This window comes from Vibrio sp. 10N.261.51.C6 (assembly GCF_041471785.1).
Classification (GTDB): Bacteria; Pseudomonadota; Gammaproteobacteria; order Enterobacterales; family Vibrionaceae; genus Vibrio; species Vibrio crassostreae_C.
In genome coordinates, this window is the sequence record NZ_JBFRPB010000004.1 from 1 (window position 1) to 40,377 (window position 40,377).

The 40,377-nt window shown below is 44.5% G+C and carries 36 protein-coding genes, 1 tRNA gene and 1 pseudogene; 17 read left to right on the forward strand and 21 right to left on the reverse strand.

The window, feature by feature from the left end; genetic code table 11:
• Window positions 1–126 precede the first annotated feature (126 nt).
• Window positions 127–1,002, reverse strand: coding sequence for a LysR family transcriptional regulator (locus AB4375_RS00025; RefSeq protein ID WP_017062344.1), 876 nt, complete (start codon window positions 1,000–1,002; stop codon window positions 127–129).
• Between the two features lie 228 nt (window positions 1,003–1,230).
• On the opposite strand from AB4375_RS00025, the gene AB4375_RS00030 reads away from it, so the two are divergent.
• The 7 genes from AB4375_RS00030 (at window position 1,231) to recR (ending at window position 7,168) form a co-directional block, all read left to right on the forward strand.
• Window positions 1,231–2,334 (forward strand): response regulator, encoded by a 1,104-nt coding sequence (locus AB4375_RS00030; RefSeq protein WP_372050825.1) that lies wholly within the window; start codon window positions 1,231–1,233, stop codon window positions 2,332–2,334.
• A gap of 148 nt (window positions 2,335–2,482) precedes the next feature.
• Window positions 2,483–2,620: a hypothetical protein gene (locus tag AB4375_RS00035; protein ID WP_017067606.1), complete on the forward strand. Its 138-nt coding sequence runs from the start codon at window positions 2,483–2,485 to the stop codon at window positions 2,618–2,620.
• A gap of 74 nt (window positions 2,621–2,694) precedes the next feature.
• Window positions 2,695–3,066, forward strand: a complete 372-nt coding sequence (locus AB4375_RS00040) for a YbaN family protein (protein ID WP_029225617.1) — start codon at window positions 2,695–2,697, stop codon at window positions 3,064–3,066.
• Window positions 3,067–3,227: 161 nt separating this feature from the next.
• The gene (gene apt / locus AB4375_RS00045; protein ID WP_017070315.1) at window positions 3,228–3,773 is read left to right on the forward strand and encodes an adenine phosphoribosyltransferase; all 546 of its coding nucleotides are present in this window, start codon (window positions 3,228–3,230) and stop codon (window positions 3,771–3,773) included.
• Between the two features lie 18 nt (window positions 3,774–3,791).
• Window positions 3,792–6,008 carry a DNA polymerase III subunit gamma/tau gene (gene dnaX / locus AB4375_RS00050; RefSeq protein ID WP_372050826.1) on the forward strand — a complete coding sequence of 739 codons (2,217 nt, stop codon included), beginning with the start codon at window positions 3,792–3,794 and terminating at the stop codon, window positions 6,006–6,008.
• 152 nt (window positions 6,009–6,160) lie between these two features.
• Window positions 6,161–6,490 (forward strand): YbaB/EbfC family nucleoid-associated protein, encoded by a 330-nt coding sequence (locus AB4375_RS00055; RefSeq protein WP_017062338.1) that lies wholly within the window; start codon window positions 6,161–6,163, stop codon window positions 6,488–6,490.
• A gap of 78 nt (window positions 6,491–6,568) precedes the next feature.
• Complete coding sequence (gene recR / locus AB4375_RS00060) at window positions 6,569–7,168, forward strand: recombination mediator RecR (RefSeq protein WP_019823189.1); 600 nt, start codon at window positions 6,569–6,571, stop codon at window positions 7,166–7,168.
• 66 nt (window positions 7,169–7,234) lie between these two features.
• Here recR and aqpZ read toward each other — a convergent pair whose 3' ends face one another.
• The 5 genes from aqpZ to AB4375_RS00085 all read right to left on the reverse strand — a co-directional run bounded on the left by aqpZ (window position 7,235) and on the right by AB4375_RS00085 (window position 13,508).
• The gene (gene aqpZ, locus AB4375_RS00065) at window positions 7,235–7,924 is read right to left on the reverse strand and encodes an aquaporin Z (RefSeq protein WP_017059390.1); all 690 of its coding nucleotides are present in this window, start codon (window positions 7,922–7,924) and stop codon (window positions 7,235–7,237) included.
• 242 nt (window positions 7,925–8,166) lie between these two features.
• A complete protein-coding gene (locus AB4375_RS00070; RefSeq protein WP_372050827.1) occupies window positions 8,167–8,973 on the reverse strand; it encodes an endonuclease/exonuclease/phosphatase family protein in 807 nt (268 codons plus the stop codon).
• A 79-nt stretch (window positions 8,974–9,052) separates the two neighbouring features.
• A complete protein-coding gene (locus AB4375_RS00075) occupies window positions 9,053–10,681 on the reverse strand; it encodes a PTS transporter subunit IIBC (protein WP_372050828.1) in 1,629 nt (542 codons plus the stop codon).
• A gap of 59 nt (window positions 10,682–10,740) precedes the next feature.
• Entirely contained in the window at window positions 10,741–12,474 is a 1,734-nt protein-coding gene (locus AB4375_RS00080) for an alpha-glucosidase (protein ID WP_102320046.1), read from the reverse strand.
• Between the two features lie 68 nt (window positions 12,475–12,542).
• Complete coding sequence (locus AB4375_RS00085) at window positions 12,543–13,508, reverse strand: LacI family DNA-binding transcriptional regulator (protein WP_017070321.1); 966 nt, start codon at window positions 13,506–13,508, stop codon at window positions 12,543–12,545.
• Window positions 13,509–13,648: 140 nt separating this feature from the next.
• On the opposite strand from AB4375_RS00085, the pseudogene AB4375_RS00090 reads away from it, so the two are divergent.
• Window positions 13,649–13,990 (forward strand): annotated as a pseudogene (locus tag AB4375_RS00090) (DDE-type integrase/transposase/recombinase); the annotation flags it as partial.
• A gap of 20 nt (window positions 13,991–14,010) precedes the next feature.
• Here the strand turns inward: AB4375_RS00090 and AB4375_RS00095 are convergent.
• A complete protein-coding gene (locus tag AB4375_RS00095; RefSeq protein ID WP_248389634.1) occupies window positions 14,011–14,259 on the reverse strand; it encodes a YkgJ family cysteine cluster protein in 249 nt (82 codons plus the stop codon).
• Between the two features lie 159 nt (window positions 14,260–14,418).
• Here AB4375_RS00095 and AB4375_RS00100 point away from each other — a divergent pair, with 159 nt between their 5' ends.
• Entirely contained in the window at window positions 14,419–14,856 is a 438-nt protein-coding gene (locus tag AB4375_RS00100; protein ID WP_372050830.1) for a YcgN family cysteine cluster protein, read from the forward strand.
• A 106-nt stretch (window positions 14,857–14,962) separates the two neighbouring features.
• Here AB4375_RS00100 and AB4375_RS00105 read toward each other — a convergent pair whose 3' ends face one another.
• The 6 genes from AB4375_RS00105 to gap all read right to left on the reverse strand — a co-directional run bounded on the left by AB4375_RS00105 (window position 14,963) and on the right by gap (window position 21,679).
• Window positions 14,963–16,849 carry a BCCT family transporter gene (locus tag AB4375_RS00105; RefSeq protein ID WP_017063436.1) on the reverse strand — a complete coding sequence of 629 codons (1,887 nt, stop codon included), beginning with the start codon at window positions 16,847–16,849 and terminating at the stop codon, window positions 14,963–14,965.
• A gap of 122 nt (window positions 16,850–16,971) precedes the next feature.
• Window positions 16,972–17,325 carry a hypothetical protein gene (locus AB4375_RS00110; protein WP_017070323.1) on the reverse strand — a complete coding sequence of 118 codons (354 nt, stop codon included), beginning with the start codon at window positions 17,323–17,325 and terminating at the stop codon, window positions 16,972–16,974.
• Window positions 17,326–17,601: 276 nt separating this feature from the next.
• Entirely contained in the window at window positions 17,602–18,555 is a 954-nt protein-coding gene (locus AB4375_RS00115) for a ChaN family lipoprotein (protein ID WP_372050832.1), read from the reverse strand.
• A gap of 75 nt (window positions 18,556–18,630) precedes the next feature.
• A complete protein-coding gene (gene rlmA, locus AB4375_RS00120) occupies window positions 18,631–19,446 on the reverse strand; it encodes a 23S rRNA (guanine(745)-N(1))-methyltransferase (protein ID WP_017059384.1) in 816 nt (271 codons plus the stop codon).
• Between the two features lie 110 nt (window positions 19,447–19,556).
• On the reverse strand, window positions 19,557–20,441 hold the full coding sequence (locus AB4375_RS00125; RefSeq protein ID WP_372050834.1) for a D-hexose-6-phosphate mutarotase: 885 nt from the start codon (window positions 20,439–20,441) through the stop codon (window positions 19,557–19,559).
• 242 nt (window positions 20,442–20,683) lie between these two features.
• A complete protein-coding gene (gap, locus tag AB4375_RS00130) occupies window positions 20,684–21,679 on the reverse strand; it encodes a type I glyceraldehyde-3-phosphate dehydrogenase (RefSeq protein WP_017059382.1) in 996 nt (331 codons plus the stop codon).
• A 319-nt stretch (window positions 21,680–21,998) separates the two neighbouring features.
• Between gap and msrB the strand changes: the two genes are divergently transcribed.
• Window positions 21,999–22,436 (forward strand): peptide-methionine (R)-S-oxide reductase MsrB, encoded by a 438-nt coding sequence (gene msrB, locus AB4375_RS00135; protein ID WP_080582205.1) that lies wholly within the window; start codon window positions 21,999–22,001, stop codon window positions 22,434–22,436.
• 175 nt (window positions 22,437–22,611) lie between these two features.
• Here the strand turns inward: msrB and AB4375_RS00140 are convergent, their stop codons facing one another.
• Window positions 22,612–23,418 carry a DUF2989 domain-containing protein gene (locus tag AB4375_RS00140; RefSeq protein WP_372050842.1) on the reverse strand — a complete coding sequence of 269 codons (807 nt, stop codon included), beginning with the start codon at window positions 23,416–23,418 and terminating at the stop codon, window positions 22,612–22,614.
• A 113-nt stretch (window positions 23,419–23,531) separates the two neighbouring features.
• Between AB4375_RS00140 and AB4375_RS00145 the strand changes: the two genes are divergently transcribed.
• Window positions 23,532–23,813, forward strand: coding sequence for a YeaC family protein (locus tag AB4375_RS00145; RefSeq protein WP_010437067.1), 282 nt, complete (start codon window positions 23,532–23,534; stop codon window positions 23,811–23,813).
• Between the two features lie 143 nt (window positions 23,814–23,956).
• Here AB4375_RS00145 and ansA read toward each other — a convergent pair whose 3' ends face one another.
• Window positions 23,957–24,973, reverse strand: coding sequence for an asparaginase (gene ansA / locus AB4375_RS00150; RefSeq protein ID WP_017063439.1), 1,017 nt, complete (start codon window positions 24,971–24,973; stop codon window positions 23,957–23,959).
• A 118-nt stretch (window positions 24,974–25,091) separates the two neighbouring features.
• Window positions 25,092–26,942, reverse strand: coding sequence for a signal peptide peptidase SppA (sppA, locus tag AB4375_RS00155; protein ID WP_029235699.1), 1,851 nt, complete (start codon window positions 26,940–26,942; stop codon window positions 25,092–25,094).
• Window positions 26,943–27,221: 279 nt separating this feature from the next.
• On the opposite strand from sppA, the gene AB4375_RS00160 reads away from it, so the two are divergent.
• The 3 genes from AB4375_RS00160 (at window position 27,222) to AB4375_RS00170 (ending at window position 32,097) form a co-directional block, all read left to right on the forward strand.
• Window positions 27,222–29,231, forward strand: a complete 2,010-nt coding sequence (locus AB4375_RS00160) for an FAD-dependent oxidoreductase (RefSeq protein ID WP_372050835.1) — start codon at window positions 27,222–27,224, stop codon at window positions 29,229–29,231.
• A 207-nt stretch (window positions 29,232–29,438) separates the two neighbouring features.
• The gene (locus AB4375_RS00165; RefSeq protein WP_017059376.1) at window positions 29,439–29,987 is read left to right on the forward strand and encodes an NAD(P)H nitroreductase; all 549 of its coding nucleotides are present in this window, start codon (window positions 29,439–29,441) and stop codon (window positions 29,985–29,987) included.
• A 115-nt stretch (window positions 29,988–30,102) separates the two neighbouring features.
• Entirely contained in the window at window positions 30,103–32,097 is a 1,995-nt protein-coding gene (locus tag AB4375_RS00170; protein ID WP_372050836.1) for a DNA topoisomerase III, read from the forward strand.
• An 18-nt stretch (window positions 32,098–32,115) separates the two neighbouring features.
• On the opposite strand, the gene AB4375_RS00175 is transcribed toward AB4375_RS00170, so the two are convergent.
• Together AB4375_RS00175 and AB4375_RS00180 are read right to left on the reverse strand one after the other, a co-directional pair.
• Window positions 32,116–33,147 carry a DUF3080 domain-containing protein gene (locus AB4375_RS00175; RefSeq protein ID WP_372050837.1) on the reverse strand — a complete coding sequence of 344 codons (1,032 nt, stop codon included), beginning with the start codon at window positions 33,145–33,147 and terminating at the stop codon, window positions 32,116–32,118.
• Window positions 33,125–33,811 (reverse strand): SDR family oxidoreductase, encoded by a 687-nt coding sequence (locus AB4375_RS00180; protein WP_017059372.1) that lies wholly within the window; start codon window positions 33,809–33,811, stop codon window positions 33,125–33,127. Before AB4375_RS00180 ends, AB4375_RS00175 begins: the two co-directional genes overlap by 23 nt.
• A 262-nt stretch (window positions 33,812–34,073) precedes the next feature.
• On the opposite strand from AB4375_RS00180, the gene AB4375_RS00185 reads away from it, so the two are divergent.
• Window positions 34,074–34,994 carry a histone deacetylase gene (locus AB4375_RS00185; protein WP_372050838.1) on the forward strand — a complete coding sequence of 307 codons (921 nt, stop codon included), beginning with the start codon at window positions 34,074–34,076 and terminating at the stop codon, window positions 34,992–34,994.
• Between the two features lie 193 nt (window positions 34,995–35,187).
• The gene (locus AB4375_RS00190; protein WP_372050839.1) at window positions 35,188–37,314 is read left to right on the forward strand and encodes a methyl-accepting chemotaxis protein; all 2,127 of its coding nucleotides are present in this window, start codon (window positions 35,188–35,190) and stop codon (window positions 37,312–37,314) included.
• A 75-nt stretch (window positions 37,315–37,389) separates the two neighbouring features.
• Here AB4375_RS00190 and AB4375_RS00195 read toward each other — a convergent pair.
• Window positions 37,390–37,480, reverse strand: a tRNA-Ser gene (locus AB4375_RS00195).
• 813 nt (window positions 37,481–38,293) lie between these two features.
• The gene (locus AB4375_RS00200; protein WP_081325182.1) at window positions 38,294–38,434 is read right to left on the reverse strand and encodes an MbcA/ParS/Xre antitoxin family protein; all 141 of its coding nucleotides are present in this window, start codon (window positions 38,432–38,434) and stop codon (window positions 38,294–38,296) included.
• Between the two features lie 326 nt (window positions 38,435–38,760).
• Here AB4375_RS00200 and AB4375_RS00205 point away from each other — a divergent pair, with 326 nt between their 5' ends.
• Entirely contained in the window at window positions 38,761–39,612 is an 852-nt protein-coding gene (locus tag AB4375_RS00205) for an SDR family oxidoreductase (protein WP_017068687.1), read from the forward strand.
• A gap of 100 nt (window positions 39,613–39,712) precedes the next feature.
• On the opposite strand, the gene AB4375_RS00210 is transcribed toward AB4375_RS00205, so the two are convergent.
• The coding region (locus tag AB4375_RS00210; protein ID WP_372050840.1) for a glycine betaine ABC transporter substrate-binding protein at window positions 39,713–40,377 on the reverse strand (665 nt) is incomplete at its 5' end.

A 40,377-nucleotide genomic window follows, 5' to 3' on the forward strand; every position in this document is an offset into this window, starting at 1 on the left:
TGGGTTCATGGGGCGGATACGCTTAACTAGCGTTTCGTTAGTCATACAGAGTTTCGCTAGCGATACAGAAAATAAAAAACCAGAGCATCGGCTCTGGTTTTTTGTTTATAGAGAAGGGGATTGACCTTAATGAATGTGGTATGCGATCACAAAATCAATAAACAATCTCACTTTCTCTGGTAGATGGTCTTTGTGGTTATAAAGCATGTAAATATCACGAGGGTTAGCGCTCCAGTCTTCTAAAACTTGCACTAAGCTGCCATCTTCAATGTATTCACGAATCATCACGTCAGGCATCAGGGTGATACCTAGGCCTTCTGAGCACGCTTGTCTTACGACATTAAGCGCATTGGCGTTGAAACGGCCTTTCTCGCTATTCACCACCGTCTCTTCATTCGAATTACTCAGCTGCCACTTAATTAGCGGGTAGCCTTTGAGTAGCGAATGGTTCGCTAGCTCTTCAGCATGGCTTGGAGCTGGGTTCTTCGCTAAGTACTCAGGGCTCGCGATAAGAATATCTTTGACTTCACTGATTTTTCGAGCGATTAGGCTTGAATCACGCTGAGGGCCGACTCGGAAAATTACGTCCCACTCCGTTGGATCCAGCTGATCCGCTTGGTTGTTCATCATCAGCTCAATATTGATATCAGGGTATTGAATCATGAATTCACTGAACATTGGCATCATCATGCGCTTGGTCAGGTTTGAGGGTGCCGTAATACGAATCTTACCGGAAGCGCCTTTGCACACGTCAGTTAACTCTTCTGCAGTAGAAGAGAGACGTTGCAACAGCGGAGAGCATTCATTGAAGAAACGTTCGCCTGCCTCTGTTAAAGAAAGTTTACGCGCGTGTCTATTGAGAAGCCTAAGGTTCAAAGAATCTTCTAAGGCTTGGATGCGTCGTGTGATGGTCGCAACCGGAATCATAGTCTTGCGCGATGTTGCGGTGTAGCTCCCATTTTCAACGACGAGTCGAAAGAGGTTTAAATCATCTAATTTCATAAATCCAGACACATTTGTTTACAATCTCATCTAATTTATACGTAACAGTGAGATCAATGTTTGCGTTACGTCAACTCGTTGCACTATTTACAAGTATTCCAACCCTCGTCACGAATTACCAGTAAAGAGTGCAAATTTGTGTATTTAGCATTTTATTACTAAGTTTTATATTAGTTCTTAGAACAGATAACAATAATAATTCGACTTAGTTTTGTGAGGTTATAGATTATGTACAAAACTCACAGTCAGCCAGTAATGACCTCGGCTCAGGAAGTAATTAACCAAAAATGCGTGATGTTGGTTGATGATGATCCTATTTTTCGCCGTATAACCAGCGCGTACCTAGACAAGGTAGGTTATAAAGTGGTTGAGGCTGAAAATGGACTGGACGCTTTGCAGAAACTTAGAGACTCAGCGCCAGATTTAATTGTGTGTGACTTATCAATGCCAATACTTGATGGCATAGAGCTTGTGGAAGAGCTCAGTTTAGAGTACCCGTCACTGCCTATGATCGTTGTGTCTGGCACTGATGATATGTCTGACGTGGCGAAAGCCTTGCGATTTGGTATTAAAGACTTCTTGGCGAAGCCGTTAGAGGATCACCGTCACCTAGGAAGTGCGATTGCGAATACATTGACAGATTCGTTCGATAACATTTCAGACCAACGAGATTTTTCGAGCCAATGGTTCTGTGTGGATGATGGGGGAGAGATCCCTGAAGACCAAGAACTGCATTGGCACCTGAATTACCTTCAAGATAACCCAAGCGCAGCAAAAGACTTACTGCATGCGCTGCTTCCAGAGAAAGATACGCGACAAGGCTCATGGCGTTGCAGTTACCGGTTACTGCAATCAACAGAGATGATGCCACTTGTGTTTGACTATGCGTGGATGATGAACGGGCAGTTTGCTTTTTACCTCGTCGATTCATCGTCGTCTGATAATGGCGGCTCCGCGACAACATTGTTAGTGAGAGCGCTGTTCCACGATTTCATAAGAAACAGAAAAGATTTTAATGTTGATCTCAAAGATATTGCTGAAATCTTAGAGAAGGGGATTCGTTGCTCTAAATGCTCCACCCCAGTGAATGCCTTGTTTGGTGTTGCTGACCTTGCCGAGGGAACCATCTCCATTTTGCCTGCGGGTCTAGACGGGCAATGGTCGAATGGTGAATTGAATCAATATATTGCAGCAGGTGAGCGCTTGGGTGAGAACTGCAAGAAGAACTTTATTACGCGGGACCTTCCGATCGAACAGGGCTGCCAACTGTCGTTGAGCCTACTTGGAGCGGCAAGTTTTAGTTTAGACATACACCAAGGGTCTACTGATTAACCCTATATTTCCTCGGTTTTTGTGAATAATTGATTAAGGTATAGTTGCGCAAATGGTGTGGCTATGCCTTTTTTGTTAAATGTCGATTTAGCAAAGCGGGTTTGGTTCGCCGGATACTTACCTTCACTAACAAAAACAAGAAGCAATCATGGCAGATAACAAAGACTTTCAAGACCCGTTTAATGTATTCTACTTTTTAGGATTTTTAGCCGCATTTTTAATGATTCCATTGCTACCAGCAACACTTACGTTGATCCGTGTATTCAATGGTTACGCAACATTCTAGTTAAGCTGTCGTCGCCGATTGGTGATAGCTAACTCAAGGAGGCCACAATTAGCGTTCGAGTTTTAAGCCTCAATATTGCTGGTGGCCTTTGTATATTTCTCGCAGTTCTAGGGATAGTTTTGCCCGTTCTGCCAACCACTCCTTTTCTCCTTCTTGCCAGCGCATGCTTCATGCGAAGCAATCCGAAAGTTCATAAATGGATGCATGAGCACAAAACGCTGGGTCCTTTGCTGAACAATTGGTATCAACACGGTGCCGTCACCAAACAAGTTAAAACGCGTGGCGTATTCTTTATCTTGTTGAGTTTTGCGTTATCCATCTACTTTGCCCCTATCATTTGGGTCAAGGCTTTCCTAATTTGTGTACTTGTTATTCTTCTCACATGGTTTATGCGACTTCCAACCCATGAGTTGGTTGCTGACAGCAAAGAAAATCACTACCATTAAGCCAGTGTGCCTGCTTGTATAGCGGGCGTTTATTATTTCAGCAATCAGAGTTATGACTCTCGTTGCAATGAATACCAATCGTACCTTTCCTTAATTCCGAGCGTTGATGTTTGATTCGTTAACGAGAGTTTGGAAAGCGGCCTAATGAAGTGCATAAGATTATGAACACAGAAAAAATCTCTCTGATCAAAGCAAGCATCAAAAGCATTCCTGATTACCCTAAAGCGGGTATTTTGTTCCGTGACGTAACAAGCTTGATGGAAGATCCAGTAGCTTACAAAGCGACTATCGACCTGCTAGCGGAAACATACAAGGACATGGGCTTTACTAAGATCGTTGGTACTGAAGCTCGTGGTTTCCTATTTGGTGCGCCTTTGGCACTTGAGCTAGGTGTTGGCTTCATTCCTGTTCGTAAGCCGGGCAAGCTGCCTCGTCAAACTGTGGCACAATCTTATGAGCTTGAGTACGGCACCGACACTCTAGAAATCCATACTGATGCTATCGTTGAAGGCGATAAAGTGTTGATGGTTGATGATTTGCTAGCAACGGGCGGTACGATTGAAGCAACAACAAAGTTGATTCGTCAGCTTGGTGGTATGGTAGAACACGCTGCATTTGTTATTAACCTTCCAGAAATCGGTGGTGACAAGCGCTTACAAGGCTTAGGTCTAGAAGTGTTTAGCATCTGCGAATTCGACGGTCATTAATCCTTTTCGGAATTATTCATGAGCTATCTTGCGTTAGCGCGAAAATGGCGACCAACCAAATTCAAAGAAGTGGTTGGTCAAGCCCATGTTTTAACAGCATTAGAGAATGCCCTTAGCCAGAATAGGTTGCACCACGCATACCTGTTCAGCGGTACACGAGGTGTTGGTAAAACAACCATCGGTCGTTTGTTTGCTAAGGGACTCAACTGTGAAACAGGCATTACCTCAACACCTTGTGGTGAATGTGCAACCTGTAAAGAAATCGATGAAGGTCGCTTTGTTGACCTGCTCGAGATCGATGCGGCATCACGAACTAAGGTAGAAGATACCCGCGAGCTTCTGGACAATGTTCAGTACAAGCCTGCACGTGGTCGCTTCAAGGTTTACCTAATCGATGAAGTCCACATGCTTTCCAGGCACAGCTTTAACGCGCTTCTAAAGACCTTAGAAGAGCCGCCTGAGTATGTGAAATTCTTGCTCGCAACAACGGATCCACAGAAGCTTCCAGTAACGATCTTGTCGCGTTGTTTGCAGTTCCATCTTAAGCCGATCAGCGTTGATAATATTCACGAGCAGCTCGATCATATTCTTGAACAAGAAGATGTGACGTCTGAATCTCGTGCGCTTGGAATGATTGCTCATGCTGCTGATGGCAGTATGCGTGATGCGCTAAGCCTTACAGACCAAGCTATCGCATTGGGTAATGGCAATGTCGTAACAGATACTGTTGCTCACATGCTCGGAACACTGGATACCGACCAAGCTATCCACTTGCTTGAAGCGATTAGCAGTAAGCAGCCACAGCAAGCGATGGCGTGTATCCAAAGCCTTGCTGAGAACGGTGTTGAGTGGGATGGTTTGCTGAATCAGCTTGCGGCCCAACTGCATCGTCTTGCGATGTTCCAAGCTTTGCCATCTACATTAGATAAGGCACAGCCTGACGCTGAGAAGCTTGAACTACTGAGCAAAGCGCTTAGCCCACAAGACATTCAACTCTACTACCAGATCGTATTGAAAGGTCGTGAAGACTTACCATTGTCGCCAACCGCTCGCGTTGGTATTGAGATGGTGGTTTTACGCATGTTGGCATTTAGACCAGCTGAACAAGCGGTTGCTAAGGCAATCTCGACTCAGTCGGCAAGCCCAGCGCCAGTTCCAGCAGCTCAAGCTCAGAACGTTGCTCAGTCAGTGAGTCAACCTGCGCCAATGGCAGCTCCGAGACAGCCTCAGATGCAACAACAGGCGCCTCAACAGCAAGCTATGCAGCAGCCACCCGTGCAACAGACTCCAGCACAGTATTCAGATTCGCAAGGTTACGCTGAACATTCAGGCAACCAAGGTTATCCTGAGCAGGATTACCCGCATAGCCAGTATGACGCGCCTCCTGCTTATGATGAGCGTCCAAGCTACGGTGCAGAGCAGCCTCAGCAGCAACAAACGAATTATCAAAACCAGAGTCCGGTTCAACAGCCAAGCGCTGCACCTTCTGCTCCGCAAGAGCAGCCAGCGCGTGCAACTTCGCCTGTGAGTGGTTTACGCCACCAATTACGTTCTCAACGTAGAGGCAGTTCGGCAACAGAAAACAAAGGCTCGGCGCCAAAAAAGGCTAAAGCGACACCAGCTAAAACTTCAGTTCTTGATCGAGTTGCTCAGCAACACGGTGGTTCTGAGCGGGTGTCGCCAGCTTCTTTATCATCCTCTTCGACAGAAAATGTGACCAACGATAATGAACCTTATCGCTGGAAACCGTCTAAACCTGTAGTGAAAGAGGTGAGCAAAGAGCTTACACCTACTCAGATCAAGCGTGCGTTGGAGCATATTAAGACACCAGAAATGGTCGATAAATTGCTTCAAGAGTCGATTGCTCAAGATGAATGGTCAGCCACGATTCAAAAGCTAGAGACAGCCAAGCTTGTTGAACAGTTAGCATTGAACTCAGTGTTTGCTAAAAACGACACATCAATCACTTTAACGTTAAGAGCGAGCCAAGCTCATTTGAATACCGACCGTGCGCAGAGTGAGCTATTGCAGTCTCTCAATACTGTGCTTGGAGAAGAGTGTCATTTGAGTGTTGAAATCGGTGATGGTGGAGAAACGCCGCTAGAATTACGAGAACGACTGTATCAAGGTAAGTTGAAAGACGCGTTTACCGCTTTAGAAAACGATGCCAACGTACAGTTCATTGAAAGACGTTTTGCCGCTGAACTCGACAGAGACAGCGTTCGTCCTATCTAGAACGTTTTCTTGTTTAGTGACCGGCATATCATCCCAGATAAGCAAATCTGAGAACTGAACATCGAGGGGTTGAATCACACTGTTTTAACCCCCATTTAAGCTCGTATAGCTTAATTAATTTTAATAAACCAATTAGACCAGAGAGTATTAACATGTTTGGTAAAGGCGGTATGGGCAACATGATGAAGCAAGCCCAGCAAATGCAAGAGCGCATGCAAAAGCTTCAAGAAGAAATCGCAAATATGGAAGTTACAGGTGAGTCAGGTGCTGGCCTTGTAAAAGTAACGATCACTGGTAGCCACAGCGTTCGCCGTGTTGATATCGATGAAAGCCTAATGGAAGACGATAAAGAGATGCTTGAAGATCTTATCGCTGCTGCTTTCAACGATGCGGCTCGTCGCGTTGAAGAAACTCAAAAAGAGAAAATGGCTAGCGTAACTGGCGGAATGCAACTTCCACCAGGTATGAAGATGCCTTTCTAAGTAACTTATTCTTAAAGGTTAATTCAGGTGGTGGTTTGTGTTGAACAGGCTATTACTTGAACATTAGAACGGTTAAATATGCGTACCAGTCATATGCTGGAGCATTTGATGGAGGCCTTACGTTGTCTACCTGGGGTTGGCCCCAAGTCGGCGCAGCGTATGGCCTTTCATTTGTTACAGCGCGATAGAAAAGGCGGCCTACAGTTGGCTGAAGCTCTTAGCCAAGCAATGACCGAAATTGGTCACTGTAATGAGTGCCGTACTTTTACTGAAGAAGATACTTGCCACATTTGTACCAATCCTAAACGTCAGGAAAATGGTCAAATCTGTGTAGTAGAGAGCCCTGCAGACATTGCAGCTATCGAAGCAACTGGCCAATATTCAGGCCGTTACTTTGTATTGATGGGTCACCTTTCACCACTTGATGGTATTGGTCCAAGTGACATCGGTCTCGATGTTTTGGACTACCGCCTGCGTCGTGGTGATATCTCGGAAGTAATCCTAGCGACTAACCCAACAGTTGAAGGGGAAGCGACAGCGCATTACATTGCTGAGCTATGTAATGCCCATGAAGTGAACGCAAGCCGTATCGCTCATGGTGTTCCCGTTGGTGGTGAGCTAGAGCTGGTGGATGGCACCACGCTTTCGCACTCCTTACTCGGTCGTCATAAGATCTAAAAAAGCCGCTTGGTGAAGCATCACTAAGCGGCTTTTTCTTTTATTGCTTTAGACGTTTTTCAGCGCTTAATCTGAACCTCTTACCGCTTTGTATATCATCGCGCCAATCACGGCACCAATAATCGGTGCAATCCAGAATAGCCACAATTGCGAAACGGCCCAATCACCGACAAATACAGCCACGCCGGTACTTCGAGCAGGGTTCACAGAGGTGTTGGTTACAGGAATACTGATAAGGTGAATCAAGGTCAAACAGAGACCAATCGCGATAGGTGCAAATCCAGCCGGTGCTTTCGAATCAGTCGCGCCCATAATCACGAATAGGAAAACCATGGTCATGACTACTTCACAAACGAGAGCCGCAGTGAGCGAGTAACCGCCCGGTGAGTGTTCACCATAACCATTGGAAGCAAAGCCAGAGGCAGCTGCATCAAAGCCAGCTTGGCCTGAAGCAATCACAAATAGCACGCCGCCCGCGATAATACCGCCAATCACTTGGGCAATAATATAAGGCGCAACATCCTTGCCATCAAAGCGACCACCACTCCATAGACCGATGGTGACAGCAGGGTTGAGGTGGCAACCGGATATATGACCAATAGCGAAAGCCATAGTGAGTACGGTTAAACCAAAGGCAAGGGAAACTCCGAGTAGACCAATTCCCACATCAGGGAAAGCCGCGGCTAAGACGGCACTACCACAACCGCCTAACACCAACCAAAACGTACCGAACATTTCTGCGATATACTTATTCATAACTATCCTTATTAATCTTTACCAGTATCAATAAGATAGTTTAGATTTCGCAGAAGTGTGAAATCTTGTGTATATAGTTGAAAGAAAGAACAGAGAATCTTATGTAATCACTTCGAACTCGCACTAAAGATCGTTAAGGTCAATCGTATTCTATCGCTATTTTAGCAAGTAAGAGTGACCTGATAATTAGCCGTATTTGTGTCAGTATTCTTTTTATTTAAACTACGATGAGTTGATAAAAATTAAGTAAGTTCTACTTCTACCAACACCCCAAAGTGATCTGATACAACCGGATAAAAATCGTGATTAAAAATTACCTTATGCTGCTTTACCACTACAGGTTGATTACTAAGTACTAAATCAATGCGTAGCGCTTGGCTATTTTGCTCCCAACCATCAATGTTTTTAATGACAGTGGTTCCATCATCTTTGATTTCTGCTCTTTCATAACAATCCATCAAACCGCGTTGTAATACGTAATCATAGCCTTCATTACGTATATGAGCTGGGTTGTTGAAATCGCCTAATAGAAAGCTCAACTCTGTTGGTAAAGTTGCCTTGATTCGGTCGAACTGATCCTCAAATGAGTTCTCTGAGTCATTCCACCAGCCACAATGACAATTATAAAGATTAAAATCACCCTGTTGAGAGGTCACTTTAATACGCACTGCTCGCCGATGTTTCCAAAAGCTCATATCATAGTTATCACTTAAATCAATGACCTCATGTTCGACAATCGGTAGTCGCGTTAAAAATGAGAGCCCCTCTTGATATACTTCATAACTTTGATGAACGAAATCCCACGTAAGTTGGTAGTGATGACCGTATTCCATGAGTTTTTTCTGTAATAAATAACCATAGTTATTCGCCAACACAGTGTGATTGGTTAATATATTGGCATCAACGGCCGGGCTATCTTGATGTTGATTCACTTCCTGTAATGCAACCACATCGCACCCTTGCTCGATAATGGCTTGCGCGACCACATCTAACTTTTCTAGCTGTTTTTCTTCTTGCCAACTGTGGGTATTTAGTGTCATTAACTTCATTATTATTCACTTATTTATTCTAGTGAGATAAAACGCAGCGCAAGGCTGCGTTTCTCGAGGTTATTTGATCTAAAAAGAATTACGCAGGTTGTGCTGAATATTTCTCTATTAACTTAGATTTAATAACATCCACCCCAGGGCCATAAATAACTTGTACACCCTGTTCTTTAATCACAGCACCAAGAGCCCCTGTCGGCTTCCATGACGCATATTCAGCAACCAACTTCGGATCATTAACTGTAATACGCAAGCGAGTCATACAAGCATCAATCTCAGCAATATTGGCACGGCCACCTAAATTCTGAATAATAATGTTCATCTTCTCATCTTCTGACATCGATTCTGAGCTTTCATCCAGGTAGTTACCCATACGACCCGGTGTTGGTAACTTCAATTTCACGATTAGGAAGCGGAACAATCCATAGTTAACCACAAAGAAAACAATAGAAACTAATGCAAAGCGAACCAGATCACCACCGATGCCCGCTGAAACCATCATAGGTATACGAGTGAGTAACTCAATCAAACCAAAGGCATGTACACGTAGGTCCATCACATCGACCAACGCAAATGCAACTCCTGTTAACACAGCATGTGCAACATACAAAACGGGAGCGATAAACATAAACATGAATTCAATAGGCTCAGTCACACCGGTTAATAACACAGCAAGACAGGCAGATAAGAACATTGGCTTATATTGTGCGCGCTTATCACTATCAACACAGTGATACATCGCAAGTCCAATACCAATCAATGAAGAGGCTGCGATAATAACTTGGCCTGCTTTAAAGCGTGCTGGGTGCACCGTATCTAACAGGTATTGGTAAGTTGTCGGATCGCTTAATTTAAGATTATTTAAATCGCTGACCCAAGCAAGCCATAATGGATCTTGACCATAAACACTTGAGCCCGCATTCATCCCAGTCAAAAGCTCATAAGTACCACCCAACTCGGTGTAATTCATTGGAATAGTTAAAGTGTGGTGTAAACCAAATGGCAGTAATAAACGCTCTAACGTACCATACAAGAAAGGAGCAGTGATCGGCGCAGTGTCTTTAGAGGTAGCAATCCATTGACCAAAATCATTAAGCGCACCTTGAATTAAAGGCCATATTACAGATAAACCAAACGCAATAATCAGCGAATAGAAAATAACAACAAAAGGTACAAAACGCTTACCGTTGAAAAATGCTAATGCCTGAGGTAAGCGAGCGAAGTCATGATAGCGGTTAAATAAGTTGGCACCTAAATAGCCAGACATAATACCGATAAACACACCCATATTTAGGGCAGGAGCACCCAAAATATTCGTGAAGAATTGAGAGACAGGTAACTCAGAACCAAATAGGCTCATCACAACCGCTTCTGGGTCACTGAGCATAGCGTTATCCACGCCCAATATAACCCCAGTGATACGGTTGATTAAGATGAAGGCAATTAGCGCGGCAAATGCGCCACCTGCACGCTCTTTTGCCCACGAGCCACCAATCGCGACCGCAAATAATAGGTGAAGGTTAACAATGATCCCCCAACCTATGTTTTCCATTATAGCGCCTAGTGTTTCAATGGCACCAAACCCACCCGCATACATTGCGACCACTTTACCTAGTGATATCATGATACCAGCGGCAGGCATCACCGCGATAACAACGATAAGGGACTTCCCAAATCGTTGCCAAAAATCAAACGATAGTAACTTACTCATAAATAGTTCCTTAATTTAAATACAGGCTAACGTTATCAGCGCCTAGCCATAAATATAATTTAGTGCTTTCTTGCAAATATATACGCGGCATAAGCGGGGGCTATTTGCGTTGTTATAAAATCTGAGCGAACGTGTTCATTGTTAATATTCTGATTATCAAGCATTAACTCGCCTAATTGGGTGCAGTCGATATCAACAACGCTCTCTTGTGGACTTAAATTGGTAATAATGGTCCATGTCATATCTTGAGCAACACGTTGATAAACATAGATATTAGGATCGTTAGCTAGCAGTAATTGATAACGGCCAACCACTAAGCTTTCATGTGACTTGCGCAAAGCAATCAACTGCTTATAGAAACCTAAGATCGAATTTGGATCTTGCTGTTGTTGCTCAACATTGATATCTGCATACTGTTGATTCACCGAGAACCAAGGTTGCACCTCAGAAAAACCGGCAAAATCCTGGTCATTCCATTGCATTGGCAAGCGACTGTGGTCGCGGGATACTTGATTTAACAAGGCTAAGATATCGGCATCGCTCTGACCTTGTTGCGATAGCTTTTGAATTAAATTTCTCGCAGACACATCGTTAAATTCGTCAAGAGAAGTAAACTGATGATTTACCATACCAATCTCTTGGCCCTGATAAATAAATGGAGTTCCTTTCATCAAGAAATAACAACTCGCTAACGCGGTAGCACTGGCATACCTAGAGTTAGGATCGGCAAAAGTATCAATACTACGAGCTTGATCGTGGTTTTCTAAATAAAGCGCATTCCAGCCTTTACCTTCTAAGGCATCTTGCCAACGCGATAAAATGCGTTTGAACGCCACGAGATCGAAATTCTCGTTGCTTTGTTCTTCCGACCATAGCTTCATGTGTTCAAACTGAAAAATCATGTTAAAAACACCACCTTGATCGTGCTCGGTCGCTTCAGCAACCCAAGGCAATGCGTTGTCGGCCGTCACCCCATTGGCCTCACCAACGGTCACGATATCAAAAGGCGAAAACGCCTGCTCTTTTAACTCATACAGATGTTTTTCAATCCCTGCCACATTCATATGATAATCGAATGAAGAGACATAGTTTTCACCCTTTGGATTGGGTAAAGAGGGTAAACCAGCTTGTTTTTGAATATGGCTAATTGCATCGACACGGAAACCATCAATACCTCGTTCCAACCACCAATGAATCATTTTAAATAGTGCTTGTTTAACTTCAGGGTTTTCCCAATTAAGATCTGGCTGTTTTTTAGAAAATAGGTGCAAATAATATTGTGCAGTTTTGTCATCATATTCCCATGCACTACCATGAAAAATACTTTCCCAGTTATTTGGTTCGCAAGTCGGCTTTTCAGCTGTAGGCTCACAACCATCACGCCAAATATACCAATCACGCTTAGGGCTATCTTTGTTATCTCGCGATTCGATGAACCATGGATGCTCATCGCTAGTGTGGTTTATCACTAAATCCATAATAATGCGAATGCCACGTTCATGAGCAGCAGTGATTAATTTATCCACATCCTCAAGGGTTCCAAAGTCAGGATGAATCGCTTGATAGTCACTGATATCGTAACCGTTATCATCATTCGGTGATGCGTAGAATGGGCAGATCCATATTAAATCAATGCCCAAATCAGCAAGATAATCTAGCTTAGCAATGATCCCATTGATGTCACCAATACCGTCCTGGTTTGTATCATAAAAACTACGGGGATAAATTTGGTAGGCAGTTGCTTTCTTCCACCACGCGAGTGGTTTTGAGTGTAGATTATTAGCGAGTGTCATCGGTTATACTATGTGTGTTATCGTTAACACATAGTGTTAAATGGAACCTATTTGGACTCAATACAATTTCAGAGAAACTGTGAACTTTCTCTCATTCTTATGTCGAATGTGCCTTCAACGGAACTGAAATCGCGCTTGAGCAATTTTTTGACAGCTTGGTAGCCCACTTGATAGTAGTTAAAAGCGACAGTAGTCAGGCTTGGGACTAACAAATCGCTGTAGTCATAGTCACCCATGCCTACAATCCATAAGTTATGACCAATCTTGAGTTGCTGTTCTTTGGCGCGACGATATAAACGAATAGCAATATTATCGGTGGCACAAAAGTAGACATGATTAGGCTGTAATTGAATTGCCTGGTAGCCGGCTTTGTCCTCCGAGTTGGCTAGAGCTTGTAGTGAAAAATTCAACTCAGGGACGGTGTCAGTAATGGTGGCTTGCATCAACTTAGTACGGCTGGAAAGCATACGCTCATCATAAATATAATGTACGGCTGCCAGCGGTGCCTGCTGTTGTTTTAACTGAGTGATGGTTTGGGAAACGAGTGCTTTAATTGCAGCATGGTCGGGGTAATATAAACAGCAATGGTGAGGGGTGTTTTTACCAATAAATAACACATTGTCTAAGGTTTGATAAAACGTCTCTTCGACACTGTGCTTTGAAGCAATAATAATAGTGCCCAATGCATTTAAGCCATTAAACTCTCTCACAGCTTGGCATTCTGACTCATGGTTAAACCCTGAGGCATGAAAAAGCATTCGTACTTGTGATTCATTGGCAGCCGCCAGTGCCCCTTTAATTACTAAACTAGTTGTATATGACTCAATGCGAGGAGCAACGAAACCAATAATATTAGATTGGCTACGAATGGAACGAGCAAATATATTAGGGGTATAATGATTTTCTTTGACGATAGCATCAATTTTAAGGCGATTTTCAGCCGAGACATAACCGTCATTAAAGTAACGTGACACGGTCATTGTTGAAATTCCAAGCTGTCTTGAAATCTCCGCCATGGTCATTTTTTTACTCATCACATTTTCCTTCCATAATGTATTATTGCCATATTATCCAATATATTGGCTGACAACAAAGTAAATAAAAACGCTACCTGATGATATACACATAGTACTTCAAGTTTATAAGATATTGTCCACTTCTTGACCTGAACTGAATACCCGTAGTTACGGCCTTGCTCGCTCAGGTCTTCAGTGCAACGACTGCTAATTTAAAAATGGGCAGGAGATATCACCGACGTAGCTACAAACAAATATTGGCTATAATTAGTTGCCATTATTGACCTTTATTCAAGGCAAGTTATTGGTTGGTTTATGGGTACGAGAATAAAGGCCTCATTGATCTGTGATGTCTTATCGATGGCTTTATTTCGCCGAGAGTTTCCTGAAACGGTTATTACTCATAGCGAGGTAGTCAGTATTGTTTGAAAGACTATTGAGGCCTCATAAGCACCTATAACCTAAAGCAAAGTATGAGTAGGAAAAGAAATTGCTGGGATATAGAAAAGGGCTAATACGCTTAGGTAATAGCTTCTAACTCGATCAGGTTATCAAGGGCTTCTTGGTCGGTTTTACCACAAATGACAGGGCAAGCTTTGAATTGGTGACATACCTTCGGGCGTGAAGGTTGACCAAATAATTTGCAGAGATCTTGCTCATTTAATTGGATGCAGCGTATCCCAGCAGGCTTACCATTAGGCATTCCAGGAATAGCAGATGTAATACTTGGAGCGATACAGCATGCTCCACAACCTAGGCGACATTCCATCAAATTAAACTCACTAAATAACAGGGTGCGCGATAGTAGCAAAAAATGATGAGAGTGACAGCTGTTGATTGAATCAAAGAATGAACAATTATTATCCTTGAACTTTTTATGGGCTAGCGGTATAACACGCACCCCAGTAAAAGAGTAAGAAGTAATCCTATGGCGAATCCATTTTGGCAAGAAAAGACACTAGAACAGATGACCGAGAATGAGTGGGAATCACTTTGCGACGGTTGTGGTAAGTGCTGCCTACATAAACTAATGGATGAAGATAGCGATGAAGTTTACTACACCAATGTGGCGTGTAGCTGGTTAAACGACAAAACATGTTCGTGTAAAGATTACCCGAACCGCTTCACTTCAGGTGAAGAGTGTTTGAAGCTGACTCGTGACAAGATCGATGAGTTTCACTGGCTACCAGACACTTGTGCTTACCGCCTTTTATCAGAATCTAAGCCGATTCCTGAATGGCACCCGTTGATCACCGGATCAAAAACAGAGATGCATGCAGCAGGTGAAAGCGTTCGTAACAAAGTGGTATACGAAATCGATGTTGTCGATTGGGAAGATCACATCTTGAACCACCCGAACCGCTAGTTAACGAAGACTAGTCAATCACCCGAATAAAAAAAAGGCTCACATTTCTGTGAGCCTTTGTCGTATTTAGGAGGGTCCAAATCAATGGACTGTGTCATGGCTAATGTCAAGCAAGCGGTAAGTCTGCAACCACCTGATTGAACGTGATACGAGCATTCTGAGCTTGCTCAGATAACTCGATCTTTTTCGCTTGTGCGGCACTAAGATTACTCTCGGCCTGCTCAAGTGCTTGTTGTAGGTTCTCTGGTAACTCGTGAGTTTCCATTTGTGAACCTTGTTCTAACACATAAGCGCGAATTTCTTTCTTCACTGCGGCAAGTTCTGTGTAAGCAACACGCTCAAGTTCTGCGGCTTCTTGTGCTGCATCTCTTTCTTTCTCAAACTGAGCCAACGCCATACCTTCAGCAGACCAAGGGTCCATGTCTGGCAGTTCTTCGATGTTGATCGTTGGCTCGATATACGCATCTTGATGGCGTAGGTCGAGGTTAGTCGCACGAACCGCTGAAATCATCAGCATCACAGAGATAGCAAGCAGTGGTAAGCCACCAACAATCGCCGCCGTTTGTAGCGTACTTAGACCGCCTAAGAACATTAGAATCGTTGGTAAGAACGACAGAGTAAATGCCCAGAACATACGGTTCCAGCGCATTGGCTCTTCGGTCACGTTGTTTTGTACAACAGACGCTAGGATGTATGAGATAGAGTCAAATGTTGTTGCCGTGAAAATGATACACAGCATTGTAAATACAGCGATAACCAGCGTGCTCATTGGCAATTGTGCAAGCATCGAGAAGATAGCTTTGGTTGCGCCTTCCGCATTCAAAATGGCAACGACATCTAGCTCACCAGAAAGCTGCAGTGATAGGCCGTAGTTACCTAAGATCATGAAGAACAGGAAACAACCTAGAGAACCAAAGAAGATCGACCCTGACACCATTTGTTTGATGGTTCTGCCGCGAGAGATACGCGCAACAAACAGACCCATACTCGGTGCAAATACTAGCCACCATGCCCAGTAGAAAATCGTCCAGTCTTGTGGGAAGTGAGTGTTTTCGAATGTACCGTAACCACCAAATGGTTCAGCCCACGTTGCCATCACGAAGAAGTTAGACAGTAGACGACCAATTGAGTCTAAGCCTGTTTCTAACATGAAGATTGTTGGACCCGCGATCAGAACGAAAGCCAGTAGACCCATCGCACCCCAGAAGTTGATGTTACTTAGGATCTTGATGCCTTTTTCCAATCCAGCATAAGATGAGTAAGCAAAAATCGCAGTACACACTAAAAGCACCATCACTTGCGTTAGGTTATTTTTAGGTAGACCAAATAGGTGATTTAGACCTTCAGTGATCAGAGGAGCGGCTAAACCTAATGTTGTTGCAGCGCCGCCTAATAGACCGAAAATGAATAGGATATCAACGATCTTTCCTGGTACGCCTTTACTACGGTGTTCACCAAGAACAGGCATTAATGCACTTGAGATCTTTAGAACAGGTTGTTTACGTACGTAGAAGAAGTAAGCGATAGGAATTGCCGGGATTAGGTAGATAGACCATGCGATTGGTCCCCAGTGGAATAGGCCGTAGGTCGCAGCCCAGCGTACTGCTTCTTCACTGCCAGGTTCTAGTTGGAAAGGCGGTGATTGGTAGTAGTAAGCCCACTCAATACAGCCCCAATACAAGATACTTGCACCGATACCGCCACAAAATAGCATGGCAGCCCATGATGCAGTTTTAAACTCAGGCTCTTCATCAGCTTCGCCTAGTTTAATTTGTCCCATATCACTGAATACTACGTACACCATAAATGCACAGGCTGCGAGACCTAGAGCAAGATACAGGAATCCGAGTTGATCAGTCATGAATGTTTTCGCAACCGCAATCCAGTCTGCGCCCTGTGCAGGGAACAAAATGAGCGGGAAAACTATCGTGAGTAGGAGTGCTATAGCACCAAAAAAGGTTGGCTTATCGATAAGCTCAAAAGTGTTTTTCACGAGTATTATTCCATTAAAATGAGAGCGGAATTATGGAATGAACTCGTTTTTTAGACCTAATCGGGTCTATTGTCGTAACGATAAATCGCTTTTATTCTAGAGAATGCGATAGGTTGGCAAGGCTAAATGAGTGCGAGAAGAATACCGCCTACGGTTGCCGCTGCGGACAGGTATTGCCCCGCTGAATAAGAACCATCATCTTCTTCTTCAATCTTATCTGGGTGATCCATACCCAAGGCACCATGAGCGAATGACTCAACTTTATCGGTAACTGTCGCGTTTTCTGCTTCGACTTTCTTCGCTTCTTTATCAATTTCTTTTAGGGCAGATAAGAGTGCTTTGCCTTCATCAGAAAGCCTAACCGTATTTTGCTCAACCTTAAGCGGTTTAGGCTTTTCAGCTTCGTTAGCTGAACTCTTAGCGTTCATCTGCGAAGGCGAATACAGCTGAGTATTACTCGTTCCTACTGGCGTCATATAGCTCTCCTTACCTATCCTTAAATATAGTATCGGCAGAGGTGTGAAAAACTTGTGCAATTAATCATCGATAGTGATGTTTTTTTATTCGCACATTACATTTTCGTCTGCTTGGTTAAATCGTCTATTTACTAAGCAAGTCTTGTGCCGATAAGAATGTTTGATTTTAGATAGAGTTAGGATGAATGACGGGAACGTGATCAAGTTGTGACGATGGGCTAATTATCTAGGATTAGCCCATCGACTCTTTAGCTTAGAAGAGTGGATCAACAGATCCTACTCACACTCTAGGCTAGCACTACGTTTTGACAGATGCTTGTATGCCTTCATTCGGTTCTCTTTCTTTACAAAGCGAGCCGGCGGCGAAAGCACTTCAAGCTGATAATCACCGCTATCCGATGAGATCGCTTCAACCGGGCTGATGATGGCGATTTTTAAATCAGGGTTACGACGTAGAATTGATGCCGCCGTCCCTAAACCACCCTCGGTGTGAAACTTGCCAGCCACGTGAATCACTTGTTTATCAGGGTTTGATGCTAGGTAATCCACAATCGACTCAGCCATGGTTTCGTCCCAGGTAACCTGAGCGGCAAACTGCTTTTCTGTTTGCTCTGGCGTACCGTGATGCATAGAAGCCATGAACTTTTCTTTGTAAGGGCTATCGCCAGTATCCACTTCGGCAGCAATCCATTGGCGTTGCTCGGTCGATAATTGGTCTAGGTAAGGCAATCCTTTACGGCCAATACACTGCACGAATGGCTTTGGTGCATTTGCCGCAATAACATCGACGTCGTTGGCTTTTGCGAACTCAACTAACGCGCGGTAATCACTTTCGTAATTTGGCCAAGCTGCCGCTTGAGACATGAGAATTTGTTCGCCAATTTCGCCGTTTAAGTATTGGTCAAGTGTGGCTTGGTGCTCTCGAGTGAACTGTTCCATTGAAAGCGCAATGTTTGATGTTGCGTTGCGGCGCGCTTTTAAGAAGTCGGTTTGGAAGCGGTGAATGGCAGAATGCGTGTGCCATTCGCCAATTAGAAACACATCAGCGTCAATCAGCTGCTCGGGTAATGCATCGAGAGAAAGTGTTTCGCCTTGTGGAGAAGCGAACTGGTAGTCATAGAATGTGGAAACGGATTCCGTTTGAGCCACTTTTTGAGAAGTGTCTTTTGCAGGTTGACTAGCACAAGCCGTGAGAAGAGTAGCTAATCCGATAAGAATAATACGTTGCATGAAATGCCTCCTTGAAGAACACGCATACTAAAGGAGGCAAGATAAGATTTCAATGCAAACGATAATCAATATCAATTAAATTTGTTTGCGGTACACTCGCAGCATAAAGTCAGCTTCACAGTTGAATTGCTCTGCCTCGGTGAGTTGTAGTTTAAACTCTTCACTCGCCTTCCAAGCAAACGGCGTCATCTGTAGCAGGTCGAATGCATCTGACCCCGATAGTTCCATCATATAGTTTAGTTGCTCTTGATGCTCAAGCGTAAAACCTTCGATCACTTCTGGATCTTCGTCGTGCAAGCGAACGCCATCATAAATTGCATCACGCAGTTGATACAGGTGTCGGCTAGCTGGTGTCACGGTGATCACCACACCATTATCTTTGATGGTGCGTTGTAACTCTTCAGCCTTGCAAGGCGCGTAAATGCGTAGAATTCCGTCTAAGCTGTTTTCAGCAAAGGGTAGGCGATGGCTTGATGCAACTGAGAAGTCGACAGCAGGGTAGCGTTTAGCGGCGTATTTGATAGCAATCTTAGAAATGTCTAGGCCAAAAGTAGCCCCTTTCTTTTCTTGAAGATTCACAGCAATTTCGTTGGTGTAATAACCTTCGCCACAACCAATATCCAATAGGCTAGGCGTCTCTTCTGGTAGATAGCGAGAACACAACGTCACCACCGCTTGGCGCATTGGGTCATAGTGGTTACCTTCAAGGAAGCGACGACGTGCCTGCATCATCTCTTTGTTGTCACCTGGATCTTTTGAGCGTTTGTGGTGCGCAGGCATCAAATTGACGTAGCCTTCTTTCGCTAGGTCGAACTGATGGTTCTTTTCACACTTAAACGTACGATCGTTTTGAGATAAAGGTTGGTGACACAAAGGGCATTGGTAAGTCATGGAGACCTCTAAAGGAGAATAGACAGCGCAAGTGTAACGAGCTAAAACCAAAAAGTAAAAGAGCGACATAAAGCCGCCCAAAATCGTTTTTTATAACTGTATTTATACGGTTATTGGGCACTAATCACAGTGATCAGTTGGTGGTTTTCACCCGGCCGGAGTGTTTTACCGGCTTCTAGGCTTGGTGCGTGCAGTGTTGATTCAACACACAACATGGTTAGGTAACCGTCGTCTTGCATGTCACCCATACCCGCAGCCCCTTCAGCCCAAGGGTTCCACAGTACTGCTGAATTGTGACCGTGATTTTCAACGGTCAGTGTGCGATCAAATTTTTTGTCAGCAACACAGATTTGTGATTCTGGCTGAGTGTAAACGCGATCAATCGTGTCGGTCAGTACCAGTTCAGATCCACCTTGGCAGATCTTGCCACCTTGCAGGCTATCAATGTACTCAGCACCCATACCAGTGGTGGTTGTGTTGTGGATATCGCCAACGTTTAGGTAAGTGTGTAGTGCACCAGAGAAAGTCCATGGCTGAGAATCAGTGTTCTTCACGTCCAGCGTTACTTTTAGTTGTTCGCCGATCTCAACATTCAAGCGAGCATCAAACTGATGAGGCCATACTGCTAGCGTCTCTTCGCTTGGCTTCAGACCTAAGCTAACAATCACGCCAGCTTCGCTTTCACGGTGTTCAACCAATTGCCATTCACTTGAACGGGCAAAACCATGTGCTGGTGCTGCAATGCGACCAAACCAAGGCCAACATACTGGAATACCACCACGCAGAGCCGTTTTACCATCGAACTTAGCTTGTTGGCTCATCCAAATTAGGTCTTCTTGACCTTGCGGTTGGAATGACACCACATGGCCGCCAAACAGTGAAATCGCTGCGTTTGCTTTATCGTGGATAACGCGAACCAGTTTTACACCTTCGTGTTCAACGATAGTGACGTTGTCAGAAAGTACCGCCAGTGCAGGTAGAGTAGATAAATCCATTACATGATCCTTCTAAGGAAATTGAATTCAAATGCTGACTAGAGTGATGCTTGTGTTTTCATGAGTAACAAGCAGAGTCAGTATTAGAATTGAATTTTGCGTTTGGGCTATCTTGATGAGCTTAGACAGACGCGGTTTAAAAGATAGCAGGCATTAAAAAGGCGACACTAAGGTCGCCTTTTTCAAAGTCTGCTCAAAACAGTCTTCGCTAATGCTTATCTAAAGCGATTTCTAAAAAGAAATTACTTAGAGATGTGAGCGATTAGGTCTAGAACTTTGTTTGAGTAACCGATTTCGTTGTCGTACCAAGATACAACTTTAACGAATTTGTCAGTTAGAGCAACACCAGCTTTAGCATCGAATACTGAAGTTTGAACTTCACCGATGAAATCTTGTGATACTACTTGGTCTTCAGTGTAACCAAGAACGCCAGCCATTTCGCCTTCAGAAGCTTCTTTCATTGCAGCACAAATTTCTTCGTAAGATGCAGCTTCTTTTAGGTTAACTGTTAGGTCAACTACAGATACGTTAGCAGTTGGTACACGGAAAGCCATACCAGTTAGAAGGCCGTTTAGTTCTGGAAGAACAACGCCTACAGCTTTAGCAGCACCAGTTGAAGATGGGATGATGTTTTGAGAAGCACCACGGCCACCGCGCCAGTCTTTAGCAGAAGGGCCATCTACAGTTTTTTGAGTTGCTGTAGTAGCGTGAACTGTAGTCATAAGACCAGACTCAATGCCCCACTTATCGTTAAGTACTTTAGCGATAGGTGCAAGACAGTTAGTAGTACAAGAAGCGTTAGAAACGATGTCTTGACCAGCGTAAGATGCTTGGTTAACGCCCATTACGAACATTGGAGTTGCATCTTTAGAAGGACCAGTAAGAACTACTTTCTTAGCGCCAGCAGTGATGTGCTTACGTGCAGTCTCGTCAGTTAGGAAAAGACCAGTTGCTTCAGCAACTACGTCTACGTCGATAGCATCCCACTTAAGGTCTTCTGGGTTACGCTCAGCTGTAACACGTACAGTTTTACCGTTAACGATTAGGTTACCGCCTTCAACTTCAACAGTACCGTTGAAACGGCCGTGAGTTGAGTCGTACTTAAGCATGTATGCCATGTACTCTACGTCGATTAGATCGTTAATACCTACTACTTCGATGTCTGCACGCTCTTGAGCTGCGCGGAATACGAAACGGCCGATACGGCCAAAACCGTTAATACCTACTTTGATAGTCATTGTAGTTGCTCCACAACTTAATTTCTGATTAAAGATAACTGGTAGTAAAATTACAGAATCCAGTATACATCTGCAATAGATAATCCGACTTAACTTGTTTAATGTCAAAAAAAAGCGACGCTTTTCTTAACAATTGGGTGTAAGTGATTGAAAATTGACCATTGCAAGTGGCTCTGTACCCTTCCAGTTGGGTAAAATACCCCTAAATGATGATTCACTTATGAGTGTATATGTACAATGTTTCCTGGTGAGAAAGTATGTGCTACAAAACGACTCATATGCAAGCCTTTATAGAAAAAAGTAAATATAATAACTGAGAATGTGGAGAGATATTAACGTGATTCAAAAGGGAGGAAATATGATAAAGCCTGATGAATACTGGCGTGAGCGCCTAACGGACGACGAATTTTCAGTGTGTCGTGAGCGTGGTACTGAAGCCCCATATAGCGGCAAGTTACTGCACAACCATAAGACTGGCGTCTATAGCTGCACATGCTGTGAAAGCCCTTTGTTTCTGTCGGATAACAAATATGACTCTGGGTGTGGTTGGCCAAGCTTTGATGCCCCAGTGAATGATGAAGCAGTACGCTATATAGAAGATCTAAGTCACGGAATGAAGCGTGTAGAGATCCGTTGTACCGCCTGTGATAGCCATTTAGGTCACGTTTTTCCAGATGGCCCGAAGACCACAGGTGAACGGTTCTGTGTTAATTCAGTGTCGTTAATTTTCAACAAAAATGACGAAAGTACGAAATAACTTGTAACTATTGTCTAATCCTTACAGGTCGCATTTGTCGATTTAGGAAGGCTGAAACGCCCAAGGTTTCAGATTTAACTCTAGTACAAATAAAAACAGCTACTAAAAAGGTAGCTGTTTTTATTTGAAAGCAGGTGAATAACAAGCTTAAGTAAGAACACTATAAATGAAGCGATCAGTAACTCGGGACGATTGAAGGGCTGTAAATTCCATCCTCAATCGCTTCGACGATGTTATCTGCGTCTTTATTTAGCTTCTTATAGGTTGCCTTGTCGAAATGGTACAACACCGTGAGCTCGGCTTCAGAAGCAATCGGCACATCAAACTCTTTGGCAACCATCGCCCAGACATACGCCTTTTCCATATGGCCCAAGCTGTGATTGATGCTGGCCATTGACTTAAAGATCTCTGTATTGACGGCAGAGTTGCTCGACAACGTTAAGGCATTATTAAGCAGCTTAAGTGTTTTAGCATGATCTCTGGTGGTATAGAAGGTTGCTAAGGCATATTGCATCTCAGCTGTGTTTAACGCTTCAGAGCCTTCTAGTTGTAGGAAACTGCGTCTGGCATTGGTGTCCCCAGTTTGCGACCACAAGAAGTAAAGCGTTTCCGGTGTATCAGATTTCGATAGCTCATCAACAATGCGCTCAGACTCTTCGATACTGTGCATTAAAGAGGTAAAGCGACGCTCTTGCAGCTTAGATTGATCGATCGTTTCGATCTGTGCCGCGAGCTCTAGGCACTTTTTGTAGGCAGTGACTAATTCGAATTCTTTAATTTTGTTGATTTCGGTGGGTTGCTTCTGAACTTCAAATCGATGCCAGATGAGGTCGGTACGTGCGACACGACATTGCCCATCGTTCATGTTCAATTGTTCACACTGAAGACCCGGATTGCTTTGGCACAGTTGATCGGTATTTTTGTTCCCTTCAAGACACCCAACCAGAGTGAAAGGCAATAGGCTAATCGCCAACCATTTCATAATTTTCATATTCCTTCACTTGTGATCAGATGCACTTATTATCGGTCAGGTTCTTGACTCAATTCTGTTACGGGTTATTTTCTGGTGAAAATTGTTAAAACTAAGGCTTTACCATGGATGCAGAACAACTTCTTAGCGCAATGACACCCGAGGTCTACGAACGTTTAACCTACGCAGTTGAAACGGGTAAATGGCCAGAAGGTACGGCGCTCTCAAAAGAACAGCGCGACTCGTGTATGCAAGCGGTTATGTTATACCAATCTAAACATAACTCTGAAGCTCAACATATGACAATTGCAGCTGGTGGTGAGATTAGCTTTAAATCTAAGTCTGAACTAAAGAAACAGTTTAAGTCAGATCAAGAAGACATTGTTAGGGTTAACCCGAATCATTAAGCTTAAATTACAACAAAGGGGTGGCAATGTGCCACCCCTTTTAGTTTAACTCGTTTATTTATAAGCAATAAAACGATTTAGTTCACGTTAAGCCGCCGTTACTTTCATAGAATAACTGGCTTTAACGTGAATCCTTGAACAGGTTATAAGCTCATCTCACCGCGCAATACTTGTTGCATCTGAGCCTTCACTTCTTCGTAGCCTAGGTTTTGGCTTAATAGATAATGCAACTTCGCCAGCGCCGCTTCTGGTGTCATATCGTAACCACTCACCACGCCCGCTTCTGCTAGTGCACAACCTGTCGCGTAACCACCCATGTTGACTTTACCAGCCAAACATTGAGTTAGGTTCACCACAATAACACCGCGCTCTGAGGCATCTTTCAGGTGCTGAAGCAGTTCTGGGTTTTGTGGTGCGTTACCCACACCGAAAGTAAGCAGAATCATCGCGTTAACAGGTTGTAATAGCGTGTTACGGATAACTTCGTGTGAGATGCCTGGGTACATTGTGATTACGCCGATAGGTTGCGGAGTAATGTTATGAACCTTGAAAGCACCTTTAGGTTGTTCGTTTACCTTTACGTTATTGCTAAGTTGGATATTGATACCCGCTTCTAGCAATGGATTCAGGTTTGGAGACGTAAACGCATTGAAGCCATCTGCGTGTGATTTTGTGCTGCGGTTACCACGCATCAACTTGTTGTTGAAGAACAGTGTCACTTCGTTGATAGGGTAGTTTGCGGCAATGTGTAGCGCATTCAGCAGGTTTGCTTGTCCGTCTGAACGAAGCTCTGCTAGTGGGATCTGAGAGCCCGTAACAATCACAGGTTTGCCGAGGTTTTCAAGCATGAAAGACAGTGCAGAGGCAGTGTAAGCCATAGTGTCTGTGCCATGCAGGATAACGAAACCATCGTACTTATCGTAGTTCGCGCGAATGTCATCAGCGATAGTCTGCCAATCAAGTGGCGTCATATCTGAAGAGTCCATTAATGGAGAGTATTCGTGAATGGTGTACTTAGGCATCTCTGGGCGATGGAATTCAGGCATGCCAGCTAGCTGCTTATCCATGAAACCTGCGACTGGAACATAGCCGTGGTCAATAGACTTCTGCATGCCAATTGTGCCGCCGGTGTACGCGATATAGATGTGTTTTCTTTCCATGGCGATTAATACTTAGTGTGATGTAGGGAACAGGGGGGCGATTATAGCGAATTATCATGCAATAAAAAGAGGCACCTCACACAGAGGTACCCCTTAGTCATTGAGTTATTGGCTCAACTTATTGAACTTGGCAATTTAAGCAGAAAGCGTATCGGCCTTGTGGGTCGTTAAAGCTGCCTAACAGCTGGCTATCTTGAGCTAACTGCTGAGTAACAGGCTGTAAACTGCTTGGTATCATCGATTGAATATCTAGGCCTATCGACATCTGAACTTGGTTCATAAATTCTTGAATAAATTGTTCAGTGGCCGAAAGTGGCTCTTCTACCCAGTAGATGTTGTAGCTTTCAAGCTCTGCAAGTGAAGCCGCAGCTGCAACCGCATCATCGAAATCACCAATCTCATCGACTAAGCCTTTCTGAATCGCATCTTGACCTGTCCAAACTCGACCTTGAGCAATCTTGTCGACAGCATCGACTTCCAGACCGCGATTTTCTCCAACTAGGCTGATGAATCGGCGGTATCCGTTTTCAATGCCCATTTGGAACGCGTCTTTCGCGCCATCGCTAAGTCCAGTTGTAATACCAAGACCTGAGAAAGGTGAGGTGCCAACGCCATCAGTGTAAACACCAATATCGTTCAACCCTTTTTCGAAGGTGGTGATAACACTGAAGATACCAATTGAACCCGTTAGTGTGGTTGGCTGAGCTAGGATCTTATCCGCACCCATCGAGATCCAGTAACCACCCGAAGCAGCAAGGCTCGACATCGACACAACAACCGGTTTACCCGCTTGCTTGATCGCTTCTATTTCATTACGGATAACTTCAGAAGCAAAGGCACTGCCACCTGGGCTATCGACACGAAGTACAACCGCTTTCACTTTATCGTCGTTACGTGCTTGGCGCAGTAGGGCTGCTGTGGTATCGCCGCCAACGGTGCCACGTGGTTGCTTGCCATCCATAATTGCGCCGCTCGCTACAATCACGGCAACGTCGTGTGATTCACTAGTCATGTTTGGAAGCATGGTTGTACGGTATTCGTAGTAACCAAACGCGTTGTAGCTGTCTTGGCCGTCACTGCCGAAAACATCGGCAAGCTCTAGTCGAACTTGCTGGCGTGTCGCTAGCTCATCCACTAAGCCAAGTTTCTCGGCCAGTTTTGCAATGTCACCGTCCACAGACTCAAGTTCTTTCAAGAAGGTGTCCATGCTTGGGTTCAGTGTCTTAGCGTCTATTTGACGGTTGTTGCTGACGTCATCAACGTACGCACCCCATAGTTGGCTTAACCAACGAGAAGCGGACTCTTTCGCTGCGTCTGACATGTCATCACGAATGAAAGGCTCAATAGCTGACTTATAAGTGCCCACACGGAACACGTGCGTGTTTACGTCTAGTTTCTCTAACAACGTTTTGTAGTAAAGCGAGTAAGCGCTATAGCCTTTAAGAAGAACCCCACCATCTGGTGATAGGAAGACCTTAGTTGCGTAGCTGGCTAGGTAGTATTGGCTTTGGTTGTAAAAGTCACCCACCGCATAAATCGGTTTGCCTGTTGCTTTGAACTCATTCAATGCTTTAGCAATGTAGCGTAGCTTGGTCAGGTTGGTTTCTGGCAGCTCTTTGAGAGCTAAAACGATACCAGTAACCTTGTCATCGTCTTTTGCGTAGCGAATCGTTTCAACGATATCAAACAGGATGTTCTCTTTTGGAAGGTCTTTGCCAAGTAGTGAACCTGTGACCGAATCCATCGGATTGATATAGCGGCTTTGTTCCACAATAGGGCCAGACAGATTAAGCACTAAAGCCGAATCCTGAGGAACCGTCGGTTGAGCCGTATCTGAATGGAAGTACACAAAGTAGATGATGGCGATACTGAGTAAAAAGACTAGGTTAACCAGCGCAAGACGTACAAACGTAATGAGCTTCCAAATCCCTTTAAAGAACATGCCTATAAATTTGAATATTTTTTTCATTCTGTCTCCGCAGTGAGATCACGTCGCTTTAACAAGCCGTAGTACCATTAATCTCAATAATATGAACTGCTTAGTATCCTACGATAATTCCCAAGCTCAAACTACACCAAGAATTGTTAATCGATATATATTCTCATTAAGTGTAGTCAAATTAAGGGGTTCTGAACGATTAATACCTTCAGCATTATGATCGGTGTTACAAAAATGTAAACGGTTGTTTGAACTTTTGGTGATTGAACTATACTGTGGTCAGACCACAAGGATAAAATAATAGAAGTGATGTCTGCCATGTACCCACATTTACTTGAACCACTCGATCTTGGATTTACTCAGTTACGTAACCGTGTATTGATGGGATCAATGCACACAGGTTTAGAAGAAAATAAAGAAGGCCTACACAAACTTGCCGCGTTTTATGAAGAGCGAGCAAAAGGAGGCGTTGGTCTTATTGTTACCGGTGGTTTCTCTCCTAATTTACGTGGCAGATTAACCCCATTTAGTGCTGAATTCAGTAAAGTAAAGCACGCCAAAGCGCACCAAGTTGTTACCGAAGCCGTCCACAAGCACGGCGGTAAAATTGCGCTTCAATTGTTGCATGCTGGCCGCTATGCCATGCACCCATTCGCGCAAAGTGCTTCTGGCATTAAAGCGCCAATCGCTAAGTTCGCACCCAGTGAGATGAGCCCTCGTCAGATCAAAAAGACCATCGGTGCCTTTGCCAATAGTGCAGAGCTAGCTCAGGTTGCTGGTTATGACGGCATTGAGATCATGGGCTCGGAAGGTTACTTGATTAACCAATTCATTTGTAAGCGTACCAACATGCGTTACGACGAGTGGGGCGGTTCTTACGAGAAGCGTATGCGTTTCCCGCTAGAGATCGTCAAATCGATTCGCGAAGCGGTGGGTAAAGATTTCATTATTATTTTCCGACTGTCGATGCTGGATTTGGTTGAACAAGGTAGCACCTTTGAAGATGTTGTTCTTTTGGCTCAAAAGCTAGAAGAAGCGGGCGTGACTATCATCAATACTGGTATTGGTTGGCATGAAGCTCGTGTTCCGACTATCGCGACGCAAGTACCACGAGGCGCATTCTCTTGGGTAACCGAGAAAGTGAAACCATACGTGTCGATCCCAGTGGTGACATGTAACCGAATCAACACGCCAGAAGAGGCCGAACGTATCCTCAGTTCAGGACAGGCCGACATGGTATCAATGGCGCGTCCATTCTTGGCAGATCCGGACTTTGTTAATAAAGCCGCTCAAGACCAAGCGCAGTTCATCAATACCTGTATCGGCTGTAACCAAGCTTGTCTTGATAACGTGTTTAAGGGTAAGCGAGCGAGCTGTTTGGTGAATCCACGAGCGTGTTACGAGACTGAAATTGTTGTTCAGCCAGCGCAAGCGACTAAGACCATTGCGGTTGTCGGCGCAGGCCCAGCCGGTTTAGCCTGTGCAACGACTTTAGCTCAGCGTGGGCATAAGGTTGACTTGATTGAGAAAAATGACCGTATCGGCGGTCAGTTTAGATTGGCAATGCAGATTCCGGGTAAAGAAGAATTCAGAGAAACGATTCGCTACTTTGCTAACCAAATCGACGCATCAGGCGTGAACCTGAAACTGGATACTGAGGCAACGTTTGAGATGTTGTTGAAGTACGATGAAGTCGTGATGGCGGCTGGCGTAGAGCCAAGAAAGCTCGATATTGAGGGCATTGACCAAGAAAACGTGGTCGATTACCAAACCTTGATTCGTGAAAAGACACCAGTAGGCGAAAAGGTCGCGATTGTTGGTGCTGGTGGTATTGGTGTCGATGTGGCAACCATGCTGACAGAACCGACTTCACACAGCCTAGACGATTGGCTGCATGAGTGGGGCATCGATAAGAATATGGAACACCCAGGCGGACTTTACCCTTACCCTGATTCATTCAGCGATAAAACGGTGTGGGTGATGCAGCGTAAAGCGGGTCGTGTTGGTAAAGGTCCGGGCAAAACTACAGGCTGGATTCACAAACGCACACTAGAAAAACGCGGTGTTAATCTACTGGGTGGCGTGAGCTACAACAAGATTGATGACCAAGGTCTGCATATCAGCGTTGGTAAGAAAGAGCAGGTGCTGGATGCTGACTCGGTTATCGTATGTGCAGGTCAGGTTTCAGTTCGTCCATTCGAAGACATGTGGCAAGAGTTTGGTGGCAAACTGCATGTGATAGGCGGCGCCGATTACGCGGGTGAATTGGATGCAGTACGCGCAATTCGTCAAGGTGTTGAGCTAGCGATTAAGTTATAGAATCAGCTATCAAACTGTAATCTTATCAGTAGATATTGTTACTTAATTTGCTGAGTTAGATTTTGAACAAGGCTCCTAAGTCATAGATTTAGGAGCCTTTATTGTTTCTAATCTAGCCTAAATGGACAGCCGTTGAGATTTATTATCGTTTGTATTCTGTGCTAAAGTTCAAGTATACAAATAATAAAGAAATAGTAAGGACTTCAAATGGATGCTTTGGATCTATTGCTCAACAGACGCTCAATCGCAAAACTCTCTGATCCGGCACCTGAAGGTGTGGCGTTAGAAAACATCATCAAAGCAGGGCTGCGTGCTCCAGACCACGGTGCACTAACACCATGGCGCTTTGTTATCGCGCAAGGTTCAGGCCTACAAAAGCTTTCAGACATCTTGGTGCGCGCCGCTGAAGCGGATGACAGCGAAGAAGCGGTTATCGAGAAAGTAAAAAAAGCGCCGTTCCGAGCTCCGATGGTGATTACTGTGATTGCCAAAGTAACTGAGCACGAGAAAGTGCCAGCGATTGAACAACATCTTTCTGCAGGTTGCGCAGCTCAAGCGATGCAAATGGCTGCAGTCGCACAAGGTTTCCAAGGCTTTTGGCGCTCAGGTAAATGGATGTTCCACCCAGAAGTGCATCAAGCATTTGGCCTAGAAGGCGACGATGAAATTGTTGGCTTCCTATACCTAGGCACTCCAGGCTGTACACCAATGAAAGTGCCAGAGCGCGACTTCTCTAAGTTCGTTGAGTTTTTATAAAGAAAGCTGAAGCTTGAATAGTGGAATGCTAACTGTATAAACAACCAGTTTTTCTTGATTTATTAGAGCCACATTAGATAATGTGGCTCTAATTGTTTGTAGCATCTGGAAAAACATGTCTCGCCTTATTATTGCTGAAAAACCAAGCCTCGGCCGCGCGATCGCCGCTGCACTACCTAATCCACAAAAGAAAGACCAAGGGTTTATCAAATGTGGCAATGGGGATGTGGTGACTTGGTGTATTGGACACTTATTGGAGCAGGTTGAGCCGGATGCTTATGATGACCGTTATAAGAAGTGGAACTTAGCCGATCTTCCTATTGTGCCAGAGCAATGGCAGCTAAGACCGCGTAAGACGTCAAGCAAACAGCTCACGGTGATCCGAAAGCTATTGAAGGACGCAACCCAAATTGTCCATGCGGGAGACCCAGATAGAGAAGGGCAGCTGCTGGTGGATGAAGTGATCGATTACTGCAAGGTTTCTAAGGCTAAGAAAGAGTCGATGGACAGGCTATTGATCAGCGACTTGAACTTACCTGCTGTGAAGCGTGCGCTCTCTCAAATGCGCAGCAACCGCGACTTTATTCCACTGTCTATTTCTGCATTGGCACGCTCTAGAGCTGATTGGCTGTATGGCATGAACATGACTCGTGCTTACACCTTGTTAGGTCAAAAGGCGGGCTACCAAGGTGTGTTGTCGGTCGGGCGAGTACAAACGCCTGTACTTGGTTTGGTGGTAAGGCGCGATGAAGAGATCGAAAACTTTATTCCGAAAGATTACTTCACTTTGCACGCTTTGATCCCTTATCAAAATCACGGCCAGAGCTTTGATATTCGTGCGCGTTGGAAGCCAAGCGAAGCATGTAAACCATGGCAAGATGAAGAAGGGCGCGTGCTCAATCGAAAGCTGGTTGAGAATGTGGCTAACCGAATTGCGAATCAACCCGCGACGGTGACGGAATCAGAGCAAAAGCAAAGTAAACAAGCTGCGCCACTGCCTTACTCGCTGTCAGCCTTGCAGATTGATGCGTCTAAGCGTTTTGGTATGAGTGCTCAACAGGTGTTAGATACGTGTCAGTCATTGTACGAGAAACACAAACTCATCACTTACCCACGTTCTGATAGCCGCTATCTACCTAAAGAGCACTACTCGCAGCGAGAATCGATCGTTGATGCTATCGCTAACAATGCGAAAGAGCTGCAAAGTGGCGCTCAAGGTGCGGACCTTTCTCTTAAATCAAAAGCATGGAACGACAGTAAGGTCGATGCTCACCACGCGATTATTCCTACTCCGAAGAAGTCATCGGTGAACGGCCTGTCTGCCAACGAGATGAAAATCTATCAGCAAATCGCTCGCCAGTATCTAATGCAGTTCTACCCACCTGCCGTTTTTGCCGATGCTAAGCTGGTCTTTGATATAGCTGGTGGCGTGTTCATTGCGAAAGGACGTCAGCTTATCAACCCCGGCTGGAAGGTGTTGATGGGCAAAACAGACACCGAAGAGAAAGGCGATGGCACGGATACGGTTCCACCGTTGGAGAAAGGTACGGTGTTGACGTGTCGTGAAGGCGTGATTGGTGATAAGAAAACGGAACCACCAAAGCACTTCACGGAAGCGACGTTGCTTCAAGCGATGACAGGTATCGCGCGTTTTGTTGCTAACAAAGACCTCAAAGCCATTTTGAAAGAGACCGATGGCCTTGGTACTGAAGCAACCCGTGCAGGCATTCTAGATACCCTTTTCAAAAGACAACTGCTAACGCGCCAAGGTAAGAGTATTCATAGTAGCCCTGCGGGCAGAGGCTTGATTCATGCTTTACCTGAGGACTCTACCTTCCCAGACATGACGGCACACTGGGAGCACCAGCTGCAAGGCATGGCAGAACGAAATCAAGCGTATCAGCCTTTCATGCAAGCGTTAGAAAGCAAGATTGATGGTTTAATGGGTAAAGTAAAAACGGGAGAAGTTCCTGAATCACTCCGCCACCTTCCTAAAGTCGAGAGACCTGCCTTCAAACGCCGTAAAGGCGGTGGGGCGAAGAAGTCTTACGCCAAGACAGGTACGTATGCTAAGAAAGGTACTTCCGCTAAAAAGAGCACTAAAAGCTAAGACTTATTGAGGTTAGGATTAGCGACCGACTTTACGGCCACAACGTTTAAACAGTTGCTGCCAATAGTCAACATGGCGACGAGTGGATGATCGAAAGGCTTGATGTGCATCTTGGATGGGAAAGTAATAACTGTGCAGTTCAGGTTGCGCGTCAAACATTCCTAGTTGCGGGGCTAATTGCTGATAGTAGCCATCCAGCTGCGCCATGTAGGGCTGAACCTTGCCTATGTATTGTTGCTCGAACACATTGTTGAGATAACGAAACTTAGTGGTGTCTCGCTGCTTGCCGCAGATGATGTTGCCATCAAAAGTAGTGAGTTGCTTAGTAATGGTATCTAGCTCTGCCGAAGCACGAGCCAGCGAATAGTATAAATCTCCGAGCGTTGAACTCTTCTCTAGTACTTCTTGAACCTCAGTGGTTTTGCCGGAAACGAGCGGAACGTTTAACGCTTGATTGATATGTTGTAAGGCATCAACGGTTTGTCGTACCTGATCGCCTATATCAGCGCGTAACCACTGACTACCCCGCATTTGTGACTGCATAGCATCGCTGGCATAGATGAGATTCCATTGATGCAGTGGAAACTGTGCGAGTTTCTGTTGCTCAATTTCTCTTAGTAATTCTACGATCTCTGGGTCTAATTCATTACTGGATAAACATTTGCCCACGCCTTCAAGTAGCGCGACTTGATAATCGTAATTACGAAACTCATCCGCGACCTTGCCCAGAACCGAATTTCTTTCTGCAATCAGATTGAACAATCCACACTGACGAAGCTGGTAGCTGTCGATGAGGCCGATAGAGAGTGAGGGCACGTCAAGCAGCAGTTCTCGTTTTCTCGGTAGGCTTTCAAATTCCCATTCCTCTATTATCTTGTCAGCATCTTGTACTCTGGCTATCTTTGTTTGATAGTCGTCGAACAAGTCGCCGGGGCCATCACTGAAACAGCCAGCTAGCATCACTGTTAGACAAAACAGCGTTGAGTGCTTAACTAGGTTTGAGAGATGCCCTGCATTCATCTGTGGATTACCAGTCAATTTCGCTGCCATCGAAATTGAAGAAGTGACCACTCACTTCGGTATTCGCTGACTCGATGACTTCAATCAGGCCGGAAGCTGAAGTGTCGGTGTCGATCAGAGCATTAGGGCCACCCATTTCAGTCTGCACCCAACCTGGATGCAGTGCTAACACCGTAAAGCCATCATCGGTTAAGTCGTTGCTTAGGCTCTTCACCACGGAGTTTAGAGCGGCTTTAGAGGAGCGATAGATGTAACCGCCGCCTGAGGTGTTCTCTGACATACTGCCGACTCTAGAGGATAAACAAGCGACCTTTTTGATATCGCTGTCTTTGAGTAAAGGCAATAGCGTTTCGACAAGCTTTAGTGGAGCGATGGTGTTGACTTCGAATACACGACGCCACTCTTCAACATCGGTATTACCCAGCCCGTAGCCTTTAGGGCCATAGTAGCCAGCGTTGTTGATCAAGATATCAATCGACTCTATTTGCGAAGGGAGTTGGCTTACTGCTTGGTAATCGGTTATCTCTAATTGAATACAGGTAAGGTTGGTGTTGTGGTCTGCGAGTGAGAGCAGTTCTTTTGCTGAATTGTCATCACGATAAGTCGCGTACACCTTGTGATTACTTTCCAAGTATTGTCGAGTCAGGCTTAAGCCAATGCCGCGGTTCGCTCCAGTAATAAAAATAACGCTCATGGTGATTCCTTTTCAGTTCAATTAGTTAAGTTTGATGGCTTAACACGAGAAAATCAACGCTCCACCAACTGGCCATTAGCATTCCTACAAAAATCATTACTGCTGCCGCTGAGCCGCAGATCACCCCAAAGATGAGTATTACGTTTTTCATTATGGTCTCTACTTTATAATTAATAACAATGATAACCATTATCATTAATTAAGGTTGTCGCCAAGTTTGAGGCTGTTATGATTTTGAGAAAGATACGCAATTAGCCTGATTATGATTCCTTTAATTTACCACCCAATCTATTCACAGTTACCTTTACCAGAAGGTCATCGCTACCCAATCAACAAATATCAGTTGTTGCATAGTGCTGTTGAGGCGCTGATGAATAGCGAACCTCGATGGAAGTGCAAGTTTGAAGTGTGCCAACCAACGCCGGTTTCGGTTGAGCAAGTAAAACAGGTACATGATAGCGGATATATTGATTTGCTCGTGTCTGGTAAGTTACCTGCAGCAAAGATGAGACGTATCGGTTTCCCGTGGAGCGAGCAACTTATCGAAAGAACACTCTACTCAAGTGGTGGAACCTGCTTGGCCGCTGAAATGGCAATAGAGACTGGTTTAGCGATTCATTTGAGTGGTGGTTATCATCATGCGCATCATGATTTTGGCAGTGGCTTTTGTTTGTTGAACGATTTGGTTTTAGCGGCAAAACACGCGCTGACCTTTGAACATATCGATAAAGTGCTGATCGTTGATAGCGACGTTCATCATGGTGATGGCACAGCAACTCTTTGCCAAGACAACGACGACATCATTACTTTGTCGTTCCACTGCGATAAAAACTTCCCTGCACGAAAGCCGCTATCCGATTTAGATGTGCCATTAAGTCGTGAAACAGAAGATGAAGAGTTCCTACGTTGTTTTGAACAAGTCACTAAGTTAGCGATTGCTCACCATCAACCTGATCTGATTATTTATGATGCGGGGATAGATATTCATCAAGACGATGAACTGGGTTATTTGAATGTCTCGACACAAGGGATATTTGAGCGCGACTGTTTCATGATTGAATTAGCGAAATCAGAGTCTATTCCGATGGCTTGCGTAGTCGGTGGCGGGTACCGCACTAAACACCAAGATCTGGTGCCGATTCACATGCAGCTGTTAAAAGCGGCCTATCATGTTCACGGTTAACCTCTCAAATTAGCGGCTGATAGTTCATTGAAATGATGGTGTGAAATAAGCGCCTTTTGCACCATAAAAGACACAGCTGCACCATTATGGATCATTTAAAGTTCTTTTTTATTAATTAGTTACGTATTTGTGTGATTAATTGTGGTCTGTAAATTGCTTTACCCATGTGTCTATAAAAACACAAGGGATAAAAATGAACCTGACGGACAAGGAACGTAGTTGGCTTAATTGGTTTGGCGCAACAGGAAAACTGGCTATGCGCAGAGCTTGTTTCCTCAATAGAAGTAGGACGGAAGAGCTTGAACAAGCTTTTGAAAGTATTGCTCACACGCGAGTTCAACTTCTGCATAATTGGGTCAAGAATCAATGGGATTTTTTAGAAGACTCTGCGGTTTATTTAGCAAGTCGAACGGAAGAACAAGCTCAGGGGACGTTAGCTAGTCTTCTTAAACGCAGTACGGATTTTTCTGAGTTGGCGATCGTCGATGCCAAGGGGATCGCACAAGCATCGAGTTATCATGAACATATAGGGGTTACTCTTGGAGACAAGAAGGCTTTAGTTGAAGGGGCTTCAAAGCGTTATCTTCATGGGCCGTATATGGATCCACGCACGTTGAACGTAGGGGCCTCGAGTTCATCGTTTCATGACCAAGTAACGCTGATGTTTTATGTCCCCTTTTCTCGGGATGAAGGGGCGCCGCAATTCCTATGTGGTCGTGTTCCAAATGATGTTATTGGTGACATTATTCAAAGAGAAGCGGGGCATATTTATAGCGAGTCGGGTGATAACTATATCTTTATGGTCGACTCCATTCATGATCCTAATACTCAGCCGGGTGTTGCGCTCTCTCGTTCTCGCTTTGAAGATAATACCTTTTCACACGGCGAGAACTTAAAGCAAGGGATTCATACTGATTGGGGAACGGTTAAGATCCAGCACCACACCGAATTTGAGATTCGCTTTACAGACCCAGCCACTAATCAGCTTCACCCAGGCGTAAGAGAAACCATTAAAAATGGCAGTAACCTGTTTATAGGTTATCCGGGGTATTCCGACTATCGCCACATACCGGTTATTGGTAAAGGTATCACCTTTCAATTGGATGGTTCACCAGATACCTTTGGCATGATGTGTGAGTCCGATTTAGAAGAGGTCTACAGAGACCGAAGCCTAAGTTATACCTTATCTAAACACTTCATCAGCTGCATGCTACTGCCTCTATTTATTCCATTACTGTTTGCCAACCTTTATACACTCACACCTTTTATGCAGAGTGGCATTATGTTCGCTTGCGCGTTGATCTCATTGGGCTTATTCCGTTTAGTTAGCGCCAAACCACTAGCGAAGAAGATTCACGAAATGACCGGGGTAATGCAGACCTTAGCCGAAGGTGATGGCAACTTAAGTCGGAGGCTTGATCCCACAACATTCAGTCATAATGAACTTGGCAACCTAGGGCGTTGGACTAATAGTTTTATCGACAATTTAGATAACACGGTGAGTGAGTTGATCCATGCGAGTCACGAAGTTAGAGAGGTTTCGGAATCGATGTTTCGTCGCAGTGTCGTGATGAAGCAAACCAGTGATGATGCATCACAAGCGTTAAGCAATATGCTTCAGTTGAGTCAGTATCAACAGAGCGAAATTACTCATGCGAGTGTCTCAGCAACGCAAATGGACACGGTGATGAAACAAGCCGTCCTGAGCGCAGAGAAGGAGTACAATCAGTCCGTCGAAGGCATGGAGATTGTTCGCAATATCGTAGAAAGCTCGGCGCATAGCGTGAATGAGGTGAATAATGAAATGACTAAGGTGTCTGACATTATAGATATCATTACTGACATTACCGCGCAGACTAACCTTTTGGCCTTGAATGCGGCCATTGAGTCGGCAAGAGCAGGTGAACACGGGAGAGGGTTCTCTGTCGTCGCTTCTGAAGTAAGAACTCTGGCTGACCGAACTTCACAAGCTGCTAACCATATTAGTGACCTAATGAAAGAGCTGCATAGTAAGTCTCGCAGTGCTGTTGAGTCCATGGAGCGAGGTGTCGAGAATGTGAGTAAAGGAAACTTAACAGTCGACTCAAATGCTCGCAGTGAGCAAATTCAATCAGCGGTGAGTGACCTCTTTACCACGATGTCTAACTTAGATGAAAACAGTCAGAAAAATGGACAAACGGCAGATAAAGCCCAACGTTCAATATCTGACTTACAACTGTCTACTAAGCAACTCGCACGTCGAGTGTCCTTGATGGGCAATGCATTGAGCCGTTTAGACCAATTGATTGGGCGTTTTGAAGTGAGCCGAAAGGTGGCGTAGTGGAAAATACGTAAGTTCTTTACGCAAACGCCAGATACAAAAAAGCCGCTGATTTCTCAGCGGCTTTCTTTAATGTGGTGGAGGGATAGGGATTTGAACCCTAGAACCGCTATTAACGGTTGCCGGTTTTCAAGACCGGTGCTTTCGACCACTCAGCCATCCCTCCAATGGCGCGTATAATATAAGGGTGGCTTTCGCTTGTAAATACCCTTATTAACTGACTGCTTTTTTTATGAACGCTTTTTGGTGTTTTTGTTCTGAATGATTATTTATTGTTCGGTTTATTAAGAAGCCGACAAAATCTAATATTCAATAAGCCAAGTATTCTCAACTTTTGTTATACGTGAAGTGTTTCCGTGCCATAAAAAAGAAAGTATCTAATTGGTTCGCAGGCAAAGTTATGAGGGGAGTGGCTTAGGCATAAGAACTTTCAGCTAGGGACTTTTAACTAAGAGCTTTTAACTTAGAACTCTGAGCTCGGAATTTAAAACTAGGCATAAAGTGAATAGGCTTAAAATGAGGGTGGGTAGAGTCTTGTTAGATGAGCTTTATATTTTAAAAAGCTTCAGATGCAAAAAAGCCGCTGATTTCTCAGCGGCTTTCTTCAATGTGGTGGAGGGATAGGGATTTGAACCCTATCTAGCCTGAACTCTTTTAAAAACATCCTTAATTTTTTCAGGATGTTACCCGATAACTAGAAAAATCGGATTGAACAAATGTGATTCACATACATCAAATCACAAACCAGATCGTTAATCAAATACTATTTGGCCAATAGTGCAGTGAAGAGGTTTATTTTCGACGTTCTGAAATCACCTTCTTCAGTACATACAACAATGCTAAAACCATCCCAGTAAAAATACCTCCTCCTACACCAATAAGAATGGCAATGTTGCTTTGAATAAAATCGACCATATGTCTTTACTCCTGAATTAGTAGTGCTTAAGCTGAATTTATCCATACCAAGTGTCTGCTATTGCTAAGAGAAGTCACCAAGCTTAATTCGTTGTATCGCTTCAACGACTCGATTAGCTCCACAAGGCGTAGTGAGAGCATCTAGAGGCGTCTCATGGTTGAGGAAATATTTAGGGGTGCAGAGCCATTCCTCCGCCATATCCATATCACTGGCACGCTTTTGGGCAAACACTTATCTGAACCTAATCACATCACAGTTTCTATTTGCGAGCGGACAGTCTACGCACACAATCAAAATCAAACATTTTTTAAAGTTCAATCGGCTAAATTAATACTTTTTTGGGGGTTACGAGCCTGTAATTTAATTATGTTTCTACAGCGACCAAAACCACACAACGATGAGACTCTAGAGAGTTTCCTTATTCGGGTCGCGAACAAAAACGGCTATGAAGACGTACACTGTTTTTGTAATGATCTAGTATATTACTAAATGTACGAAGATAACTGCTAGATGACCAAGAGGGACAAAGGATGAAGATTGCTGTTACTGCCGCAAGTGGGAAGTTGGGCTCTGCTATTGTAGAAGCCACCGTCAAATTAACCTCGAAAAATCAAGTCGTTGCTCTAGCAAGAACACCAGAGCGCGCTTTCGGCTTGGGTGTCGAAGTGCGTCCGGGCGATTATGAGGATGCTGAGCAGCTAGAACAGTCATTGCAAGGTGTGGATGTTGTGTTGCTAGTGTCTGGTATGGATGCTCCGGATAAACGTATTGGACAGCATCGTAATGTGATTGAAGCTGCCAAAAAGGCTGGCGTGAGAAAGATTGTTTATACCAGCGTACAAGGGGCCGAGGAGAACACGGCATTTTCCCCTGTTATTCAAAGTAATCGTCAAACAGAGCGAGATGTTCGTGAGAGCGGACTTGAATGGGTGAACGGCCGTAATGGCATCTATATCGAACCTGACATCGAATACATTGATAGTTATAAGAAAGCGGGGGGCATCTTTAACTGCGCAGGTGAAGGCCAGTGTGGTTATACAACCCGAGAAGAGCTAGGTTACGCTTACGCCCGCATGCTTGTTGAAGATATACATAACGGCAATACCTACAATCTACACGGCGATGCCATTACTCAAGCACAGCTCACTGATTACATGAATAGTGCGTTTGGGACGAACCTTACATTCACGTCGATGAGCGTTGAAGAGTATCGACTAGACAGAGTGGCTGAGTTGGGTGACTTTATTGGAACGGTTATCGCTGGTATTTATCAAGGCATCCTTGAAGGGAAGTCAGATAACCCGAGTCATTTCGAACAAGCTGCAGGACGCAAGCATGTTAGCTGGCAAGATTACTTTTCAGAGCTTAAATCTCATCAATAGTTTCTGAACGCCCTCATTTATGGCGTTCAAAAGATAGAAAGTCTGGCAATTGACCAGACTTTCTCGTTGTTGGAATAACCTTTATTAGCTTTGATAAGCCTTATAGGGCTTCTTCTACCTTGGTGGCGACACTTGCTGATACCCAAGGCTTCCATACCTGTGGTGAGCTTTCTAGAAAGTAATACATGGCTTCTTCGGCGTCGGCTTGGTTGTCTTCCATCCAGGCTAACAACTCGCTCATTTGTTTATTGGTAAAACCACGTTTTTCAAAGTATTGGTAAGCAAGATGCTCATTATTAGCAAAGGCTTCTGTGGTGATAGTGTGAACCGGTGCTGGTGGATACATGGTCACTTTAGGAGATTCACAATCGGGTTGTGTCGTACAGTTACGGAATTCCTCAATGTCGGTACCACTTCCGAAATCAACTTTAACCATATCGTATTTACCCAACACAGGTGTTGGTGACCAATAGTAACCAAACCATGGTTTCTCACGCTCATAAGCTTTGGCAATGGTTCCTGCTAGTGCAGCACCTGAACCCGGGTCCACCATTTCAAATCCATGTTTATCTAAACCCATAGCATTAAATAAGTGTTCGGAAGTAATCTGACATGTCCATCCTGCCGGGCAGCTATAGAATGCGAACTTTTCATCGTCTTCTGGGTGTGCGAATAGATTAGCGTGTTTGATGACACCTTCGATTGTCGTCATCTCTGGATATTGTTCAACAAGATAGTTAGGTATCCAGAAACCTTCTTCACCGC

Excerpts from the sequence above, each read along its gene's own strand:
- AB4375_RS00140 (WP_372050842.1), bottom strand. The coding sequence starts at position 23,418 with ATGAAATGGTTGGCGATTAGCCTATTGCCTTTCACTCTGGTTGGGTGT.
- rlmA (WP_017059384.1), bottom strand. The coding sequence starts at position 19,446 with ATGACTTACCAATGCCCTTTGTGTCACCAACCTTTATCTCAAAACGAT.
- AB4375_RS00080 (WP_102320046.1), bottom strand. The coding sequence starts at position 12,474 with ATGACACTCGCTAATAATCTACACTCAAAACCACTCGCGTGGTGGAAG.
- AB4375_RS00115 (WP_372050832.1), bottom strand. The coding sequence starts at position 18,555 with ATGCAACGTATTATTCTTATCGGATTAGCTACTCTTCTCACGGCTTGT.
- msrB (WP_080582205.1), top strand. The coding sequence starts at position 21,999 with ATGTGGAGAGATATTAACGTGATTCAAAAGGGAGGAAATATGATAAAG.
- AB4375_RS00075 (WP_372050828.1), bottom strand. The coding sequence starts at position 10,681 with ATGAGTAAGTTACTATCGTTTGATTTTTGGCAACGATTTGGGAAGTCC.
- AB4375_RS00125 (WP_372050834.1), bottom strand. The coding sequence starts at position 20,441 with ATGGATTTATCTACTCTACCTGCACTGGCGGTACTTTCTGACAACGTC.
- AB4375_RS00180 (WP_017059372.1), bottom strand. The coding sequence starts at position 33,811 with ATGAGCGTTATTTTTATTACTGGAGCGAACCGCGGCATTGGCTTAAGC.
- AB4375_RS00025 (WP_017062344.1), bottom strand. The coding sequence starts at position 1,002 with ATGAAATTAGATGATTTAAACCTCTTTCGACTCGTCGTTGAAAATGGG.
- AB4375_RS00170 (WP_372050836.1), top strand. The coding sequence starts at position 30,103 with ATGTCTCGCCTTATTATTGCTGAAAAACCAAGCCTCGGCCGCGCGATC.
- AB4375_RS00185 (WP_372050838.1), top strand. The coding sequence starts at position 34,074 with ATGATTCCTTTAATTTACCACCCAATCTATTCACAGTTACCTTTACCA.
- AB4375_RS00160 (WP_372050835.1), top strand. The coding sequence starts at position 27,222 with ATGTCTGCCATGTACCCACATTTACTTGAACCACTCGATCTTGGATTT.
- AB4375_RS00095 (WP_248389634.1), bottom strand. The coding sequence starts at position 14,259 with ATGGAATGTCGCCTAGGTTGTGGAGCATGCTGTATCGCTCCAAGTATT.
- AB4375_RS00070 (WP_372050827.1), bottom strand. The coding sequence starts at position 8,973 with ATGAAGTTAATGACACTAAATACCCACAGTTGGCAAGAAGAAAAACAG.
- AB4375_RS00110 (WP_017070323.1), bottom strand. The coding sequence starts at position 17,325 with ATGACGCCAGTAGGAACGAGTAATACTCAGCTGTATTCGCCTTCGCAG.
- AB4375_RS00100 (WP_372050830.1), top strand. The coding sequence starts at position 14,419 with ATGGCGAATCCATTTTGGCAAGAAAAGACACTAGAACAGATGACCGAG.
- AB4375_RS00085 (WP_017070321.1), bottom strand. The coding sequence starts at position 13,508 with ATGAGTAAAAAAATGACCATGGCGGAGATTTCAAGACAGCTTGGAATT.
- AB4375_RS00175 (WP_372050837.1), bottom strand. The coding sequence starts at position 33,147 with ATGGCAGCGAAATTGACTGGTAATCCACAGATGAATGCAGGGCATCTC.
- aqpZ (WP_017059390.1), bottom strand. The coding sequence starts at position 7,924 with ATGAATAAGTATATCGCAGAAATGTTCGGTACGTTTTGGTTGGTGTTA.
- sppA (WP_029235699.1), bottom strand. The coding sequence starts at position 26,942 with ATGAAAAAAATATTCAAATTTATAGGCATGTTCTTTAAAGGGATTTGG.
- AB4375_RS00200 (WP_081325182.1), bottom strand. The coding sequence starts at position 38,434 with ATGGATATGGCGGAGGAATGGCTCTGCACCCCTAAATATTTCCTCAAC.
- AB4375_RS00035 (WP_017067606.1), top strand. The coding sequence starts at position 2,483 with ATGGCAGATAACAAAGACTTTCAAGACCCGTTTAATGTATTCTACTTT.
- AB4375_RS00055 (WP_017062338.1), top strand. The coding sequence starts at position 6,161 with ATGTTTGGTAAAGGCGGTATGGGCAACATGATGAAGCAAGCCCAGCAA.
- AB4375_RS00145 (WP_010437067.1), top strand. The coding sequence starts at position 23,532 with ATGGATGCAGAACAACTTCTTAGCGCAATGACACCCGAGGTCTACGAA.
- AB4375_RS00205 (WP_017068687.1), top strand. The coding sequence starts at position 38,761 with ATGAAGATTGCTGTTACTGCCGCAAGTGGGAAGTTGGGCTCTGCTATT.
- dnaX (WP_372050826.1), top strand. The coding sequence starts at position 3,792 with ATGAGCTATCTTGCGTTAGCGCGAAAATGGCGACCAACCAAATTCAAA.
- ansA (WP_017063439.1), bottom strand. The coding sequence starts at position 24,973 with ATGGAAAGAAAACACATCTATATCGCGTACACCGGCGGCACAATTGGC.
- apt (WP_017070315.1), top strand. The coding sequence starts at position 3,228 with ATGAACACAGAAAAAATCTCTCTGATCAAAGCAAGCATCAAAAGCATT.
- recR (WP_019823189.1), top strand. The coding sequence starts at position 6,569 with ATGCGTACCAGTCATATGCTGGAGCATTTGATGGAGGCCTTACGTTGT.
- AB4375_RS00190 (WP_372050839.1), top strand. The coding sequence starts at position 35,188 with ATGAACCTGACGGACAAGGAACGTAGTTGGCTTAATTGGTTTGGCGCA.
- AB4375_RS00030 (WP_372050825.1), top strand. The coding sequence starts at position 1,231 with ATGTACAAAACTCACAGTCAGCCAGTAATGACCTCGGCTCAGGAAGTA.
- gap (WP_017059382.1), bottom strand. The coding sequence starts at position 21,679 with ATGACTATCAAAGTAGGTATTAACGGTTTTGGCCGTATCGGCCGTTTC.
- AB4375_RS00165 (WP_017059376.1), top strand. The coding sequence starts at position 29,439 with ATGGATGCTTTGGATCTATTGCTCAACAGACGCTCAATCGCAAAACTC.